Raw genomic sequence first — 57,044 nt, 5'->3', positions numbered from 1 at the left:
TCCAACTCATAGTCCCCGCGATCGGCCCGATCCAGACAGCCGAGCAGGTGCATGAACGTCGACTTGCCCGACCCGCTGGGGCCCATGATGCCGACGAATTGACCGTGCTGGATCTCCAGGCTGACGCCGCGAACGGCCGGGACGTCGATCTCGCCGATGTGGTAGGTCTTGTGAATGTCTCGAACGCGGATGAGCGGCCGACCATTGCGGTCGTGGGAATGAGCGGGATGGGAAGCATCGGCGTTCATGGGCGCCCTAACCGCGCGGCGGGCGCATGGACTGCATGGGGTTGGCCCGCGCGGAGTCCCTCCCCTGCCAGGCACGCTCGGTGATGACGGCGCTGCCCTCCTGAAGACCGCCGGCCACGAGTTCCGTATAGGCGCCGTCGGACAGGCCGATCTGCACCTGCATCGACTTGGGCTTCTTCTTTTCAACGACATAAACAGTGGGCACTCGCGCGCCGCCGCGGTTGCCTCGCGAAGCCGTGGCGGAATCCGGTGGATTGGGATTGAAGCGGAGGGCGGCGTTGGGGATGCGCACGACGTTGGCGACCTTGGCCACTTCGAAAGTGACGTTTGCGGTCATTCCCGGCCGCAGGGCGTAATCCGGATTGTGGACTTCGATGAGCGTTACATAGGTCACCACGCCGTCGAGGATCGTTGCGTTGTAACGGATCTGCGAAATCTTCCCGGTGAACGTGCGGTTCGGGTAAGCATCCACCCGAAAGGTCGCCGGGCGGCCCTCGGCGATCAGACCAATGTCGGATTCGGCGACATTGGCGTTCACCTGCATCCGCGTGAGATCGTTGGCAATAAGGAAAAGTTCCGGCGCCTGGAGCGAGGCCGCGACGGTCTGCCCGACGTCGATGTTTCGCGAGATGACGACGCCGTCGATGGGGGAGCGAATGATGGTCCGATCGAGATCGACCTGGGCTGAATTTCTGCTCGCTTCGGCGGCCTCGACGCCGGCCTGCGCGGCGTGCCAGGCGGCCAGCGCGGCATCCTCGGCGGCCTGGGCGATCAGGAACTCATTCTCGCTGGCGTTGCTCTTGTCCATCAGCTCCTGGATGCGCTTTCGCTCGCGCTGAGCGTCCTTATGACGGACACGGGCCTCTTCCTCGCGGGCCTTGGCAGTGAGGACTTCCGCCTTGGCCTGGTTGAATGCGGTCTTGAAGCGGTCGGGGTCCAACTCGGCAAGGACAAACCCCGCCGGGACCTTGGCATTGAAGTCCGCGTACCATTTCAGGATATTTCCGCTGACCTGCGAACCGACGATGACCTTGGTGACCGGCTCGATGGTACCGGTCGCGGAGACGGTCTGAGTAATGTCACCGCGGTCCAGTTTTTTGAGGACAAAGGTGTCGGAAGGGGACTCTGCGACGTACTTGTTATAGCCGATCCAGCCGCCCGCCCCAAGGGCCGTAACTGTAAGGATAATGCCGAGACTCTTCATGGCTACTGTGCGGTCCCATTCCCCGGAACCGGCCGACGACCATCGACGACCGCTCCCCGCCATCCCAAGCGCCACATTATAGTGCTTTGTTGGGGACCGCCAAAGGCGGAGGAATTTCGCGGACTCGGTTGTCGTGGGGAAGGGGCGGCGGTAAGCTGGCGGGCGATCCCATGAGAATTTTGCTCGATGACAAGGGGATCCGGCAGACCCTCGAGCGCCTGGCGCGCGAGATCGCCGGTTCTATTCCGCCGGACTGCGCCGTGGGGCTGATCGGGATTCGGCGGCGCGGGGACGAGTTGGCGCGGCGGATTCTGCCGATTCTGGCGACGGAGGGCGTTCGCGATGTCGCTTATGGTTGCCTGGACATCACGCTGTATCGCGACGATCTGGCGGAGATCGGCCCGGCGGCTGTCGTGCGGACGACGGAGATCGAGTTTGATGTGGGCGGACGATACATCGTCCTCGTGGACGACGTGCTTTACACGGGCCGGTCGGTTCGGGCGGCGCTGGCGGCCATCAACGATCTGGGACGGCCGAAGGCGATACGCCTGGCCATCCTGGTCGATCGCGGGGGACGAGAGCTGCCCATCCAGCCGGACTTTGTGGGAGTGAAAACGAAGTCCGAGACGGAGCATGTGACGGTGCGGCTGATCGGAAGCGACGGCGTGGATCGCGTGGAGGCGTCGGAATGAGCGGCACGGTCAATCCCGCGGAGCAGGTTCGCCGGACCGTATCGGAGGCGGGTGCGGCGTCGCGCGAGGCGGTGGCGTGGCCGCATCGCAATTTGTTGGGGCTGGAGGACCTGAACGCCGAGGAGATCCGCACGATTCTGGAGACCGCCGATGCGTTTGAGGATGTGTCGACCCGGAGCGTGAAAAAGGTGCCGGCGCTGCGGGGGCGGGTGGTCGTCAATCTCTTCTTCGAGGATTCGACGCGAACGCGAACGAGCTTCACGCTGGCGGCGCAGCGGCTCTCCGCCGACGTGATCGATTTTACGTCCAAAGACAGCTCGGTCAGCAAGGGAGAGACGCTCCGCGATACGGTACGGAATATCGAGGCGATGGGCGTCGATCTGATCGTCTGCCGCCATCCCGCGGCGGGCGCGCCGCATCTCGTCGCGAAAAACGTGAAGTGCAGCGTCATTAACGCGGGCGACGGGCGGCATGAACACCCGACGCAGGGACTGTTGGATATTTACACGATCCGGCAGGCCAAGGGACGGGTCGACGGGCTCAAGATAGCGATCGTCGGCGACGTCGCGAACTCCCGGGTGGCACGGTCGAATCTCTATGGTCTGCTCAAACTTGGGGCGCAGGTGACCCTGGTCGGCCCGACGACGCTGGTGCCGCGCACATTCACGCAATTGGGGGCGAGGATCTGCCACGATTTCGACAGCCTGATCGGCGAATTCGATGTGATCAACATGCTGCGGATTCAGAGCGAACGGATCGCGTCCAATGTGTTTCCCAGCTTGCAGGAATATTCGCGGTTGTTTGGGCTGACGACGGAACGAATGAAGCGGGCCAAGCCGGATGTCCTGGTGATGCACCCGGGGCCGATCAACCGCGGGATCGAGATGTCCGCCGACGTGGCAGACGGCCAGCAGAGCGCGGTGCTGCGCCAAGTCACCAACGGATTGGCGGTGCGCATGGCGGTGATGTTTTTGTGCAAGCAGGCGTCCGAGCACCCGTAACAATCCTGTCATTCTCCCATCCCTTTTTTCAATACTGGCAACGCCAAAAGTGCGGTTTTTGTCTTTCGGACCTGTTATGCCTTTTTGAAGGGCGCGTCAGTCCGCGCGGTCATAATTCAATTGAACAGACTTCACAGGTTTTTTTTCGAGGACGGCGCATGGACGAGCAAATCAACCAATATCAAGGCTGGGCCGGTATCCGTAGCTGGAGCCGACCGTCGGGCCTGCGCGGCGGCGATTTCATCCTTCGCCACGAAACGGCGCAGTCGTTGACCGTCATGCTCGGCGACGCCTGCGGCCATGGAGACGCCGCCGCCCACGTCACAGCCTTTCTTGAGCCCATCCTCAAACGAGAGATGGCTGGCAGCGTAGACGAGACCGTGCTGCGGCGATGGAACAGAATGGTCTATCGCCGCTTCAGCGTCGACAATTTTTTCGTGTGCGTCACGATGATGCACCTGGATTTCGGGACTCAATTGCTGACAATGATCAACGCCGGCAATCCGGACGTTTTGGTCCGACGGGCGGCGAGTGGCGTCGAACACTATCGCGCCACCGGCATGCCGCTGGGCGTGCTCGACGACATGGAATGGCGGCCGCCCAAGGCCCAGTGCACGAGATTAGGCGCTCACGATTACGCCGTGGGATTCACGGACGGCCTGTTGGATTGTGTCGGAAGGGATGGAGATCGATTTGGGCTGCGGCGTGTATGTACCGCGCTGCATCAGAGGCCGGGGGGCGTCTTGCGGGCCATGCGTCGCAGCCTTCGCGTATTTGAGTCGCCGACGGCGGAGCAGGATGACTTGTCGATGTTGATCTTGTGCGGCGGCGGTCGGGCGGCGGCGTGAACGGGGGCCAGAAGCCCTCGTTTCTCGGGCGGGTGTGGAAATTCTTTCCTTCGTTGAATTCTATCGATAGCCTACGTAAAATGGCGGAGTCATGACGCTCAAGATTGACCTGCCGCCTGAACTCGATCGATTTGTAGCGCAGCGCGTCGCCAGCGGCGATTACGAAACGCCGTCCGAGGTGCTCCTTGCCGGTCTTCGGCTGCTCGAGGAACAGAAGGCGGAAGAAAAGTTGGGGAAAGACGAAGTGCGACAAAAGATACAGGATGGAATTGATCAGGCGCGGCGGGGCGAACTGGTGGATGGCGAAGAAGTGATGAGAAGGTTGAAAGGTCACACCTAAGCAAGTAGATTCGTCGGCCTATGCGGGGTTTTGCCCTCACACCTCTCGCCGAATCCGATCTAACCGAAATCCGCGATTATTTGAAAAAACAGAGCGAGGAGGCTCCGAGGAGGGTCTTGGATGCCTTGCACGAAGCGATGATGCGCCTGGCCGAAATGCCCGACCTTGGCCACCTGCGCGATGATTTAACGGATGAGCCATTTCGCTTCTGGTCCGTGTTCTCTTTCCTGATAATCTATCGCCCCGAGACCGACCCTTTGCAAATCGTCCGCGTTCTGCATGGAGCGCGTGACCTAAAGTCGCTCCTTGGTGCAAAGACATGAACACGGAACTGCGAATTGCCGGCGGCCGCGTCATCGATCCATCACAAGGGATGGATCAAATCGCTGACGTCGAAATCGCCTACGGCAAGATCGCCGCCATCGTCCCGTCTAATTCGAGTGCACCTTCGCCCCTCAAGCCTCAAGCCTCTAGCCTCAAGCCTCAAATCATCGACGCCACTGGCAAGATCGTCTGCCCCGGCCTTATCGACATGCACGTGCACCTGCGCGAGCCCGGCAATGAGGATGAAGAGACGATCGCGACGGGCAGCGCGGCGGCGGTCGCGGGGGGGTTCACGTCCGTCGCCTGCATGCCCAACACGGAGCCGGCGCTGGATACCGAGGCGATGATCGAGTTCGTGTACCGCCAGGCGGCGCGGGCCGCGCGATGTAATGTCTACCCCATCGGAGCGATTACGAAAGCACGTGCGGGCAAGGAACTCGCCGAGATGGGCCAGATGGTCCGCGCAGGGGCCGTCGCGTTCAGCGATGACGGATGCGGCGTCGCCGATGCGGCGGTCATGTTCCGGGCGCTGCAATACGCGGCGATGTTCAACAAGCCCGTTATCCAACATTGCGAAGACGCCAGCCTGGCCGCGGGCGGCTGCATGAACGCGGGGCTGACGGCCACGCGCCTGGGGTTGCCGGGCAGCCCGGCGATCGCCGAAGAGGCCATGATTCAGCGCGATCTGCTGCTCGCCCGGGAAACAGGGGCGCGGTATCACGTCGCGCACATTTCCACGATGGGCAGCGTGGAGCGCGTTCGGCAGGCCAGGCGCGAAGACGTCGCGGTCACGACGGAAGTGTGCCCGCATCACCTGCTGCTGACGGAAGAGAACGTCCTGGGATACGACACGAATTACAAGATGAATCCTCCGCTGCGCGGGCGGCGCGATATCGAGGCCTGTATCGCGGGCGTCGTCGATGGGACGATCGATTGCCTCGTGACAGACCACGCGCCGCATGCACGAGAAGAGAAGGAGCTGGATTTTCAGAACGCCCCCTCCGGGATTGTCGGGCTGGAAGTCGCCCTGGGCCTGTTCATTAAGGCGTTGGTAATCCCCGGTCACCTGGATTGGCCGGAGTTGATTCGGCGAATGAGTACAAACCCCGCTCGACTACTGGGAATCCCCAAGGGCACGCTGGCAGTTGGGGCCGATGCGGACGTCACGATCATCGACCCGAACCTCAATTGGATCGTCGAAACGGCGAAATTCCGTTCCAACAGCCGTAACTGTCCCTACGACGGACTTCAACTGAAGGGCCGAGCCACCCATACCATCGTTGCCGGAATTCCACAGCATGGGGTGGAGACCTCCGCAACCGTGCCTGTTCCGTGAGTCGTGTGCGACGTTACACATTCGCACCCGGTGTCACGAATTCTTAACAAATTCTGTGACAGATCGGGTAAAGCGTCTCCGAACACAGGGTGTAGTTACGCCCCCTCAAGGGAGGGGCCTTGAAGCCCTCCGCCGGCCCGAAATAGCCGGTTAGGACTAATCCGTACCAGGAATTATTATTGACCCTTTTTGGGGGTATGTTACAATATCGCTTGGCTGAAGAGTCGTTCACGACTTTTTCAAGGCGCGGTCAAGTCGGCGGAAGGACCGATCGAGTCGCAAATCAAATTGGCGATGCGATCGGTGAATCGGGAGTGTGGGAAGGGAAGCCTCACAGGTGCTGGTGAAGACCGGCCTCTCATGCGGCTGGTGACCGGGCCTGTCTGAAAGGTGTCGTGCAACGCGGGGCCTTGGCCCTGTGTTCGTCGCTTTGATGTAACGAAGCGGCGACGTGATGTCGGCCCTGAGCATGGAGACCCACCAATGCCCGCCCATCCGCCAACTCCCATCCCCGTCGGATCCCCTCATCTTTCCGTCCCGCCGTTGTTCGATCGCTGGGGGATTACGTCGCGTTCCACCGCGCGGCTCGATAACCGCGATTACGACCGGAGGGAGGCCCGCTGCGATGTGTGGCTGATCGATCTGTCCGCGCAATCGATCTTGCGCTGCAGGACGAACAACATCTCCGATGCCGGCCTGCACGCGATCGCCCCGGTCGGTTTCGGCCTGGCGGTCGGCCAGCGCTACGAGGTGCGCCTCGCCCCGCCCAATACCACGCCGCGACCGCTCTCCGAGCAGTGGGCCAAGTCGCTCGGCTATGCGACGGTCGTGCGCACGGAGATCCATGTGGCCGACGATAACTCGGATCACGTGGGCTTCGCGGTGCGGTTCGATGTTCCGCAGCTCCTGCCGATTCACTAGGCGTCAGGCATCGTTGCCCAGACTCACTTCTACTTGTAAATGAGCGGGTAGTTTCCCGGATTGGATAGACTTTCCAGTTCGAGATCCACGTCGAGCTGCGGCCAGCGCAGATAGGATTTCCGCACCAACCTCACATTCTGAATTTCCTTGACACGAGCATCCCGAAACCAGGGGAATTGATCGTAATCAAGAAAGTACTCTCGTCCCATTACAAAGAGCCAAATACCCCAGCGCGTGATATTCTCCACGCTTACGCTAGGGGACTTGGAAGTGCGTTTTCCATTTCTCAAGGAGGGCATTTTTGTTCAACTCAACAATCCGCTGAATCTTTCTCAATTCCACCGGTTTCATCTTCTTGTTCAAGGCAAGGGAGACGGCTGGTTCCAACCAAAACTTGGCCTCTCCTGATCCCGACTCCACATGAACGTGCGGGCGTCGCTCCTCGCGAGAGAAGAAATAGAAGCGATACGGTCCATCGCGGAGTACCGTTGGGCTCATGCTCTCCTTGAGTCTAGTCGATTCGCCCGCCCTAAATCAAAGATTTCCCACTCATTTCAATGGGTTGTTCGATCGCCCCCATCGTTATCAGCGTCGGGGCAATATCCGCCAGGCGGCCGCCTTCGCGGAGCTTGCGGCCTGTGAGGCTGTTGTCCACGACGATCAGGTCCACGTCGTACGTCGTGTGGGCTGTGTGCGGGCCGCCGGTCGCGGGGTCGATCATCTGCTCGCAGTTGCCGTGGTCGGCGGTCACGATGGCCGCGCCGCCCTTGGCGAGGACCGCATCGACCACGCGGCCGACGCATTCGTCGACGACCTCCACCGCCTTGATCGCCGCCTGCAGGTTGCCCGTATGACCGACCATGTCGCCGTTGGCGTAATTCAAAATGTACAAGTCATGCTGGTCCGCCGCGATTCGGCGGAGCATCTCCTCGGTCACACCGTACGCGGACATCTCCGGCTTCTGATCGTAGGTGGTGACGTCGCGCGGGCTGGGGACGATCTGGCGATCCTCGCCCGGAAACGGCTCGTCGCGGTAATCGTTGAAAAAGAAGGTGACGTGCGGGTACTTTTCCGTCTCCGCGCAGCGAAATTGGCGTAGTCCCAGCTCGGCGGCGTATGCCCCGAGGATATTCTTCATCTTCTCCGGCCGGTCGAACGCCAGCTTCACCGGCAGGCCCGTCTCGTATTCGCACATCGTGCAATAGTAGAGATTTTCGATCTTCGGCCCGCGATCGAAGCCGTGTAAGTATGGATTGAGCGCCGGTGGACCTTTGAATTCAGTTGAATGGGCGGAAGCATCGCTCGCGTTTTTGAGAGCAAATGGAAACTCGTCGTATACAAAAGCCTTCGTCAGTTCGCGGGGCCGATCACCTCGAAAATTGAAGAAGATTACCGCATCTCCCGACTTGATTCGGCTTCTCGAGAACTCTTCACCCGGTCCGGTGGTAATCGATGGCGTAATGAACTCATCACCCTGCATGGAATCGGAGCTTGGCTTTTCGTAGTAGCTGGCGATGGCGCAGTCGGCGTTGTTAAACGTCGGGTACTCGCAACAGGTCGATCGACCTTGAACCAGCATGTCGTAGGCACTCTGCACACGGTCCCACCGATTATCGCGGTCCATTGCATAAAAGCGCCCGACCACGCTGGCAACCGGGTTGATGCCAAAACGCTTGCACTGCTCTTCAATCTGTTCGAGGTAATCAACCCCCTTGTTCGGCGGCGTATCGCGGCCGTCGGTGATGGCGTGAATCCAGACACGGTCGCCCTCGAAGCGCAGCTTCACACTCAATTCCATCAATGCGTACAAGTGATCGAGAGAGCTATGCACCCGTCCGTCGCTGCACAGGCCGATGAGATGGACACATCCCCCCGTCGAACGGGCATGGGCAAACGCGCCCCGGAGGGCGGGGATATCGAAGAATGTCTTATCGCGGATCGACCGCGTGATCCGCATCTGTTCCTGGTCGACGACTCGACCGGCCCCGATGTTCTGGTGGCCGACTTCGCTGTTGCCCATGACGCCGTCGGGCAGACCGACATCCTCTCCGCTGGTGTGGATTTGCACCCAGGGATATGTCGCGCAGAGCCGGTCATTGACCGGCGTTCGGGCGAGGTGCACGGCGTTGGCGTGGTTCCATTCGGGGTAGGGATTGTGCCCCCATCCGTCGCGGACGATGAGCAGAAGCGGGCGCTTGGCGAGTTGCGGCAAGGGGCGATGTCCTTTCAAGCGAGATTCTAGCCGGACCGCGATCGAGATGGAACTCGCGTCGGGAATTGACGTTATAGACCGCAGCGCGCACCAAAGACAGACAACCGCCGGAGTGATATGCTCTGGGGAGCTGGAGAGCGGAGCCCTGTGTCGGATATCTCACCTGACGGAAATTTTTTACAGCGTCTTAAGACGCTTCTGATCGGCGGGGCGCGGAGCCCCCAGGACCGCGAGGTCTTTCACAAGCTCACGCTGGCGGCTTTCTTCGCGTGGGTCGGGCTCGGCTCCGACGGCATGTCGTCGTCTTGCTACGGCCCGGAAGAAGCGTTCCTCGCCCTCGGCGAACACAAGTTCCTGGCTATTTTCGTCGCCCTGGCATCGGCCATCACGATCTTCGTCATCAGTGCCAGCTACTCGCAGATCATCGAACTCTTCCCGTCCGGCGGCGGCGGATATGTCGTGGCCAGCAAGCTCGTCTCGCCGACCGTGGGCATGGTGGCGGGCTGCGCGCTGCTCATCGATTACGTCCTGACCATCTCGATCTCCATCGCCGCCGGGTCCGACGCACTTTTTTCGTTCCTGCCCATGGAGTGGAGCGGCTACAAGCTCGGGTTCATCGTCGCCAGCCTGGTGGCCATGATTCTCCTGAATCTCCGCGGCGTGAAGGAGTCCGTCGCTCCGCTCGTCCCCATCTTCCTCGCCTTCCTGCTCACCCACGCCATCGCGATCCTCTATGGGATCTTGACCCACTTGCTGGATTTTCCGGTGTTGGCCAACAAGACCGTCAAGGACCTGAGCAGTACCCACGCGGAACTGGGTCTTTGGGGAATGCTGGTATTGATGTTGCGCGCCTACAGCATGGGCGCCGGCACGTTCACCGGCATTGAGGCGGTGAGCAACGGACTCACGATTCTGCGCGAGCCGCGCGTCCAAACAGCCAAGAAGACCATGCGGTACATGGCGATCTCCTTGGCCCTGACGGCGACCGGGCTCATGCTCGGATATCTCCTGTATGAGCTGGAGTCGGAGCCGGGAAAAACGCTCAACGCCGTACTGATGGAGAAGATCACCAGGACGTGGAACCCGAGCGTGGCGTGGGTTTTCGTCTTTGTGACGCTTCTCTCCGAGGCGACGCTCCTGGTCATTGCCGCCCAGACCGGCTTTCTGGACGGTCCGCGGGTCCTGGCCAACATGGCCGTCGATCGCTGGTTTCCCACGAAGTTCGCGACGCTCAGCGACCGCCTGGTCACTCAGAACGGCATCATGCTCATGGGCGGGGCGGCTCTGGTGACCATCTGGTTCTCCGGTGGCTCGGTCCGACTGCTGGTGGTGCTTTATAGCATCAATGTGTTCATCACGTTCGTCCTGTCGCAGCTCGGTATGGTTCGGCACTGGCTACAGGTACGCAAAACGGAGCCCAACTGGATTCCCAAGCTGTTAATCAACGGCAGTTCGTTCCTCCTGACCGCGCTCATCCTCGTCGCCGTCGTGGTGCTCAAGTTTCATGAAGGCGGCTGGGTGACCATCCTAATCACGGCGACGCTGATCGTCGTCGCCCTGCTGATCCACCGCCACTACCGGCAGACCCTGCGGCTGCTGGGCCGCCTGGACGACCTGATGGCAACGGCCGTGGCCAAGGCCGACGAGGCCCCCGTCTCGATTCCCCCGTTTAATCCGGACGGTAAGACGGCGGTGATCCTGGTGAACGGGTTCAACGGTCTGGGACTCCACACGCTGCTCAACGTCGTCCGGCTGTTTGGGAAGCACTTCCAGAACTTCGTGTTCGTTCAGGTTGGCGTGGTGGACGCCGGCAATTTCAAGGGCGCCGCGGAGATCGAACACCTTCAGCGCAAACTCGAGTCGGATCTCGAACGCTATGTGCGCTTCGTCGGCAAGCAGGGATATTTTGGCAAGGGCATCTGCTCGATCGGCACGGAGGTGATTGACGAAATCAGCGCCCTGGCCCCGAAGATCGTCGCGGAATTTCCCGGAGCGGTCTTCTTCGCCGGGCAACTCGTCTTCGCCCGCGAGTCGTTCGTCACCCGCTGGCTGCACAACTACGTCGTCTTCGCGATTCAACGGCAGCTCTACCCGCAGGGGATTCCGTTCGTGATTTTGCCGATTCGCGTGTAGTAGTCCGTCGGTCACGGATTCCAGGGCACATCGGCGACGCCCACGAAGTGGTTCGCCATCCGCGCCCAGGCGAAAAAGAGGTCGCTGAGGCGGTTGAGGTAAATGATGATTTCCGGGTTGATGGGGGTTTGACCGGCGAGCGTGACAACGCGGCGCTCCGCGCGGCGGCTGACGGTGCGGCAGAGGTGCAGGTGGGCGGCGAGGGGCGAGCCACCGGGCAGGACGAAGGTCTTCAGGGGCGAGGCGGCGGCCGCGGCTTCGTCGATCCATTGCTCCAATCGATGCGATTGCTCCGGTGCGACGTGCGGGATCTTTTTCGCCTGCGCGGCGGCGGCCGGCGTGGCCAGCTCGGCGCCCAGGGTGAACAGCTCGGCCTGAACCTGCGTCAGGCGCATGTGCAAGTCGTCGAATTTTTCGCGCTCGGCCGCCTGACCGATGGCGCAGATTGTCAGGCCGATCCAGGCGTTGAGTTCGTCGATGGTGCCGTAGGCCTCGACGCGAAGATCATCCTTGCGGACGCGCGAACCGTCGAAAAGCCCTGTCCCGCCGTCATCGCCGGTCTTAGTGTAGAGTTTCACGGAAAGGCCACCTTGAAGTCCGCCCGGCCGAACGTTCCGATCATGGTCAATCATGGCACAAGAAAAAGGGCCGCGCGTCAATCTGACGGCGGCCCTTTTCGGGTCAGTTTAGGAAAAGCAAGCCGGGGCACAGGCCTCCGGTGCTTATTCTTCGTCGCCTTCCGGCTCGGCGGCGGGCTTTTCTTCGCCGCCCTCTTCCTCGCCGGCCGCGGCGTCATCGCCCTCTTCATCGAAGTCCTCGTCCTTCGCCGAGGCTGAGTATTTCTCCATCGCCTCCTTGGCGGCCACGACCAGCTTCATCGGCACGACGAAATCGAAGCGGGTGACGCTCTTGTCCTGTACGGAGGTGGCCATCGCGACGGGGGCGTTGAGGGTCGGGGCATCGATGGGAAACTCCTCCTCCTCGCCGACCAGCTTCGCGCCGGCCTTAAACGTCTGGAGGATGCTATCGACGGCGATAAAGCACTCGCCGCTTCGCGGTGATGGGAGCTGGCCGGACAGATCGACGATGCCCTTGTCGCCCGCGAGAGAATCGCCCTCGGACTTCACGGCACCGCAGACCGTCCCGTAGCGTTTCTCGCCGCCGCCATAGACGATCGCGATGTGCTTGTCGTCGACTGCCCCGAAGCGCACGACGCACTCCTTCCCAATGATTTTCTGGGCCTTGTCCACGTCGTCCTTGCTGGCCTCGCCGCGCTCGGCCAGTTCGGCGACATTGATGGTGATCGTGTCGACCTTCTTGCCGTCGATCGTTTCGCCGTCGGCCGCGTGGACGATGCTCTTCTTCAGGGCGACGAAGTCCTCATCCTCCGAGGCCTTCCAGACTTTCGTGTACAACCCGCGAACGCCCTCGACAAAGGCCTTCGAGTCCCCGACTTCCGCGACGATTGCGGCGCCGAAGAGGCCGTCCGAGCCCTCAGGCAGGGCGGAGATACTGAGGGCGTATTGGCGAATGGACTTCTGGAGTTCGATCAGGTCCTTTTCAATGCTCTCGATCGCGGCCACATCGATGCCGGGGGGGCTCATCATCTTGATCGCGTTCGAGATGCCTTTGGGATCGGAGAATTTGTCCTTGTGTTCGCTCTGGGTCGCCAGACCCCCAAAGGAAAAGAGGAACTTCTCTTTGGGTAACATCGCCAACAGCGCGTCCGTCGTGTTTTTCTCGTCGGCCGCCAGTTTCTGCAGGTCGCTGTCCTTCACCGGGCAGACCAGCATTCTGAGGGAAAAGCCTTTGGGGTCGACGCCGATGGAGATATCAAACGCGGCGATCTCGCTGAAGAGTTTGACGAGCTGCTTGACCGTCTTCCCCTCGGGATCCTGTGCGGCCATCATCATCTGGGCCATGGGCATGAACATGTCCTTGTAGGCGTTCACGACCAATTGCACGGAGATGCTGAGATAGATGTCGCTGTCGTCGATGACCGCGGCGCGGGCCTTGGCAAAGTCGTCGCCGAGGGTCTTCTTGGTCTTGGCCAGGTGCGTGACGCTGTCCTTGCCGGGGCCGAGGATGACGATCTTGTTGCGCACGGCGGCGTAAGCGGGTTCGCCCTTGACGGTGCACTTGGAGACTCCGTCCAATGCTTCTTCCGCTTTCAGCTTTTCGAGTAGGGCCTTGGGCTCGCGCGCCGGCACCAGAAGCACCGCGGCATTCTGAGGACTGGAGGGTTCGCCGCCGAATTTCTGGGCGTCCAGCATGACCGCGCAGATCGGGCTGGAGGTATCGACCGCATCGCCCAGCTCAAACATCGCCAGGGCCATCGGCGAAACCTTGTCAGGAATCATAGGAAGCGTCAGTGCTTCCTTGAGCAGCTTGGCCTTCGCATCGACCGTGTCGAGCGAGCGGGCCATGGCGAAGCCCCAGGCGTCCTGCGGGATGATCTCGAGAATGTCCTTCGGCCCCCCGGCGCGGGCGGATGCCAGGGGCGCCGCGGCGACGGTCATGGCCGCAAGCAGGCTGTACACAGCGAATTTCCGGAAAAACATAGGTCGGCTCCTTATTGGCTCAAAAACGGTGTTCAATGAAAAACACGATAACGGCTGGAGACGGGAGATCATCCATTAACGGACGATTTTGGTCAAGTCGCCACGGACGACTAGGGATCAGTATGGATGATGGTCTTTTCTTTGATCTTGGTCCCCGACATCTTGGTCAATGCCTGGGGCATTTCCCGGGCCAGCTTGAAGGTCTTGACGGCGTCCTGTGCGTCCATGGCCAGTTGACCGCAGATTGAGGATGGCCGGACGATGGCGGCCCAGCCGATCAAGCCCTGCGAAGGAGCGATGGATGCAGCGGCCGGAGTCGGCGTCTCGCCACTCTTCGCTTCGCAATGCTCTGATGCCAGATAGGGCACGGCAGCCAGTGTATTTTCGAGATCAAAGACGATAGCGAGATGCGGTTTGGCTGGAAGTCGGCTGAGGATGCGCTGGACTGCGGGATCCTTGTCCACTCGATCTTCGGCCAGGTTCTTGACGCGATCGATGACGTTGGTCGGCGGTTCGGCGAAGGTGTAGAGGACTCGATGGGGACCGGCCGCGGCCTGCTGATAGCGCACCTTCGGGCCGTACACCTTGCACAATTCCACCCTTATTTCCCTGGGGGTCTGCCCGGGCTCGAAGTTGAGTTCCATGAGGTCAACGCCGCGATCGTGTCGCGGCTTGAACTTTCCGGAGCAATGAGCGCCGGGCAGGATTGCGGACATCGCCTCGTTGGAATTCTCGTGCAGGAAGCAAAGCTGCTTCAGCGCCGAGGCGGAGTCCTCCACGGCGTATCCACCCATCAGCTCCAACGGCAGCGGGCGGCCCGGCTGTGCGGCGACCATGAAGGCGGAGCCGCGGACCTGGCCATAGCACTCGTCCATCTGCGTGATCAGCCGCCGGCGCGTCTCTGCCGGAATTTTTTTGGCGACGGATTCCATTTCCAGAATGCGCTTGCTCAGCGATGCCGTCAGACACCGGCCCTTGGCACTGCGCCAGTTGGAGGCGGCGAACATCAGGAACGGACGATTGGGAATCATGGCCAAAACGTCGTCCTCGCCGCGCTGCACCTGGGAAAGGTACTGCGCGACCGAGCGGCCGGGCGCGAATTGATGATGATGGTCGAGGCGAATCGTCTCGCGATCAAAGGAAAACGAGAAGCTCGCGGATTCCATCTGATCGATGAACGATCGGGCGCCGCCGGCCAGCCACTCTACCACGGCGGCCGCGTCCTGGCCGTCCTGCGTCTGGGCCGCGACGCTGAGCTTCATCAACCCCAGACCGAGCACCACGAACGGAGTGAGCTTGTCCCGCCAGCGATTCAGGTCCACGCGAACGAAGGCGTCGCTTCGCGCCAGCATGGCCTTCTCGTCGTCGGTCAGGACGCTGAGAATGGATTTTTCCTGCGGGCCCTGCGGGATCATACGGACGCATTTGAGCGATCGGCCCACGAAGGCCGTGCCGCCGCGGAGGGCCATGAACGTTTCACCCTCCGGCCCTTCGCATTTGCGAACGCGCTTGGAGCCGGGCCGGACGGGTTCGAGAAGCGTCGAGCCCTTGGCGGGTCGAAACGCGACGATCATCGACTCACGGCTGAACTCCGGTCGCGCGAAGACCACGACGACCGGCGCCGACGTATCCCATTGGCCGCAGGGCAGATTCAGCCCCAGGCCGACTTCAGGGACATCGAGACCGGCATGGTCCGGGTTGATCTGCTTGAGGAAGGGATTGATCTTGCGGGCGGCCGCATCGAGGTCGCGGAAGACGATCACGCCGGCGACATCGGCCGGGACGTAGAGCAGGGGATCAGCCGCCCGGAGATTGCCGCCGAGGCCGGCGCCGGCGAGTGCGGCAAGCGTTCGTAGGGCGGGAGAGAAGTTCCATCTTTTGCGCCGAGAGCAGTTCGTCATCGTATCGTGCGCCATCCCATTGCGAGGCCAAGTTTTCGGTCGAGTCAGGGCCGAAATTGGCCGTGAATCTAGGGGCCCGGGGGCCGATAGGCAACGGCCATGCCGATGCGAGGGGAGCAGCCCACGGTAGGAAAACGAGGGGACGGGGGAATCCTCACGGCCTTGCAAAGGGGACGACTCCCGATAACCCGTAGTTTAGGACAGGTTCCAGGGGTCTTTTTGGAGGATGGCCATCAGGGCCTTGAGGTCGGCCTGTACCTCGGAACGCGCCTTGTTTCGATCGGAGATGCGGCCCTTTAGTCGGGCGGCTACCCGCTGGGTCGGAGGGGGGACTTTGGAGGCCTTCATTAGCTCATAGATAACCTTCTCAATCTGGTCCGCGGCGGCCGCCAGGGCTGGATAGGCCTCTTCGCCGGTATCGGGGTCAAAAAACCGATCGACGATCGTTTGCAGGAATCCGGCCATGTTGCGCATGAGCAGGGCCTTTTGGTCGACTCCCGCGCCGCCGTAGCAGTCGGTTGCGGCGGCCCAGCCCAGAACATCGCGTCTTTCGTCGCGGCTCCCGCCGGCCAGTTGCTGAAGCCGGCTGGCAAAAATCGTATTCAGCGCGGCCGCCGCGGCGTCGGCGTATTTGAACTTGGGAACCGCGGCGGGGAAGTTCACGGCTTGATAGATGACGCGGAGGACGTGTTCGTTTCGCTCGGCGGCGCCGGCCCGCCCCAACGCTGCGAGGACATCCTCGCACGCCGACTGACGATCGGCGAGTTTTTTATGAAGCGATTGAATGCCGCGCGCGGCGATGAGGCGGATGGCGGCGTTCGACGACTCGAGCGCGGCCGCGTAGGCGGGCGCGGTATTGGCATTGTCCAGGGCGGAGAGGATGTGCAATGCGTCCTGGGCCAGGTCGAACAACGGATTGGTGACGACCGGCCGAAGTTCGTCGGCGCAGATCTCGGCATACGCATCGAGCCCCGCCTTCGAAGCACCCTTGGCCTGTGCGGGTCGGATAAGGCGATCGCGGGCTTCGACGCGGCGCGACTCGTTGGCCCCGGCCTCCGCGAACCGCTTGATGCGCTGCGAAAGTTCCGCCTCCATCGTCGCCCGTTGACGGCCGGAAATCGTCCCGCTCTTCAAGATGGGCTCGAGCACGTCCTGTGCGAACACCGGCGCGCCGGCCAGGACCGGAGCGAGCGCAAAGAACCAAGGGAGCGATCGTCGGCGACTCATCGCGGCAATGACCTGTGGCCCCCACTCGTAAACGCTTTGGCTCGACATCCTCAGGCGAGCGTGGCGGGCTCAACCGGCGCCCAGACCGGCCATGGATCGGCAAGGCGCCGACCCCTTACCCGCCACTCAACCGTATCCGCAGGCAGCCAAGAGTGTCAAGAGGCGATGGAGTGAAAAACGTTGATTTATCGAGTGTTGCGCGCCCCCCGGCGGGCTGCGCGGCTTGAGACGGCGAGGGGGTCCAGATATTATCACCCTATCGGTCGCCATCCTCCGCGGCCGGTCCAGTCGGGAATCGTAATGAAGCCCCACAGCATTCCAGCGCCTGCCGTCCGCCGGCTGAGTCTTTATCTTCGCGAACTCGACAAGCTGAAGAACGCCGGACACGAGCGCGTCTCGTCCAAACAACTCGGCGAGGCGCTGCGTTTCACCGCGACCCAGATCCGCAAGGATCTCGCGTACTTCGGCCAGTTCGGACGGCCGGGCATCGGCTATGACGTGGGGGAGCTGGGCGACTCCATTCGGAAGATTCTCGGGACCGATCGTTTGTGGAACGTACTCCTGGTCGGGGCGGGCAATCTCGGCATGGCCCTGTCGGCGTACCGGGGTTTCTCCAAAAAAGGCTTCAAACTGGTGGCGGTGTTTGATTCGGATGTGGGAAAGGTGGGCCGCCCCGTACCGTCGATGCCGGAGTTGGTCGTGCAATCGGTCGACGACATCGCGGCTGCGGTTCGTGAGAAGGAAATTCGCCTGGCCATCGTGGCCGTCCCCGCGGAATCGGCGCAAAGGGTCGCGGACATCCTGGTGGCGGCGGGAATCCGCGGGTTGCTCAATTTCGCGCCGGTCAGTCTGGATATCGATGCGAATGTGGCCGTGTGCGCCGTGGACCTGGCGGTGCAGCTCGAACAACTCTCGTTTCTCGTTGGCGCGGGCGGGGAATAGCTGGCAAGCGGCGTCGGCGCTGGTCTGCGCGGTCGGTGGGGACTGTAACGAATATGACGGCGGGTTATGGGGTCGCCCCACCGTCGCCATCGTCGGTCGTCCATGTACTTGGCGGAGATTTCGCGTCAAGGCCTTGATTGTTCGGATCGTTTTCCGCTACTATGGGTCTGAGTAGTAAGGAGGAGCGGGCCATTGGGGGGTTCGCCCAGTCTCTTTTAGGGAAGTTGCTCCCGCACGGTTGCTTCGCATACGCCTTCGTGATGAAGGGAGAGTGTGCTTGAGGCGACAAAGGGAAAGGATTGTGAAAATGGGTCCAGTCAAACGCGGGCTCTTGTGCATGCTGGGTCTGGCAACGGCCGTCGTTGCCGCGCCCGCTCAGGCCACTGTGATTCACACGTGGTCGGGGTTGTCGTCCGCGGGTGTGCCGGTTGCCTTTGAGTCCCATCTGACCATCAGCGGCAACACCCTGACCATCAACCTGATCAACGATTCGCCGGTCCACAGCCAGAACCCGAACGATTTACTTTCCAGTTATTACTTTGACGTCGTTTGCAACAACGTGCGCCCCGCGTTGACCTATGTCAGCGCCACCGGGGATGTCTGGTTGACCGACCAGGATGCTCCGGATTCGCTGGTAACGGCGAATGCCAACCTCAAGGCCGTTGTCGCCGGGGATGACACCTGGCAATTCCGGAACATGAATGCGGCATTGTCACCTTTCCTTGGGTTCGGCGTGGGGACCGTCGGCAACAACGGCCTGACGCCCAACAACTTCATGGGCAATATTGTGGATGGTCTGGACTACTCCCTCTACAAAGCGGACGCTTCCACCGCCAATCTTGACAATGATCTCCTTGTGTTGGAAGCGGCGACGTTTGTCTTCAGTGGCGTCTCCGGCTGTGTCGAAACGGATATTATCTCGCCCTCCGCCTTTGGTCTGGGCACCGCCCCCGATAGCCTTCAATACTCCCCGGAACCGGCCACGCTCGCCCTGCTCGCCTTCGGCGGACTGGCCCTGGTGCGGCGGCGACGGTAAGTCCCGCTTTACAAATTGCGTACACAACCGAGCCCCTTGCCTCGCGGTGGGGGGCTTTTTTGTTTGACGCAGTATTAACGAGCTCCCAGCAACCAAAACCGCCATTGCTCCGCCAGAAGCGCTTTGTCGAAGACAAATCCGCAATCGGGGCACGAACCGTGTTTTGGCAAGTCCGTCAGTAGATGGCCGCAGAGGATACATTTTTCGTAATTGAGGCCCTTGAGACTTCGATCAAGGCGGGCGCAGGAGATGAAATAGACGACCATGACGGCGATGATGAGCAACGGACCGAAGCCCATCACAGAACTCTGAAAGGCACGGGGGGTATTGGGTGACGCGACGAGGCCGGCCAGAAATCCAAGCGCCATGATGACCGCCCAGGCGCCGTGTTTCCAAATCTGCCGGGGAACCCCCAGGACGGTCGGGAAAAGATGCCGGGATCGGAAGGACTTGCCCTGAAGATGTTCGGGAGGGGCGATCGATGCAGGGCCCAGCAGAGCGGTCTTCCAAAGTCGCGCCAGTTGCTCTTTATTGTACTCGTAGCCGCATTCCGGGCAGACCGATGCGGTCGGCAGTCCGCGCAGCGAATAACCGCAAACGATGCAGATTTCGTATTTTTCCGCGCTCAGCTGTCGATCCAATCGGCGGGCGGCGCGATAGCGCTCGTAGAGCAGAATTGGTACCGTGAGATTGAGGGTAATAACAAGGGGCCATCGCCAGGGATCGGGCAGGAACAGCGCGAGTAGCCCCACCGACACGAACGCAGGGACAATGACGACATACCGTTTGTGAAAACGGTCCCAGACATGACGGGGGAAGCCGAATACCGTTCGTGAAATTCGCTCGGCCATTATTTTTTCTTACGCGCCCGCAGCTCGAAAGGCTCGCGGCCGAATGATATTGCATAATTCCACCGCCGCTCCAATTGGTCCTTGTCGAAGGCGAGTCCACACTCCGGGCAATGATGTATTCTCGGAAGCCCTTTCAAGGAATAACCTCATACGATGCAGACTTCGTAGTTTGCATCACGCAGTTTCCGGATCAGCCGCCTTCCATTCACCCATCGCAATAAGACGAGGCTGTTGAGAACCAGAGCAGCAATGCCTCCCCACGGCCGGACGGAGGGCAGGTAATACATCAACAGGCACCAAAAAAAGGCAATCACGATAGCGCCAGCGTAGAACCAACGATGGTGCCGTTCCCAGATTTGTCTGGGCATGCCAAAGACCGTTTGTGAGATTCGATCCGACAAGAAGGCCCTCCTTGTCAGAGGATTGTATTTCAAAGCCTGGATTTGTTCACTGTGTCCGGCCGGTAGATCCCATTCGCCCGACGCATGTGGCGCCGCTCGGCGTCGTATCGGCAGCGTCATGAATCGTTCGCCTTTTCAGGCACAGGCCAATGGCGTGTAGGTGTGGAGGTGGAGGGGAGGGGTGGATCGGCGTCAGGCCACTTCGTCCACTTCCGGTGTCGCGGGGGCGAACTTCGCGTCGTATTCCGCCAGGAATTTGTTGTACGCTTTTCCGTTGCCCTTGGCCGGTTCGACGGCGGGAAGCGACTCATGCGACAGTTCGTCGAAATGATTGAGCCGCAGTCGCAGGTCGGCCACGCCCTTGAAGTGGCCACTCTGTAGGAGCCGCACGACGCCTCGCGCTTCCTCTTCGTCTGAATCGGGCGCCGGGGACGGCGGCAATACATCGTCCGTCGTCGTGGGCTCGTCCGTGTCCGTGGCCGGCACGTCGGTCGACACATCGGGATCGACGGGTTCAGCGATGATGTCGCCGACCGTCTCGGGCGTCTCGATTGCCGCGGTCTCATCGGTCGTCGTCTCGTCGGCAAGGAGTTGAAGGAGCGAGTCGGCCAAGATGATCGGCTCGCCCTGCGACGGGGCGGTAAGTCGAGAAAGGCTCGTATTCACAGTAGATGGTTGAAGACGCGACAGAATATCGAAGAGACTCGAGCCGATTTGCATGACCGATCCTCGCCGTTGGAAAACGGAAATCGCCGCCGGGCATTCCTTGCCAGGGATATCGGCCGAATCATGGCATTGATTTTGTTGCTGAGTTTCACGCCGGACGACATCTTTCGGTCCCATAAAGGCTCTGTCGTGCGTGCGGATGTGGATGGCCAAGACGATACTTGTCTCGATCCGGCCGGAGTTCACATACGATGATTTGTCCCTGATACAGGATGGGATGTCCGCCTTATGGGGAGCTACTCCGGCAGGAGTCGCCGCCATCGGGCCGGTGGCGATCGGACCCGCCAGACGCCTCGCGTTCGGTGCGCGTCGGCTCGTTGTCACAGGGCGAACTTCCGCGCGGGCGGCAGGTGGAAATGGGCGCGTACTTTGGAAACTCGCCTTCACGATCCCAGAGGTAATAGACCGGCGGGTCGCCGAGGAGTTGTTGGAAGGCGCGGACGAGTTCGTCGGGTCGGCGGCCCACAGCTCGGAATTTCGAGCCGCCTTGCGTCGTTTCGACATAATCGTGAATCGTCTCCTGCACCAGTCGGCGGACTCGCGGATACCGCGCGATGCGGCTGGCGAAATCCGGGTTGAACGGATCGAGCTTGAGCTGGCGCATCCGTTCAAGCAGGGCCAGGCGACCGCGCGGAACCGGGCAGCGGCCGATCCGCGTCATGCCGGCGCGTTCGAAGACGGGGTTGACGGCCCCCATGACCGCGAGGCATTCGACGAAACGGACGCCGACTTGCGGCAGCGTTCGGCGGACGAACCAGTGGCCCAGTCCGCAGCCGCGGACGTCGGGGTGCATGACGAGGCGGCGGAGGATGCGCAGCTCGCGGTTGAGCCGGCGGATATTGCGGACGAACCGGCCGCCGGTCGCGTGGTTGCGCAGGGCCAGCTCGACGGGGGCGTGGGCGAAGACGACGATGCCGAGCGGCTCGCCGCGCGGGCGCTCGCGGAGCAGGAAGACCTTGTCCACGAAGCCGAGATTGTCGCGCTGACGATAGTGCATGCCCGAGAATAGCTGATACTCGCTGAGACGGCCGGGCTCGATCGTCGCGCGGCGGCGGAGGGAGACGGCTTGGCGGCAGTGTTCCGGACGAAGAACAGCCGAGGGCGGCTGTTCTCCATTCAGCCTGAGGATCTGATTCGGCTGCAGATCGTCGATGAGATCGCCGTGGGAGGACGCGGCGACGAGGATCAGGCGGTGGCGCGTGACAAGCTTGCGGAGGTTGTAGGCGATCGCCCGGGCGGCGCGGCGGTGGAGGGATTCGGCGAATTCGTCGCAGAGGATGATGGCGGGCGCGCGGCCCTCCGGCGAGCTGCCGAGGGTGCGGGCCAGGGCGGCGCGGAACTTCTCGCCGTCGGACAAGTCGGCAAAGCGGCGTACCCACAGTCGCGGCTCGCCCAGACCGCAGGCGGTGAGGATTTCGAGGGCCGTTGAAAGCGGGCGCTGCGGGGCGATGCCATCGACAATCGAGCGATCGGCGGGAAATCGTGCGCCGCCGACATGGACCGCGCCCGGCGACTGTTCAGCGATGGCGGCGAGAAGCGAAGTCTTCCCGCTGCCCGATGGACCGGTCAGGAATGTAATTGTGCCCGGTGCAAGATCGAGCCGCAGACCGTCGGCGATGATGCGCGGCTCGGCGCGATGAGTGATACCGAAGGTGGTGCAGATGTCGCGGACGCGCGGCGTGACGGGGACGTATCCGGGCTCACGAATGACGCGGAGCATAATCGAGCGACCGATGGCGGTGGACATGAAAGGGCCCTCCTTAACACCAAACTTTTACCTAACAAACATAGCACGAGGCGGTGGATAAATCAATATTATTCAATATTTCAATTGGTTATCGGAACTGGCTCGGCCTAAAACTCTCTGCTGACGAGAGATACGGCGATGCCCTGGATGGAAAACTCGTGTGAATTGTCAATAATCATGGGCGGGACGTTGGGGTTGTCGCCGCGGAGGATGATCAGCCGCTTGTCGCCGGTGCCCTCGACGCTGACGCGCTTAAGGGTCGGGCGACCGTCCACGAGGCAGGCACAGATCTTGCCTTGCACGAACTCGGGCTCCACGCCGGGGCGGTAGTCGACGAGGATGATGTCGCCGCGCTTGAGGGTCGGCTCCATCGAATCGAACTCGCAGCGGAGGCAGTAGCGATCGGAGTGCCACAGGTGGCGCAGCACCGGAAACATCTCGAGTTGTTCCTGCGAGCCGGAGGGCGGGCCGTTGGGGATGCTGCCGAACAGCGGTAATTCGCGGGTATCCAGGCGCTGCGGCGCGTCGTGACCCTCGCCTTCGCCGAGCAGGACGGCCTCGGGGACGCCGAGCGCGACGGCGATGGCGCGGAGCATGGTGGGCCGCGGGCGGTGATCGCCTTTTTCAATCGACGAAAGGTAACCCTGGTTGACGTTGGCCCGCGCGGCGAGTTCGGTCTGCGTCATGCCCTGCCGGCGGCGAATCTCGCGAAGGCGCAGACCGAGCGGGTCCGGTCGCGTCGATGTTCGCGGGGAGGTACGCTTGTTCGCCATGGCGCTATGATAACTATTGGGAGGCTATTGGCTACCAATAATACGCCGGCCTCGCGGTCGGGATGACGGACCCTGCAATGGGCGCGGGCCCCGAAGCGTACTACATTGATAACAGTACTTGGGAGCATTTCAGTGTCGACCCGCCGGCAACTCTTCACCGCTTTAGTGATCGGCAGTTTTTGCGCGTTGTCCAACGGTCAGGAGCTTCCGCCGCCCAGCCCGCCCGCTTCACCGCCGCCACCGGAGGCGATCGAGCGATTGATCCGTGATTTGAGCAGCCCGCGCTGGTCGGTTCGAGAGGCGGCGTGCAACGCGCTGATGGACGCGGGCACGTCGGCTTATCGCGGCCTGCGGTCGGAGTTCCGCGAGACGAAGAGCTACGAGGTTCGCAAGCGGATCCGGCAGGTCGCACGGGAGATCTACCTGGCCGAGCACCTGGGCCCGCCGAGGGCGTTTCTGGGAATTTCGCACGGCGGCGTGAATACGCCGGATTCCGGAGACCTGCGCGTACCGCCGTGGGCGTCCGGGCTGCTTCTTCGGGACGTGTTTCATGGCACCGGCGCGGATCGAGCGGGCCTGCTGCGCGGCGATTTGATCATGGCGCTGAACGGCCGAACCGGCACGAAGGACTATCCGGCGATCGAGTTTACGCAGTGGATCGCTTCGCAGCGGCCCGGGACGGTGTGCGTGTTGAACGTGATTCGCGGCGGGCAGGGGGTGCGACTGGATTCGTCGGTCATCGCGGGATTTACGCCCGCCGCCTTTCCCAAGGCGCGTGTGCGCGTAGTTCGCCACGACGATGATCCGCGCGTTCCGTACGAAGCCGCGGGGCTGCTGGTGGAGGATGACACGACGCTAGACTGGAAGCTCAAGAAGGAAGATCAGCCGCACATTGCCAAGGGGGACTTGATCCTCGCGCTCAATGACAAACCTCTTCCATTGGAAGCAACGATTGAGCATTTCGGAAAGTGGTGCCGGGGCAAGCTGCCGGAAGCGGCGCCGGATCCGGCCGCCGATCCGCGGACGAACGCCGCGCCGCCCAAGCCGGGGATGCACTTGTTGCGCGGTGGGAAGGGGTTTGACATGGATGTCACCCTCGGTCGCCGTCCCCCCCATTTGGACCAGTCGATCCGACTGCCGCGCGGGGCCGAACCGTCGGAGCGGGAACAGGCGCTGGCCTCCTTCGCCGCATGGTGGCAGGAGACGTTTGATCCGCAGGGATTGCTTGCTGACACGGCCGAGGAGGACCCGCGCTGGGACCTGGAGCCGCGCTGGGGCGGCCGGTAACACGATTGCAATTCCCGCCGCCCAAACGACATCACGGGGCGAGAGCCGTTCCTAGTGTTGATAATGGCCGCTCATCGGGTCGGCGCGGTTATTTCCCATAACTTCACGTCCGTTTTGGGAAGACCCCGCGCGGTCCCTTACCGATATGGATTACCGGTAAGTCCCCCCCGCATCGCCGTGCGGAAGGTCCGACGATGCGCAGCATTCAAAATTGTTTCTCGTGCGATTTGCCTCCAGCGGCGCCATTTCTTATGTTCAAGATGGCCGTCGCCGATGGTCCCAACGACGATCAGGCGAAGGCTCCCGCGATGTCCGTGACGGACGATCGGCGGGGACAGACCGGTGGGCTGATGGCCGTCCGGCCTGGTTGGTTGTGGGGGGTGGCGACGGGTGCGATGCATGAAGCGCCGTCGCCGCACATCACGCGCTTGGGCGCCTGTGGAGCGCCGCGACAAGCGAATCCTTCGCAATGGAATACATCGGGTCTCGATCGGTTCGGTGCGGGGTACCGCGCCGGGAAGTCCGCATCGAGATTCGAGCAGGAGTCGCGACAGAACGGACGCTGTCGGAGGTGGATCCCTCCGTGTTGGAGGGATACGAAGCAGGGGCGCGAACGCCGGCAGGATGTCGACGCTCGGCCCTCAAACCCCGGGGACATGCGTCCGTTCCCTGCAAGGAGAGGAGAAGTCATGAAGGCTTTGATTAACCGAGTGAAGTCGTTTATTCGAGAAGAGGAAGGCGCGACGGCGACCGAGTATGCCGTCATGCTCGCCCTGATCATCGTGATCTCCCTGGGCGCGATTAGCGCGCTGGGCACGAAGGTCTCCTCGACGTTTGTGGACATTGAGACCGCCATGCCGTAATCGCGGCGGGCAGCGCGGCGGGGGCTCGCTCCCGTCGCCGGCAAGTGTGATTGCACGCGACGACGGGCGGAGGACTCGTCCTCCGCCCGTCGGCGTGCTGTCTTGTGAAAGTCGGGCGGCGCAGGCAAGGCGGATTGGTCATCATGAATACGTTATTCCAATATGTTCGATCGTTCTGGGCGGAGGAAGGCGGCGCCACGGCGGTCGAATACGCCGTCATGCTCGCCCTGATCATCATTGTGTGCATGAGCGCGATTGCCGCGCTGGGCACGAAAGTGTCGTCGACGTATGTCGACGTGGAGACTTCGCTGCCGTAGCGCGCGGGCGGTCCGCGGCGCGACGGATGGGCGAGATTCGAGGCCGGTTTGTTTTGAGGTTGAGTACGTTGATGTGGCAAGCGGGATATCCCGAGGTGATGGCGGCGGTGCTCGTTCCGGCGACGGTGTATGCCGGATGGAACGACTACCGCTTTCATCGCGTGCCGAATTGGCTGAGCGTGCTGGTGGCTGGCGCCGGACTGGGCGTGCAGGCGACCTGGAACGGCCGATCGGGGGCGATCGAGGGCCTGGAAGGCATGCTGGTGGGCTTCGGCGTGCTCATCGGGCTGTGGCTCATCCGCGGGATGGGCGCCGGCGATGTGAAGCTGATGGCGGCGTTGGGCGCGTGGCTGGGGCCGCAATTAACGCTGGCGGCGATTGTCGTCGGCGGGCTTCTGGGCGGTGTGTTGGCGTTAGCGCTGGTGGCGCGACAACGGGCATGGAACCAGATGTCGGCCAATGTCGGCGTATTGATGCTGAAAATGAGGACTTGGAAGACCGCGCTCGGCGAGTTCGGCTCGGCGCAAAGCCTGGGCCGATCAACGGGAATGATTCCCTACGCGATCCCCCTGTGCCTGGGGACGTGGTTCGTCGCGGCGAATCGGTACTTCGGATGGTGGGAAATATTATGAAGCAAAAAAACATTTGTCTTTTGGGTCGGCGGGGCGCCGCGGTGGTGGAGACTGCCGTGATTGCGCCGTTAATGCTTTTGTCGATGTTCGGCATGATGGAAGTCGGGTACGCCTTCATGGTGAAGCAATCGGTCACGCTGGCATCGCGCGAAGGGGCCCGGGCCGGGGCATTGCCGGGCGCGACGCTGACGGACGTGACGAACGCCGTGGACACGGCGATGGAAGCCGCGAATCTCGGCGGCTATACGATGACGAGCAATATCAGCACGCTCGGTCCGACGGACCTGGAGATCTGGGTGCAGGTCGCCATTCCGCTGAATCGGGTGAGCTTCACCGGAAACATGCTGGGCGGCGGCACATTTCAGATTGTCGGTCGGACGACGATGCGCCGCGAAGGTTTGGACTACACCGTGGAAGACGATTCGCCGTAGAAAGTATGAACCCGCGCCGGCGCGGCCGGCGGGGATCGTAGAGATGCTATGAAAGCGAAAACCATCGTACCGTTGGTCCTCGGGCTGGGCGTCGGCTTCTTTGCCGTCAAGATGGGCATTGATCTGGTGAAGAAGGCCCAGGGCGCGCAGGGCTCCGAGCGCGTCGTCTTCGTGAGCGCGAAGACGATAGAGGTGGCGACGAAGATCACCGATTCGATGTTGACCACCACCAAGGTGCCGGAGACGCTGATTCCGCCCAACGCCTTCACTGAAGAGAAGGCGCTCGTGGGGCGCGTCAGCGGCATGACGATCGCGCCGGGAGTCCCGATCACCGCTTCCATGTTGGCGCCGCCGGGGGCCGAACCCGGCCTGGCGGCCATCATTCCGAAAGGGCATCGCGCCGTGGCGGTCAGCGTCAACGAGGAATCCGCCGTGGGCGGGTTCATTCTTCCCGGCGCGCATGTGGACGTCTCGACCGTCGATGAGAAAACCCGCACGAGTAAGTTGATCCTGACGGACGTGGAAGTCGGCGCGGTGGGACAATCGCTCAGCGAAGTGGGCTCCGACGGCAAAACGACTCGGATCACCAAGTCCGTTACGCTTTTCCTCGAACCGCATGAAGTCCAGACGCTCCATGCCCACAGTGGGAAGGGGCGCATTCGATTGGCGATGCGGGGCGCGTCGGGCGACACGGAGTCAAGCTGGTCGAAGATCTTGGCGAATGCGATGGCGTCGGCGCCGCGGGCCGCGCCGGCCCCGAAGGCCAGGCCGAAATTGCGTTTGGCGCCGCCCCGCGTGGTCGAAGTCGTCCGCGGTTCGGAGACCCAGACGCTCGTGTTCGACCCGTCGGGCCGACTGCAAAACCCGGCGGTGGAGGCCGCCCGCCGGGCCGCCGCCAATTATCCGTCGAATCCAACGTCCACGAACAATCCCGCAACGATGCCGCCGGAGGCTATTGAATGAACCAGACCAAGGATGGTTTTGTCGCTCCTCGCACCCGCGGCCCAGGACGGGCGGACGGGATGCGGTCTTTTTCTGAATTCGCGGGGATGTTCGCATTCCTGATCCTCGTCCACGGACTCGCGCCGGCGCCGCGGGCCTGCGGCGGCGAGGGGATCGCGGCCGGGCCGGCGGATTGCTTCCCGCGCGCGATTGCCAATCGAACGACGCGCCTCACCGAGTTCGATGACTCCTTTGATATCGAACTGGTTGTGCCGCCCAGCGCCGAGCCGCTGGGCGACGCGTTGTGCATGGGTGACGAGCTGGAGCCCGTTGCGCCGGAAGACCTGCGGCTGTCACCACAGGACGACGCCAACGTCATGGCGGAGGTACTCGAGCACGTTGAGTCGCTCCTGGCCCATGCGGGGTTCAGCAGTCCCGACGACGGCAGGAGCCGTATGAACGGGCTCGAGCCGGAGCTGAACAGCCAACCCGTCGAGGAACAGGTCAACAAAAAGCGGGCGGAGAGCGACGACGAAAACGATGCGAATGATGAGGACGACGAAGATGAAGCATCCGCCGATCAGGACTCGCTGCCGGTAAAGATGGCTCCCGCTCGGGCCAATCCGCCTCCGGCCGTGACTCGCCAGTCGCCCGCGCCGACCATTACGGGCAATGTCATCGCCGGCGTCAGTATCCTCAGCGATAACGCCGAACGCATTATCGTCGGCAAGAACAGTTCCGCGGCCATCGATCTCACGATGGACTGCGATCGGGCGGAGATCGCCGATCCAGCCGTCGCGGATATCGCGGTGGTGTCGCCCCGGCGCGTCGTCGTCTCGGGCAAGTCGTTCGGCATGACCCAGATGGTCCTGCGGGTCGATTCGCAGCAAAAAGTCTTCAATGTGTTGGTCGAACAGGACCTGAGCATGTTGACCAACGCGATCCGTTCGGTTTCGCCGACGGCCAACGTGTACCCGCGAAGCGTCAACGGCACCATCCTGCTTCTGGGAACGGTGCCGGATGCGCAGACCGGCGAGCGGATCGCCGAAATGGCGTCGCTGTTCCAGGGCGGGCCGGTTCGTAATCAGCTGTCGGTCGCGGGGGTGCAGCAAACGCTCCTTCGCGTCGTCGTCGCGGAAGTGAACAAGGAAGCCGTCCGGCAGCTCGGTTTCAATTGGGCCATCGGCGGCGCGGACTGGACGAGGGATTTCTTCTTCGCCAACAACGTCGGAAATCTCAATCCGACGGTCATCGGCAGCAACGGGCTGGTGGACATCGCCGCGAACCCGACGCCGCAGATGACGTATTCAATTGCGCCTTCCGCCAACGGTCCGGCCACGAACCTGACGTTTGGATTCCCGCGTGCGGAATTCCAGGTGTTCATGCAGGCGTTGCGGCAGAACTCTCTGGCGCGGGTGCTGGCGGAGCCCAACCTGGTCGCCATCAGCGGCCAGACGGCCACGTTCCTGGCGGGGGGAGAGGTTCCCGTCCCCGTCACCCAGGGCGGCGCGACGGCCGGCTCGATCACGATCGAGTACAAGGAATTTGGCATCCGCCTGGCGTTTACGCCGACGGTGATGGCTGGACAGATCGTTCGGCTGCACGTCATGAGCGAAGTCAGCGACGCCATTCCGGGCGACACTTTTGCGGGCGGGTTGCCGGTATTCAGTTTCGTGACGCGGCGCGTGGAATCGACGGTGGAGTGCGGCAACGGCCAGACGTTCGCGATGGCCGGATTGCTCAACGAGACGATCCAGGCGGTGGCGCGGAAGCTGCCGGGCCTGGGCGACTTGCCCGTGCTGGGCGCGCTGTTCAGTTCCGTGGAGTACCAGAAGAACAACACAGAGCTGGTGGTCCTGGTGACGCCGCAACTGGTCGAGCCGCTTGATCCCCAGCAGATTCCGCCGCCGCCGGGTTCCTTGATGACGGAACCCAACGACTTCGAGTTTTTCGGGTTGAGTCAATTGGAAGGGACGCCGCACGAGGCGCCCACTTTCGATCGCGTACCGCGCGAAATTGCGCCGGTGAATTCACCGCCCGTCGGTTCGAACGGATGGGTGACGACGCAGGTGGCGCTCCGCGGGCCGTGGGGCCTGGCGGACTCGGACGAGAACTAACCCCGGAACGCCGGGAACGCATACCTACCCGCCGGCCGCCTGATGAGGCTGCGGGGCTCACACACACAACGATTTTGGTTTCCTGCTAGGAGAATGGCCGCGCATTGTGCGCGTCCGCTCGAAGTTCCGCCGTGGCGGACAGGACTGGAGGGTGAAACATGTTGACTCGCCGTACGACAAAACGTCCCTATGGTCGCAAGGCCGCCGTAATGCTTCAGGCGGTCCTCTTCGGGAGCACTGTCGGCGTCGGGGTCGCGGCACTGGCCGTCGACACCGGCCTGATGTACGCCTCGAAGGCGGAGTTGCAAAATGCCGCGGACTCGGCCGCGCTGGCCGCCGTGTCGCGGCTGGTCGCCGAGACCAACGCCATGACTCTGGCCGCGGCGGAGGCGGCCACCTTTACGCAGCTTCATCGAGTCGCCGGCGACTATGCCGACGTGATCGAGGCCGACATCGTGCCCGGACACGCGGTCCTGGTGACCGGCGATCGATTCGAATTTCAAGCCAACCAGACGCCGTACGACGCGATTCGCGTTACGCTGCGGCGCGACCAGACAGCCGCCGACGGCCCGGTTTCGCTGCTCTTCGGCAAGGCCCTCGGGGTGAACAGTGCACAGATCCGTGCGACCGCGACGGCCATGCTGAGTCCGCGCGACATCGCCGTGTCCATCGACCTTTCCCGGTCAATGAATGACGATACGGAATTGCGTCACTATACGAACTACACGTCGGAGAACGACAATACGACGCGGCCCGGCGTGAAGATCAACCTGGAGGACACGTGGCTGGCGTTTCCCTGCGAGAAGGGTAACAACGGCGTGGGCAACGGCATTGACCCCCAACCGCCGGGCAATCCTCAGAACTACAACGACCAGCCTGGAACGGGACCCGGCCAGCCCAATAGCCAGGGCGGCAATCCCAGTCCGGGGGCCGATCCGCAAGGGGGCGCCAACGGCTGCACGGGGCCGCGCTGGGGCTGGATGACCGGCTTTGGCAATGAGATCGTTCTCGGTTCCTACACGCCGGTGGGCGATCCGGGCCTTTACTACATCCCGCGGTACGCCACGTGTACGGATCCCGACGTTATCAACAACATCACGGAGAACCTATACAACGCGGAGGAGCGGGCGGCGCTGCTGTCCGGCGCCAACGACGCCACCGACACCTACTATTTCAATCGTGTCAAGGTCTTGTTGGGCCTGGCGGGTTGGAGGAGTAAGAAACCCGACGGAAAATATAACGGAGGACCGGGGAATCACGACGACATCGTGAACACCAATGAGCTTCATCAACAAGCCTCCTGGCCGTTCGGCGGCGGGTCGTGGAGCGATTGGGTGAGTTACAACGCGTCCAACGCGACGATGATGTACGCCACGGATTCCAATTTCCGCTATCGCTACGGCATTAAGACGGTGATGAACTACCTGTTGGAACGGCAGGCCGCCAACCTGTTGTGTCCGGAGCTGGCCGATGCGCCGGAGATGCCGCTGCATTCGGTGAAGAACGCCGTACAAACCATGGTCGACAAGCTGGTCGAATTGGACACGCAGGACCAGCTTTCGCTGGAAGTATTTGCCACGACGGGCCGGCATGAAGTGGACCTGGTAGGGCCCTCCGATTCGCTCTCGGCGCTGGATGCATTCCAGGCTGTCGCGGATACGCTGCGGGACCGGCAGGCCGGCCACTACGACAGCACGACCTGCATCGGCTGCGGCGTCGACGAGGCCCTGGCAGAGTTGACGAGTTCGCGCGCGCGAACCATGTCCGCCAAGGTGATCATTCTGCTCACCGACGGCAAGCCGAACGTCTCGCCGGACGGCGGCGACGCGGAGCAGTATTGCCTCGATGTCGCCACCGAAGCGGCCGAGATGGGCGCGACGCTTTACACGATCGGTGTGGGCGCCGACGTCAAGACTGAGCTGCTGGAGCAGATGGCGGAGATCGGCCACGGCGAATATTTCTTCGCCGACAGCACTCCAGACGAAGTGACGGGTCAGCCGAAATATGTGGAGCAGTTGACCACGATTTTCAACAACCTCGGCACGAAACGACCGCCGCGGTTGATCCAGTAACCCCGCTTCCGGGGCCTTGGCACGCACGCTCGCTCTTTCTTCGCCCGACTGGGCAGGGAGGAGCGAGCGTCGTTTTTTTCGGCCCGTCGCGACGAGTTTATTTGCGGACGGTCCGCGACGACGGGGTCCTTCGTACCAAAAGTCGACCTTCGGCATGGCCGATAAGGAGTTGACGAAGCGCGGTCTTCCCCTGGAGTGGGATCAGTGGCCGGGAAAGACAGGCCAATGACGCAAGACCGTTGACGAAACCACGGTCCTTCGGTCTCCGGGCCGCCGGCCGCTGAGCGCACCATGCAGACGATACGTGTCATCCTATTCACGTCGAACGAGACCGCCCGGCCGGAGATGCGGCGGATGCTCACGTCGCTGCCGCAGGTGCGGATCGTGGCCGAGCTGGACGAGCCGAGCCTGTTTTCCCAGGCGGTCACGCAAATCCCCGCCGACCTGCTCATCGCCGATCTGGACCCCAGCGCGGCGGTTGTCCTGGAATGCCTGCGGCAACTCAAGGAGTCCGCGCCGGACCTGCCGGTCTTCGCGCTCAGCAGTGTGACCGATGGAAACGTCGTGCTGACGGCGATGCGGGCCGGCATCAAGGAGTACTTGCTCAAGCCGCTGGCCATCGAGGAGCTGGAACAGGCGATCGGCCGTACGGTCGGCGCGGCGGGGCGGACCAAACAGCCGGGCAAGCTGATTTCCATTATGGGCAGCGCCGGGGGCGTCGGGTGCACGACGATCGCGGTGAACCTGGCGGTCGAGCTTGCGGACATCGTCGGCGAGTCGCAGAAAGTGGCGCTGGTGGACCTGGACTTCCGGTTCGGGCACGTGGCGACGCTGCTGGACGTGCACGGCCCGCACACGGTCGCGGACTTGTGCAGCACTCCGGAGCAATTGGACCCGGACATGGTGTTGAAGGCGCTGGTGCGGCACGATTCGGGGCTGTACGTTCTGCGCCGGCCGCACACCTTCGCGCAGGCGGAGATGATCACGGCGGCGCACTGCGCCAACGTGCTTTCGGTGTTGCAGGAGATTTGCGCATACGTGATCGTGGATGGCCCGACGCGGCACGATCCCGGCGGGCGGAGCGTGCTCGACGCCGCGGACTTCAGCTTTCTCGTGTTGCAGCTTCTGGTGACCAGCGTCCGCAACACGGACCGCATGGTGCAGGAATTGTCGGCCCAGGGGTTCAATCCCAAGCGGATCGCCTTCCTGTGCAATCGGCAGGGGCGGGAGTCGGCGCACCTGGAGGTGGAGCAGGTCGAGACGATCCTCAATCGCAAACTGTTCATGTCGATCGCGGATGACTGGAAGGCGGTCAGTTCGAGCGTGAACATCGGCAATCCGCTAAAGAAGGAGTTCGAGCGGTCGCGGGTTCGGCAGGACATCCGCAACCTGGCGATGAAGATTCACTGCCCGCAACTGGCGGTGACGGAGACGGCGCAGCGCGGGGGGCTCTTGGGCAAGTTCTTGCGAATGAGCCACTGGCACGGGGGCACATCGGAAACGGCCCCGGATGCGGCTGTGCCGTCGGTTCCTTCGAAATCGGACGGCATGTCGTTGCCGGGGACGCCGTGGTCGTAGGGCGAGTTCGTTTCCAGTACAAGCAGCACAATCAGATTTGGGCTTTGACGTCGAGTTGATGGGCCTTGCGGCCGCCGCGCGAGGTGCGCGCTTCGCCGGGTTCCCCTGACAGGAGCGTTTTGGCCAGTTCCACCGCGCGGGCGACGAGGTCGGCGGCGCCGTCGCGCAGTTCCTTGCTGTCCATGACGTAGCGTACGTTGCGCTCCATGTCCTCGGCGGACCAGCCGCGCGAATGCGCGATGTATGGGAACGGCGGCATGTGGCAGCCCAGTTCGGCGAAGAAGCCGAGCATCTGACCGGCCACGGCCTGGATGTTGTCCTGACCACCGGTGATGATGAAGGCGGCGACCTTGCGGTGGAGCAGGACCTTGTTGGCGATGGTGATCTGGTTCTGGATGCAGTTCATTCGCTCGACCATTTTGTAATAGAGACTGCCGGCGGAGCCCCAGCGGATGGGCGTCGAGACGATGAAGACGTCGGCCCAGTGGACGAGGGCTTCGTACACCTGATCGAGTTGGTCATTGGGGTCCATCTGCGTGATGCTGCACGGCCAGGTGCAGGCGTGCGAACTTTTCGAGTAATAGCCCTCGCAGTGACGGAACTTCAGATCATTCAGACGGATCAGCCGCGTTTCCACGCCGAGGTTGTTCCTGGCGTGCTCGAGGGCGCAATCTAAAAGGGCGTCGGAGGTGGAATAGCGCGGATTGGCGGCATCCATGGCGGTCGTGGAGATGCCGACGAGACGGATGGGGCCGTCGTCCCGCTTAACCGATCGGGCCAATGGGTGCGCAGGGTGCGGCGCGCGGGTGCGCTTGCTGGCGGGCTCGGTGTTGACCCAGAGATGACCGTTCTCGATCTTCGTGTCGTGTCGCGGGACGGCGTCCGCTTCATAGCCGGGCTCGCCGAGGCCGGTTTGGCAATGGAATTTCCAGTTGTGCCAGGGGCAGACGATGTAATCGCCGTCCAGCCGCCCTTCGCCGAGCGGACCGCCGACGTGGTTGCAGACGCCGGAGACGGCGCTGAATTGACCGTTGATAAAGGAGACGGCCAACTTGAGCTTGCCAACGGTAATCTGTTGCAGCGGTTTGGTCTTCAGCGGCTCGACAGGACCGAGATCCGCCCAGTTTTCAGCGGCCATGAGAGGGGCTCCTGCGAATCAGCCCTTGTTGTAATAGAACCGCTCGTGCACGACGCGATCATTTTTCCAGCGGCGGACGGCGACCTGGGCCATTTTCGCCCGCTGGCCATTGCGAAAGGTCACGTCGAGGAGCCATTCCGAGAAGGCGACGTCGCCGTTGACCGCGCTGTTGACCACCTTGATGCCGTGGACCTGGGCGACGGAATCGACGAAGGCCTGCTCGCGGGCGCGGTTGGCGAGCTTGCCGGTACAGGGCTGCTCGTTGTTTTCCTGCATGACGACGTCGTCGGCGTAGTATTTTTCGAAGGCGGCCATGATCTCGCCTTTCTGGATCGTGGTGTTTAGTTCTGATTCAAGACTGGCAGTGTTCTGGCTCATCGTGCCACCTCCATTCCTGACGGATTGTAACGATCGGCGGGCGGGTACCCCAGAGGGGGGTAAGGGGGGCGAAACTAAGCGGAACTAAGCGGAAAACGGGTCCACAGATGACGCCGATGGGCGCAGATATTTTTTGAAGCGCAATTGGCCGCAAAGGAGCGCAAACGTGAGGCAGCGTTTTTTTGTTTGGTGGTACGAGACGGAACAAGACGGAACGGCCGGCGGGGGGCGCGGCGGGAAAAAAAACAAGTGGTTGAATCAGCCCGATAAACTTGACTTTCCCAGGATTTCGACGCATGGGCGGAGAATCTCCGATCTTGCGAGCCGAGGGCTAAAGCCGTTCGCCCTTAGGCGTAGGCCGTAAGCTAGAGAAAGGGGGCGGTCCGTCCGCCTTATTTTTCCTCTGAACCGTACTCGTGCTCAGCGCTCCCTGTAAAAAAGGCCTGAGGCCTGAGGCTTGAGGCCTGAGGGGACGGGCGGGAACCTGAGCAGGGGAACAGGCGGGCAGGGGGAAAGGGGCTTGAGTCGAGGGAAACGTACAATCGGTAGCTGTTAGAGGGTCTCCAGGGCGTATTTGTGTCGTTTGACGGAACCATCTAGTGTTATCAGGCGGAATGAAAGGCATCACTAAGCTGCCGCTCTCTCGCCTCACGACGCCTCATGGGGAGGCCAAGCGCGTCGGCGATGTCGGCGTCGATGAAATTCGTGATCTGCTTCGCGCGGGTCCGGTGAGGTTCGTCATGGCGGACGTGGGCGCACCCCTGCGCTGGGTGCCCGAGGCCGACTGTTTCGTCGAGTGGAAGAGGGAAATTCAGCCGCACCTTGCGGAGCCGGACCAGAAGGTGTACTTGGGTCAATCCCAGGGTGGGTATGCGTACTTTGCTTCGCAGTGGGATGACGGGTCGAGGCCGGTCATTCTGCTGTCGAAAGCGCACTAGCGGCTACGCATCGTGGGGCACCTTGACATGGTAAGTCGTGACGGAGATCGAGAGGTTTTGAAAGCACTGGCTGCGCACGGTTCGGACCTGAGCAAGCCGGCGCACACCATTCACTACCTGTACTTCAGGTCGCTGGATGCCGCAAAGTCGGCGGCGAGGGAATTGGAAGCCGGAGGCTACCGGAACGTTCGGGTGGATCGCGCTCCGCGGCTATCGCTTTGGGAGCGCCTTTTCGGCCCGCGAGAGTACACGAGCATCGCGGAAACGCACGCCGTGCCATCGGAAGAAGGCGTGTTCGCCACGTCGGATTGGATGAGCGCGCTGGCTGACAAGTTCGGCGGCTATTACGACGGTTGGGAGGCAAGCATCGAAGAGTAGTTGCTCCGCGTTCGCGCTGCCATATTCCCGCAGTGAAGTACACCGGCCCGGCCAAGCCGTCCTTGTTAGAATGCAACCGTGCCCGGCCGCAAGGCGGCCAAGGAATGTCTGTCCGTATTGCCGTTGGAGGAAAGCTGTACGTGCCGAAGCGTATTTTCGATCATGCGCACGCCTCCGTTCGATTCTACGGTTCGGCTCTAGATCCGCTAACCGTCAAGTTGGCGCTGCGCTTGCCTGCAGATCGGACACATCGAGACGGCGAACCGCGGCTGGGCCGAACCCGCAAGGGCAAGGTTATGGAATATTCGCCCTATCGCGGCGGGATGTGGGCCATGACTTCCGAGCGTTGGGTGAAGTCGCCTCGGCTATCTGTTCATCTTGAGTGGCTACTTTCCCAACTGGAGCCGAAGGCGAAAGCCATTGCCGCACTCCGCCGTGAGGGCGTCAACATCGATTTTTTCTGTTTTTCCTCCGGTTCGACGCCACACCCGCCGTCGTTGCCACGCACTATTCGGCAGCGCGCGACGGCGCTTGGAATCAGAATCGATATCGATCACTATGTCGCATCGACGACGGAGAGATTATGAATCGAATTCCTGGGCGCCAAGGACGGGGTTATTGCTTGGGCGAAGCGGATTCGATGGCGCGCATTTGCGCGATCAGGTCTTCGGCGGTAAATCCCTGAAAGTGGGCATCCCGCCAGGCCTGATAGTCTCTGGGCGTTTGACGGAGCCAGCTCAGGAACCGCATTGTCTGGCCAGGGCCGAGGTTTTCGGTCAATAGCTCCAGTGCCCTGTCGCGAAGCTCCTCGTCAGTAAGTTGTCTAACCATGGCCGACCTCTTGCCAATATTCTATGTCCGCGGGCTCTAGATTTATTGAAACCCACGATGGTGATGCCATCAAGAAGCAAGCTGAGTCGTCGCGCGGCGACGGTATGACGTCAGCGGTCGAAGCGGGGGGCGACTTTGATGGGGCGGGCGGTACGCTTAGTGACTATGAATCGCGAACAACCTGCCACAGTCGCCGACGTTGAGGGGCCGTGGGTCGACCCAGGCTTCGAGTCCGGCTTGATCGAGCGGTGCAAACGCGGCTGGAATACGCCCGTGGCCGAGCTGCCGAATTATTTGTTGGCGACCTATCTCCGCCAAAAGATTGCGCTCTCGCTCGTTGTGCCCGAAGCGCAAAAGCGAGTTGCCGCGAAGTTCGTTGACGGCACAGAAATTGATGATGAGGAACTGGAAAACGCTTTGAAGTACCCCACGAGAGACGCATAGGCCATGACCATCCGGCGGGCGAAACTGACAGACGGCGAGAGTCTTCTCGACATCTGGCTGCGGTCCGTTCGGGCGACCCACACATTCGTACCGGAGCAGGAAATCCAGTCCATGATCCCGCAGGTGCGGGATTACCTGGCGTCCGACGAGACGGAGTTCTGGGTCATCCGCGACGATGCGGACGCGATCATGGGATTCATGGGGATGTCCGGCGGTACTATGCAGTCGCTTTTCCTTGCGCCGGAGTATCATCGCCGCGGGGCCGGTCGTCGCCTGGTCCAGCATGCCCAGGCACGGCACGCGGTGCTGACGGTGGATGTCAACGAGCAGAACTCCTCCGCCCGCGCGTTCTATGAGGCGTGCGGCTTCGTCGTGGAACGGCGATCGGAATTGGATGATCAGGGGCGGCCATATCCGCTGTTGCATATGCGGTGGATCGCGCCGGATTAAAGGCGGAAATTCCAGACTGCGACTTGATCTCGGTTCGTCCGTGAGGGATGGGGCGCTGCGTGCCGGTGCACTCCGGGTCTCGGCAGTTATTTCGCAGTCGGAGGCTCAGGAATCCTGGGCGTAGTAGCGCCAGGCAACGCTACTGTGCCTCCAAGGACAATAAGAACTGCTCCAATTCCCCAAGTTGCTTCTGCTCCTGGTCGCGGAGCTTGACCAGGTCCCCGCGGAGCTTTTCGATATCGGTTTCCTGCTCGTCGAATTTCTTCTCATAACGGCGATAGACGTCGCTGGTTTGCGAGAGCACCTTCATGTTCTCGCGGATTCGGGACTGTTCAGTGGAGATGGTATTGAAATCGTTGGTCAGCGACTCCATTTGGCGGCGAGTCTGATCCAGCGCAGATCTCAAGTGAACGATCCTGGTTAAGGCCTGCTTCATCGCCTCGCTGATCACTTTCATTCGCAGGTAAATCTCAATCTGCTCGCCCCCGAGGTTCGATAGGACAAGCTGCTCCTCGCGGGCGTTTACGAGCCGAACTTTCAGCGTTTGAGACTTGCCCGGTGGTACGTCGAGTTTGAAGCGCAACAGGGTGCCCGCTTTTTCGTAAGGCTCCTTCGGTTCGACGAGTGTCCAGTCATTCCCGGCGTCTTGTTCGAGGATCACGGTCTTGGCCGTGTCGCCCTTGTTTCGCACGGTATAGGTACGCTCGTCCAGGTACTTGCGCTGAATAATCATTGTGCCCTTGAGAATACGAATCTGCGTAATCTCTTCCGGAATTGAGGCGCGATCCATGTCCACGACCGTAGTCAGGTCCAAGGCGTAACCCACCAACCGCTCCTCGTCGGCCCGAAGGTCAGGCAACTTGGCGTCGCCGGCATAAACGCCGCCGTCAAAGACCGTGACCGGTCCTTGCATGAGGAAGAGCTTGCTGGTGTTTTTTAGCTTGACAGCGTTGAGCGGATGCTTGGGGTGGGATGCGGGATTGAAGACGGAGAGTTTGTTGCCGTCGATTTCCTCGGTGACGATGGGAAGCATGGCGGATTGCTGACGCTTTAGCGAGACCGGCGATTTGATGGCGTATTCGAATAACTCGCCGGCGGATTGGGCCGAGGCGACGGATAAAACTCCGGTTTGACCGGGGCGAAGCATGTTCGCGAGGAACTCTTCAGCGCCGACTTCCCCTGGAGCATCTTCCTTACTCATCAGTTCAGTCCCACGCACGAATCGCCCACCTGCTAATCCGCCCTGTTGATTCTGCCGCTCACCAGAACGGAACAAGCCTCCACCCCCACCTCCTCCGCCACCACCTTGTCTACCAGCATGGGCGTCGGCGTACACTTCATCTTTTTCCGACTCTTCGTACTCCGGCGGTCGGATTGAGCCGTAGAGTGCCAGTTGTTCCTCGGGTCGCTCGATGTACAGCGGTTCGTAGAGGTCCATTGAGAAGCTGATCGGACGACCGGAAATGAGGCTCAGTTTTACGTTTTCCCAATCTTGTTCTGTCGCGTTGTCGACCATGGCCCAACCTTGTAGAAAGGGCTTCTTGTCCTTGGTCAGTCCGAGCCGGTAGCTCGTCTTCCAGACTGGAGTCTCCAGGATATAACTGACCAGTACTCGCCGTTTGCCTTTGCCGGCAAAGTTCAAAGTAACGGCCTTCTTGTCGGCGTCGTGAGCCAGGGCCAGGGTGTTCAGCGCTTTATTCAGTTCGCCTTCTACTTTGGGGTCCAGGATCTTCACGCCCGCGACATCGACTAGTTCGAAGCTGCGCAAGCCGGTATCCGTCATGATGGTGAGAACGTCGCGCTCGATGACCGTTTGCTGAGCGGTAATGGTCTTGCGCTTCTCCACTCCGAAGATTTGGCCGATGACCGGCGTCGCGGCCAGGACTTCGACTTTAACGCCGCGGAGCTGGTCGAGGAGGTTCGCTAACGTGGGCTTGCCGGAGATATCCACGCCGAAGGACTTCAATGATTTCTCGATGGGATCGCGTGACGGATATTGCACCGCAGCGATCGTGCCGCCATCCAGGTCGCGGAGGATGAGGCTCTTGAGAATGTCGTTGATCTGATCGACGCGGAAGGTGAGTTCAGCCGTGTCGTCGCCGTCGACGGTACAGGCTGCCTCAAAGAAACCGACGCCGGAATTGAAGAGCGCGATCCGGGTAGATTTGAGTTCTTCCGAATGAACCGGCGCGGCAAAGACACACACGCAAGTGATGAAGAAAAACCAACGAGTCATGGCAACCTCCAAAAACGGTCAAGGGATGATCGGGGGCCAATCTCACCTGCCGGCGTTGAGCCTCCGGCTCGGACCCAAGCCCCGCGTAGAGTTTACACCCTCATAGCTCTGTAGACGCAGCTAGGGGGTATTTATTAAGGACGGTGAATCTGTAGGCCCAGCTTGGGGTGGGGCCCAAATGGTATTGATGATGGACATTACGCGCTGATGTGCACGGCGTTGCCGCGGTTGATGGAGGGGGCCAACAGCGAGGCGAATTCGCCGGCGCTGGGGGCGTCTTTGACGGCGCGGGCGGGGACGCCGACGACCGTGGTCATGGGGTCAACATCGGCGATGACGACCGCGCCGGCGCCGACGACGGACTCGAAGCCGATGCGGACGTTCTGTACGACGGTCGCGCCGATTCCGACGAAGGCGCCGGATTCGATGACGACGTGACCGGCGAGGCGGACGCCGGGGCAGATGTGGACGGCGGTTCCGATCATGGATTCGTGGTCGACGATGCATCCGGTGTTGAGGATGGCGTAGTCGCCGATCTGGCAGTGCGCGCAGACGAGTGCGCCGGCCGCGATGACGACGCCCTTGCCGAACGTGGCATTCGTCGCGAGCTGCGCGGAGGGGTGGACGGCGCTGCAGAGTTCCAGGCCGCACTGTTCGATTTGCTCCCCCATGGCGCGGCGGATGCCGTTGTCGCCGATGGCGACGATGGCGCCGTGGATGCCGCGCTCGCGGAGTCCGGCGAGGCAGGAGATGTCGCCGAGGACGGGCAGACCGTCGATGCGGCGGCCGTGCAGGGCGGTGTTGTTGTCGAGGAAGCCGACGGGTTTGTGGCGCGCGGCCTGGAGGAGGATATCGAGGACGACGCGGCCGTGGCCGCCGGCTCCGAGGATGACGATTTCAGAGGTCATGGGCACCGTATGTTCAACGGACGGCAGGGGCGCCGGCCGCTACATTCGGAACGCTACAGACGAGGCCGCCCTAGAGGCTATCGGTCTATGGGCGGGGGGCCATGAAACGAGGCTGCGGATTGCGAGGCGGCAGGGGCAGGAGTTGCCGAGGGGAGGGGATCCGGGGGCGAAACGTGTGGCGGAGTGCAAGACATGCGCGGGAGGGTGGCCCGCAGTGAGTTGCATATCAGGATTGAGGCGATCCGGGTCGCCGCGTTCTCGGACCGAAGCAGGCGCGTTATCGGGCAAAGGGGCGTGAAGTGCGTGGATATAGGCGGTTCCTGCGGTAAAAAATTCGCATCCGGAATTGGGCGCGAGAGAGGCGGATAGATTTTTATTGGCCCCGCAAGGTGTCGATAACAGGACGCGTGGCGAAAATACAGGTTGGGCCTTACCCGCCGCGGCGGGCGCCACAGCCAAGGAGAGTTGATGTGACTGCGACGGTGCGGATCAAAGTGCTCGGGGTGAGCGCGGCGTTTTGCGCGGCCTGTGTGGCGGCGTCGGGCGGGTGCAAAAAGGGCGAGAGCGCGCAGTGGCTGCTCAACGGTCTCATCGATCCCACGCAGACGGGTCAGTTTCTCGAACCCAAGCGTAATGAGATTCGAGGGTCGTTGAGTATTCTCGAAGAGCCGGTCGGGATTCAAGAGGCTGAAGAGCCGCAGCCGGAGGACCTGGCGGCGGAATATACGGAGCATCGGTTTGTCCCGGGGGATACGATCGCGATTTCGGTGTTCGAGCTGCTGATTCCCGGACAGGCGACGGTGCAGCAGTTTACGTTGAGCAACTCGGGTTACGAATCGTTGCCGGTGCTGGGCCGGGTGAAGGTGGCGGGATTCACGCCGGTGGAACTGGAGTTGGAATTGAAGGAGCAGATCCGGGCGGCGGGGATTCTTCCTGACCCGGAGGTCCAGATTACATTGCTCGAAACGCGCTCCCAGCGGTTTTCGATCATCGGCAGTGTGGCGCGGGCGGGGACGTACGAAATCCCGCACCCGGACTATCGACTGCTCAGCGCGATCGCGGACGCGGGGGGGATTCCGCCGCAGATTCGAACGATCTACGTGTTCCGACGGGGCGCGGTCCCCGGCGCCTCGGGTGTTCCGACGACTGTGCCCACAGAGGACAGTGTCGTTCGGCGTTTCGGCGGGAGGCGGTCCGGGACTCTGACGATGTCGGAGACGTCCAGTGGACCGGCCTCAACCAGCCGCGCCGCGCCGCCGCCGGAGACGATGCCCGCGGTGACGGAGCCGGCATTGCAGATTCTGCCGTCGACACCCTCGACGGCGGCGACGCGCGACACGGAGAGTGTTGTCGATGAGTTGCGGATTCTCGAAGGAGCCCCCGAGCCGACGCGGCAGATTCCGGTGTGGGATGCGGAGACCGGTTCGTGGGTGATTCGGAATGTGGAGTCTGCGCCGAGCCCGGCGACCAAGGACGGGGCAGTGAGTCCCACGCGGCCGGCGGGGCAGGAGACGGCGGACGGCGAGGGAATGGCGGGGGAGGAACTGGCCACGGCGATTCGGATCATCGAGATTCCGACCAAGGAGTTGCTGGCGGGCGATCCGCGGTACAATGTGGTGATTCGGCCGTTCGATCTGATCAATGTTCCGCCCGGCCCGGTGGGCGAGTTCTATGTGATGGGGAACATTTCCCGACCCGGGGCGTACGATCTGACGGGCCGGCGGTTGACGGTGAAGGAAGCGATTGCGTCGTCGGGCGGGTTCGGGCCGCTGGCCTGGCCTTCGCGGGCGGACCTGGTCCGGCGGGTCAGCCAGGATGAGGAACAGATCATTCAGTTGGACCTGGACGCGATCTTCGCGGGAACGGCGCCGGACTTCTATTTGAAGCCGAACGATATCGTGAATGTGGGAACGACGCCGGCGGCGGTCTTTTTGGCGGTATTGCGGAACGCCTTTCGGTTTAGCTACGGGTTCGGTTTCGTGTATGATCGTAATTTCGCGGACGGCGATTCGTTCCAGGCCAAGGAACAGCTTAAGCAACGTCGGTTCCAGGAAGCCCAGGCCAAGGGCCTTCCGGGCTAGCTCGCCCGGGCCGAGTCGAGCCGTGGGACGCCTGAGCCGCCGCAGGATTAGCCCCCTACGATTGGCAGTGGAGCTTATTGCGGGGCGGATGCCGCCCTAGTGACCGGGCGGGCACGTAGCGAGACTCAATTGGACGCAGTGAAAGAGATCGATCCCGGCGAGGAGACTGCGCGGCGGGTGCGGGGCAGCCCCCGACGTCGGACGGTCGATGATTCCCCGTCGTGGGGCATGGCGTTAGGGGTGTCGGGAGTCTTGAAGATCCTGGTGCTGGCGGCGCTGTTCAGCTGGATCTACCACGAACATTACTTTCGGCTCTACGTGATGTGGAAGAACCCGGACTGGTCGCACGGGTTCGTGATTCCGCTGTTCGTGCTTTACCTGGTGAACTTGCGTCGGCGGGAATTGGTTACGGGGGACCATCCGGGGTCGGTTTGGGGCCTGGTACTGGTATTGTTTTCGCTGGCCGTTTTTGTCCTTGGCATTCGCTTTCGAATCGGCTATCCGCAGTCGCTGTCCATGGTGGCGGTGATCGCCGGTGTCGTTCTGGCCCTGCGAGGCTGGCGAACGCTCAAATTGACGCTGTTTCCCATCGGATTCCTCCTTTTGGCTATCCCGCCGCCTGACCGGCTGTATCGATCCATCACCCAGCCCCTCCAGCAGGGGGCCGCCACGATAGCATCCCTCATCCTGGAGATGTTTCCGGGGGCCGAGATCGAACAAAAGGGTATCAACATAGCGTACTTTATGAGGAGCGGCGAGGAAGGGAGCTTTACGGTGGCAGGGGCGTGCAGTGGGATGCGATCCTTGATGGCGTTTGTCGCATTGGGGCTGGCCACGGCCTATTTCACGCCGCGACCGACCTGGCACCGCGTGGCGATGGCGGTTCTGGTCGTACCGGTGGCGTTGTTTTGCAACGTGTTACGGGTGATCATTACCGGGGGGTTTCAGATGTATAAGTACGGTGATCTGGCGTCGGGTACGCCGCACACCGTGCTGGGGCTGTTGATGTTCGCCATGGGGTTCGGGATTTATCTCGGAATCCTGTGGATTCTCGATCACCTGTACGTGGAGGATCGGGGAAACCGCGCCGCGGGGTCGACTTGAGATGATGCGTCGGAGCAATTTCCATTTCGTGACTTGTGTCGTGCTGCTGGGCGGCTGCGCGGCGTTCATGCAGGTGGCCCAGAGCCGGGGATCGCTCAAGATCATCAAAGGGGCGCTGCCAATCCGAAAACCGCTCAAGGACTTTGACCGGACCAAGCTGGCCCCGTTGGAACTGGTCAACGTCATCAAGCTTCCGCAGGAGACGGTGGAGGAATTGGGAACGAAGGAGTACTTGAACTGGGCGCTGGGATCGCAGAAGGGCAATCCGCGCGCCTGCTCGCTGTCGGTGACGTATTACACAGGCGTGGTGGACCAAGTGCCGCACGTGCCGGAGGAGTGTTTTTTCCAGGGGGCGTTCACGCAGGCGGGGGACGAGATCATGAACATGACGCTGCCGACCGTTGGCGAGACGATCCAGGTTCGGCGGCTGTCGTTTTATCCCCCGCGCGATCTTTCCAGCCGGACGTTTGTCTATTACACCATTTGTGTGAACGGGGGGTTTTACGGCCAGCGCGATCGAGTACGGATCGAAATGTCGAATCCCTTTGACACGCATCTTTACTATTCCAAGGTGGAGGTCGCGATCAAGGAACCGGTAGACAGCCGACTCGAGGATTTAGATGAGGCGGCGCGCAGCGTCCTGGATCGTGCGATCGCAGAGTTGAAGCTGTCCCATTGGCCGGCCCGGGGCTGGGAGCGGGGCGGTCCCCCTGCTGCTTCGCCGGCGAAGGCCGCGGGGTAGGGGGCAGACAAGCCCAAAAGGGTTATAATTTGTCCTTCGCGACGCCCGGCCGCTTCCGGCCGTTCGAGGGCGGCGCCGTAGGATCATTGTTCAAACGACAAGGCGGACAAGCATGGCGAAGAAACTGAATCGAAACCTGGTGGGTCTGTTGACCTTGGCGGGGATGTTGCTCCTGGCGGTGACGGGCTTTGCCCTGCTAGCGAATCTGCCCGGGCAGGACCCGAAGGCGTACGAGATCGACGCCAAGAAGCTGGAAGACGAGAAGCAGTACGACCGGGCGATGCTTACGTATTTTCGCGCGTTTCAGCGGGACCCGACGAAGAATCCGGACTATCTGGTGAAGGCGGCGAAGTGCGCGATCGAGGACGGGAAGATCGCCCCGGCGCGGGAGTATCTTCGATTGGCGCTGCAGCGGAATCCGCAGTTGATGGCGGCGCTGGAATTGACGACGGACGTTGAGTTCGAGGTGGCGCGGCTGTTCCCGTCGTCTCCCCAGTGGAATAGGGTCCTCAACGAAGCTCGGAAGCTCGTGAAACTGGACGCGCAATCGGCGCTGGCGCACCACGCCATGGGGGTCGCGTTGTTGTCTTTGCGGAGCGAGGACGATCGGTTTGAAAAAGAAGGCGAGGCGTCGCTGAAGAAGGCGTTGGAACTGGACCCGACGAACACCAAAGTCGTGGACGTTTTGGCCAAGCAGATGTGGGGTTCGGCGCGGGAACTCGAATCGGAAGGGCGGATTGAAGAAGCCAAGTCCCTCGACAAGGCGCGCGACGCCGTCGTGGATTCGGCCATCGCCAAATGCTCCGGCGCGTCGCCACAGAGCCTCTCGGAACTGAAGCAGTTACAGGTTCTGTTCACGATCATCGGGGAGAAGGTGGACGAAGGGATGGCGATGCTGGAATCGCTGGCCCAGGCGGAGACGGAGCAGGTGGACGCGCATCTGCTTCTGGGTTCGCTGTACAACGGCCTGTTTGAGAAGGTCAAGGCGGACCCGGCCAAGGCCAAGGCGGTGTTGACCAAGGCGCTGGAGATCAATCCCAAGGACGGCCGCATTTATCAGGAACTGTCTCGCACCTACAAGTTTCAGCGGCAGGCGGAAAAGGACGCCGCCAAGCGGGCGGCGATCGAGGCGGAGGAGATCGAGCTGTACAAGCGGGGGCTCAAGGAGATCCCCAACAGCACGAATTTCCGCGAACTGAAGAACAAGCTGTCCCGGATTTTCTTTTACAAGGAGCTGGTGCTGCACCACGTCGATGAGGCGCGCAACGCAACGGGCGAGGCGGGCAAGCCAAAGCGCGAAGCGGCGCTGAAATCGGCGGACGAATGGCTGGCCACGTTAGAGAAGGAGCTGGATCCGGATTCGGTGGAAGCGCGTTATTTGACGGCCCAGATTCACAATGCACGAGGCGAGTACGTCGAAGCGATCAAGGCGGCGGAGGCGGCGGAGCGGATCGCGGGGGTGCGCGGACACTTCGACCTGGAGGTGCTGCTCGGCGAGTTGTATGCGCGGCAGCAACAATGGGGCGCGGCCCGCTCGGCCCTGGAGAAGGCGATCAAGATGAACCCGAACGCCTTTCCCCTGCAGGTCCGGCTCGCGCAGATCTTCCTCCAGCAGAATCTCGCGACGCAGGCGCTGGCTTACTTGAAGCCGGACGAGCCCGGCCCGCGGGGTGATTTTCTGCGCCAGGATCCGACCGCCCGGAAACTGCGCATGGAGGCCTTTCGGCAGCTCGGTCAAATCGACCGGGCCATCCAGGAAGGCGAACAACTCACCGGCGACGACGTGAACAACGAAGTGGTCCAGGCGCAGCTTCTGGTGCTCAACCGCAAGTACGACGAGGCGGAGACCAAACTGAAGGCGATCCTGGCGAAGGACCCGACCCAAATCAACGCGAATCGCGTCCTGCTGGGCCTCTATCGTTCGGCGGACCGCCTGGACGACGCCCGGGCCTACGTGAAGACGCTCTTAGCCCGCGACCCGGACAACCGGGTGTTCCGGCGGATGGAGCTGGAGCTGATCGACGAAAAGGACCCGGCGAAGGTGGATGCCCAGCGACTGGCGTTCGCCCAAAGCGAGAAGGACCCGTTCCTGCGGGCCCTGGCCATGTTCGACTATTACGCGAACAAGGACCAGTTCGACGAGGCCGCCAAGCACCTCAACGAGGCGGAGCAGATCCGGCCGGAGGCCCCGGTGATCATCGATCGGCAGTTCCGCCTGGCCCTGCGCGACGAGGACTGGGCCCGGGCGGAGACCTACGCCAAGAAGAACGCCCAGCTCAACCTGGATGGCGCCGAGGGCAAGATCGCCGAGGGTCGTCTGGCGATGGCCCGGAAAGAATACGATCGGGCGATCGACCTGATGCGGGCCGGCCTGCAGAAGTTCCCGACGAACTCGCTCGGCTGGACCTATCTGGCCGAGGCGTACAACGCGGCCGGCCGTCCCTCCGACGCCAAAAGCGTCCTGCAGGAAGCCCTGAAGATGGACCCGACCAACGGCTTCGCCAACCGGGCCATGGCCGACATGCTCCTCAAGGAGGGCGACGACCGCGAGGCCGAGAAGTACCTGCAGCAGGCCGCCAAGGACATCCCCGACGACGACTGGGTCCGCCGGCAGTTGCAGATCGTCAAGGAAAAGGAGAATCCCCGGGACGGCATCGCCTCCCGCGAAAAGCTCCGCCAGGAAAACCCCAAGGACACGCAGAACCTGATCCTCCTGGCCCGGCTCTACGCCCTGCCCGACGTCGCGCAATTCGACAAGGCCGCCGAGGTCTACCGCGAGGCCTACGCCCTCGCCCCGGAGATGGGCCTGGCCCGCGAGATGGCCGGTTTCTACGGCCGCGAAGACGTCAACCGCCCATCGGACGGCGAGTCCCTCCTCTCGGCCCTGATGGAAAAGCAGGACGGCAAGGCCCAAAAGGCCGAGGTCGCGACCTATCTCGGCCAGTTCTACGAACTGCAAAAATCCCTGGCCACCGCCGACCGCCACTTCCGCCTGGCCGTCAGCCTTGACCCCTCCAGCGCGACCCTCGTCGCGGCCGGCGAATACTACGCCCGCACCAACCGCTACCGCGACTCGCTGGAATACTACCAGCGGGCCCTCAAGACCCAGGACGACGGCTCGGCCGACGCCCAGAAGACGCGCTCCAGGATCATCGCCCTGAACCTGGCGATCGGCGACCTCGAGGCCAGCCGCCGGGGCATCGACGAGTTCCTGCAAAAATACCCGGAGGATCCCCAGGGCATGGTCTACGAAGGCGCGTATCACCGCGTAGCCGGCGACGTGGCCCAGGCCCGCAAGGCCTTCGACGCCCACCTGGAAAAGAGCCCGGACAACGCCGTGGCCCTCTGGCAGCGCGGCCAGCTGTTCATGCTCATGGGCAAATGGCGCCAAGCCATCGACGACCTCGCCAAGGCCAAGACGTTCAGCCCCAACGGTTTCGGGTATCAACATCGGACGGCGCTGGCCGAGGCACTGCTCGAGTCGGGCCAGGGCGATCTGGCGATTTCCGAACTTCGGTCGCTTCTGGAGGAGTCGCCGGATCAGCAGGCGGTCGCCGAGGCGCTGGTGGATATCTACAGCCGGATCAAGCCGCCGCGGTACAGCGACGCAGAGAATTTGATCTACACCTATATGAGAAAGTTCCCGCGCGATTACAAATGGCCGATGCTACTGGGCCGTCTCGGGGAGCGCTCGCTCGACCTGGAAAAAGCGGTGCAGGCGTACCAAAAAGCGGCGGAATTGAGCCGGTACAAGGCCGACGCCGTCGTGGCGCTGCTTCGGGCGTGCAAGGCAGCCAATCGACCGCAAGTGATCGTCGATTATGCGGCGGAAAAACTATCGACGCGGATGTTAGATACCATGCCATTGGCGTTGTCCACCATTGCGTGGGCGTATAGCAAGACGAATCAGTCCGACAAGGCGATGGAGACCTACGACAAGGCCCTGGTCAGTTCGGGATCGGATGTGGCCGTGTATACGCGCGTGGTCAGGGAGATGGTGGAGACCTTCGGGGGCGACGCGGCCCTGGAGCGCGAGAAAAAGCGGGCCGAGGGACAACCCGACAACATCGAGCGGCAAAAAGTGCTGATCAACCTGCTGCAGCTCGGCAATAACGACAAGGAGGCGCTCGTGGTGGCGCAGCGCATAGAGACGCTGGCCGCAAAGGACACGGATATTACGTTTTCGATGCTGGCGCAGGGACTTCTCCTGCAGCGACTGGGCCAATACGAAGAGGCCAGGGGCAAGTATGAGTCCGTGATCAAGCGGGAGCCCGACAACGTCGTGGCCCTGAACAACATTGCGTACCTGCTGACGGATGAACTGGGCAAGCCGGCCGAGGCGGTGCCTTATGCCGAGCGGGCCAACCGACTTGAACCGGGAAATCCGGAGATTCTGGATACGCTCGGTTGGGCCCTGGCCAAGACCAATCGTCCGGGCGAAGCGGCGGGGATGCTGTTGCGGGCGATTCAGGTTGACGCCAATAACGTGGCGGCGCTATACCACTTAGGGGTCGTCCATCTCAACAAGGGGGAGCTGGAAGACGCACGCAATCGGTTGGAGACCGCCAAGGCGATCGCTCAGCGGGCGCTGGGTATGGTCAAGAGTTCCGCCGAAAAGGCCAACATCAGTACTTTCCTGGCGGATATTGACGCGTCGCTGAAAAAGGTCAACGAGGCGCAAGAATAGCCGGTGGTTCCGACGCGGCCGTCCGGGCCGGTCGAGTCCGAGCGGAGCCTGAGGGTCCGAAACGTCGAAATGTACATTGGCGGGTCCTTGCTGAGGGTCCGCCCTGTGCCGGGGAGGTTGTTTTTATGCGCCCGGACGGACGGAAAGACCAAGAATGACCACGCTGACCGCTGCCACTTCGCAGCATCCGATGGGCCTGCCGACGGGAACGATGAGTCGGCCGGTCCCCGCGCCGGCGTCCGCTCCTGGGGGCGTCGGTATGACCGGGGCCGAGGTCCTTCGCATCGTCCGTCAGCGGCTGGTCATGATCATTTTCTTGACGTTGTTCTTCGCAGGTCTGACGGTCGGAGTGACCTATCTGATGATTCGGTATTACCCCCAGTACAAGGGGACGGCGCTGGTATTGGTTCAGTCGATCAGCCCGCGCGACGTGATGGAGCCGATCAAGCCGCAGGAGGTGCGGGAGGAAGAAGTGGCGCGCCTGCTTCAGGACCAGGCGCTTTTCGTCAAGAGCCCTGAAGTACTGGGAGCGGCGCTGCAGGATCCTGAAGTTCGCGACACGGTTTGGTATCGCGAGGCGGAGCAGGAACAGGCCAAGAAGGGTGAAGACCCGGTGGATCTTCTGGGCGATATCCTGACGGCGGAACCTGTTCGCGATTCCAACTATGTGGGCGTCTCCGTGACATGGAAAGTGGCGGAGGAGGTGCCGAAGCTGGTCAACTCGATTGTCGCGAAGTACGTGGAGATCGTGGACCGGCAGCAGAAGCAATCGATTCGCGAGGCGGAAGAACAGATCGGCGCGGAAGTCGGGCGCGCCAAAGGGTTCCTCGATCAAAAGACCGCGGATATCGAGAAGTTCCGCGCGGAGTTCAACGTGTTGGGAGTTGCCCAGCGTGAGACGGAGGAGCGGATCCTGACGTTGACAGCGCTGGTGACGGAATTGCAGGTGGACATGTTCGGCAAGAAGGCGATCTATGACGCGCTGGCCAACGCGACGCCGGATTCCCTGCCCATTACGGCCGAACTGCAGAACCTGATCAATTCGGACCCGTTCATTTATCAGCTCGAACAACGGCTTCAGACGGCGGAAGAGGAACTGAATGCGGCCAAATCGCGGTTTGGGGAAAACCATCGCGTGGTGAAAGGAGCGCAAGTCGCCCGGGACGTCTCGGCGGACCGCGTCCAGGAGGAGCGCGCCCGCAAGATCGTCGAATATCAGCGCAATCAGATCGATCAGGCCAAACAGAGTTTTCTGGAGGCCCAGGAGCAGCTGGTCACGTTGAAAGACAGCCTGATCGAAGCGCGAGCCGAGCAGCAGGACAAGGACGCCAAGCAAGCGAAGTATCTGCGGCTGGAAGACGAGCTCGAGCAATACAAGACGCAGTACGAACAGCTTCAGGAGAAGAAACATCTGCTAGAGGTGACACTGCGGCAGAAGAAATCGGTGCAGATCGAGGCCCGGTCCTGGGCGAAGGAGCCGAAGCGGCGCTCCAGTCCGAAGTGGGAGATTTGGGTGCCAATTGGGAGTTTCCTGGGGCTGGCAGTGAGCATTGGTTTTGCCCTGCTTCTGGAGATGGCCGACAAGAGCGTGCGGACGCCGCGCGACGTCCTGCGGCATTCGATCCCCGTGCTCGGCACCATCCCGTCGACGGAAGACGACGAAATCGAAATCCCGCGGGTGGAGACGGCGAGCCTGGATGCCCCGCACTCGGTCGTCGCGGAGTCGTTCCGCAACCTGCGGGCGAACCTGTTCTTCAGCGCGCCCGCCGAGCAGCAGGGCGTGATCCTGGTGACGAGTCCGAGCGGCGGAAACGGCAAGACGACGGTGGCGACGAACCTGGCGATCTCGATTGCCCTGTCCGGGCGGCGCGTGCTCCTGATCGACGCGAACTTCCGGCGGGCCTGCCTGCCGCGGATCTTCGCGGGGATGCGCGACGAGGGGCTGTCCAATGTGCTGATCGGCCAGGCGCACCTGGACGACGTGGTGACGACGACGAGCGTGCCGGGCCTGGACGTGCTGAGCGCGGGCCCGGTGCCGCCCAACCCGGCGGAATTGCTGGGCAGCACGCTGCTGCGGGATTTGATCGTGGAGGCGCGGGCGCGGTACGACCAGGTGATTTTCGACGGCCCGCCGGTGCTGCTGGTGAGCGACGCGATGGTGCTGGCCGGCTCGGTGGACGGGGTGCTGTTGGTGTGCCAGTACCGGGAGACGTCGCGGGGCGCGCTGCAGCGGACGCAATCGCAGCTGGAGGCGATGAACTCGAGGATATTCGGCGCGGTCCTGAACAAGGTGGAGTCCCGCGCCGGCGGCTACTTCCGCAAGGCCTACCGCGAGTTTTACGCGTACAGCGAGCCGAGCGAGGAATCACGCGGCGAGACGCCGCAGCTCAAGTCCGACGTTGAGGGGGGGCAGCTTCGGGCCGATGACGCGGGTGCGGCGCCTGCCGCGGGGTCGACGGAGGCCGGCGACATCGACTCGACCGCGAGGGCGGAATTGGGCGCCGATCTGCTGCCGTCGGTCGACGATATTTCCCCCGCGATGGACGAGCCGCTTCCGACGGTGGAGACGATTTCCCCGGGGACCGGTTCGGACTGGGGCACGATTGATCTGGATCAGGAGATCGACGCGATCAGCGGCGAGAAGCTGCTGACCGAGGATGATCTCAAGCTGGATGACAGCACCCCGCCGGAGGAACCGGGACTCGCCGACGAATCCGGCGACGCCGAACGGCCTCGCTAAGACGCAATTCCCGCGATACAATCCGCTTTTCCATAGTCCGGACGGAGACGCCCATTGCGTGATCCGATTCAATTGGCGCGGGGGATGCTGAAGGAGCAGGCGGAGGCGCTGGGCGCCCTGGCCGATCTGGTGGGCGAGCCTCTTCAGAAGGCCGTCGCGCTGGTTCTCGCCGCGCGCGGGCAAGTCGTCGTCTCGGGTCTGGGCAAGAGCGGGCTGATCGCGCGGAAGATCGCGGCGACGCTGGCCAGTACGGGCACGCCGGCGATCTTCATGCACCCGGTTGAAGGCGTTCACGGGGATTTGGGGGCTGTCGGGCAGGACGCCGCACTCCTCGCGCTTTCAAAGAGCGGTCACACCGAAGAACTGGTCAGTTTCGTCGGGCATTTTCGCCGGGTGGGGGGGAAAGTCATCGCGATCTGCGAGGCGGGGCAGTCGCCACTGGCCGAACTCGCGGACGTGGTCCTGCCCATCCCCCAGCGACCGGAGGCCGGGCCGTTGGCTCTTGCCCCAACGACCAGCACGTTGATGACGCTGGCGCTGGGCGATGCGCTGGCGATGGCACTCTTGGATTCGCGGGGATTCAGTGAAGAGGAATTCGCGAGGTTTCACCCGGACGGGAGCCTGGGCCGGCGCTTGCTTATGCGAGCCTCCGACTTGATGCACGGCGGGGAGCAACTCGCCTGCGTAAAGGAAAGGGCGACGTTTAATGAGCTGCTCGTGGAGATGACGAGCAAGCGACTGGGCATGTCCTGTGTGGTGGCTGAAAAGGGCGAGTTGCTGGGTGTCTTTACGGATGGCGACCTGCGGCGGCTGCTGACGCGCTGCGAAACGCCGGGGAAGCTGTCGGCGGGGCAGGCGTGGCGGCAGAGTCGCCGCGACCCAGCGGATACGCCGGTTCGCTCGTCGACGGTCCCGCCGGTGACGCTGGCGGTGGACTGCCTGCGGATTATGAGGGAGAGCGAAATCACCGTTCTTGTGGTGTCCGAGGATGGGCACCGACCGGTGGGGATTGTGCGGTTGCAGGATTTGGTGCGGGCGGGGCTGGGTTAAGGGAGGGCGAGGCTCCCGCCGAGCCTTCCCAGGCGGGATGTCGGGGTAGGCGGAGATGGAACTCCATAACAGCACGCATTTGGACAGTGCGACCTTGGAGAGGCTCTTTCAAGAAGCGGTGGCGGACTGGCCGCATGACGGGATGCGCGTGTTCGTTCGATACAGCCGGGGGTCGGATTTCTCGGGGAGCTGCTACTACCGGCCGCCGCGGATTCATATCAACCTGGGGCGGCGGAATCGCTACCCCTATGCGATTCGCACGCAGATCGCCCGGGCCCGGTCGGATCGGCGATCATGGTGGCGGGAGCTCTATGAGGTAGAGGCAGCGGACGCCGTTCAACTGGCGTTTTTCCTGTTCATGCACGAATTTTACCATTGGCTGGTGCGGAAGGCCCGGCGGAACAGCCGGCAAAAGGAGGGCCGGTGCGACCGGTTCGCGGTGCGGGGGATGGTGGAGCGATGGGGGGTGATTGTTCGCGATACCAATGGGCGGGCGGTGCCGCGGGGAGAGTGGGACTTTCAGGACCTTGATGGGTTCGTGGCGGCCGCGCGTCGGACGGGGGTGCGGAATCGGATCGTGCGGACGATCCGACCGGCGGTCGTGGCTTCGGCCGCGGGGTTGGCAGCGGCCCGAATCGCGAACCCGGCAAATCGCGGCGGCCAGTTGCTGCTGTTTCCGGTCGAGTAATCCGATCTAACGATGACGGTTGGCACGTCCGGTCGAAGTTGCAGGTCCGAAACCGGAATCCGGCTTGACTTATAATATTCTGGCTTATATTATGTTACAGTAGGTTGGAGCGGCTGTTCGCGATGGGGAAATAACACTCCGCTTCGGGGGATTCCGATTCGGGCAGATTGCCACGCGTCGAATCGGCGTAGGAATTACGGCGAACAGTTAGCCTAGAATCGATTGAGATTCCATCTCATCGAGTTCGGTTTCCGGACCGATGGGAGTTTTAGAAAAACCCGTCTTCCACTCGCTGCGGCGCCCTTTGACCGCGCCAAAACCAACAGGGCGCCGCACGCCTTTTTTACACTTCTCAGATTGCTTCCGCGGCTGAATGGGTGGGGTCGCAATCGCTTACGCGTCAGATGTTCATGAGATGATCGGGATGGCGCCTGGCGAAAGCCTCGACGCCGGCGGCGTACCGTTGCAAGGTATTGGCGATCGCGGCGTCTTCGTCGCCCTGCGCTTGTTCGGGGGTGAGCAGCGGGGGCGTGACGATGAGCTGGTAGTAGAAGTTGCGCCGGGAGACGACGAACCCCTGAATGGTAGGTGCGCCGTTGCGGAGGGCGATCTGCACCGGGCCGGCCAGGATATTGCGCGTTTCGCCGAAGAGCGTGACGGGAACGGTCTTGGTGTTATCCCCGCGCTGGCGCTCGACGTCGAGGAGGCTGGCGACGACGCCGTTTTTCTTCAGGTGGCGGTAGAGCATGCGCGGGAAGGACGAGGCGAGGACGATGTTCATCTTCGCCACTTCGGGGAAGGTGTCGCGGTACTTTTTCTGGATGTACCGGCGGACGTGGCTTTCCCGGCCGTCGCGGACGCCGGCAATGTCATAGCCCAAGAGTGCGCCCATCAGGCCGGCAACATGGGCGGCTCCAAAGTGGCAGAGGGCGATGTAGACACCCTTGCCATCGGAGAGGGCGGCGTCGACGTATTCCTGCCCCTTGGGCTTGATGCGGTTCATCAGTTTGGCGCGGGGGATGCGGTCCATGATGGTGTAGAACATTTTGTCGCAGCGGACGCGCATGAAATAGCGCCAGGTGATGCGGCGGCGCTGGGCGGGCGTGAAATCGTCGTGGAAATATTGGACCAGTTTGCGATCGACGCGGCGGCGGCGCTTGTAGTCCGACAGGTATTCCAGCGTGGCGAAGGCCTGGCCGAGCTTGTAGAGGCCGGAGAGACCGAAGCAGCGGGCGTAGGTCATGAGGAAGCCGCGAACGAAGGCGATGCGGGCGCGGATAAACCAGGGGATGGGACGGTCGGGCAGAAGTGATGGCGATGCGGACGCATCGGCGGAAGGCTCGGCGTCGAGGCGATTCGAAGTAGGCGGATCGATCTGCATGACAGGGCCGTTTGCCGACATGGTTGTGACGCTAGTCCAGGACAATTCGTCCTTCTTGAAAGTCGATCTCCAAACGATGTCCACGGAAGAAATCAAGACCTAGCAACCCATCGACCGACGCACTCGGCGGCAACGTGTGCGCGAGTACCGGCAACGATTTCCGATGTTGACCCAGCGCTTCGATCTGAGAGATTGACAGGCGGGGGGCATACTCGATACCGCTCCCCGTCGTTACCCTGACGCGCTCCTCGGCGGCCGCTGGGTCGTATCCCGCATAGACAAGCTTGGCTGTGTTGAACATCGTGCCCGTCGCGCCTGTATCGAGCGCCAGCCGGGCATAACTCATTCCGGCAGGCCCCCAGAATCGCACGTTAACGATGATTAAGCCCTCGGTGGGATCGAACGAAAAACTCATAGCGCGATCGCCGTGTCCTTGGGCATGCGGCCGGTAAAGAGGGTAGCAGATTGTTTGGGGCGAAGCTCAAGCATTTTTTGATAGACTTCATCCCTGTCTTTGCTGTGCCATACTACCTTGCCCCGAACGACTTCCAAGTTTTCGTCTACCTCTGGATCCTCAACGAGAATCCATTCGGAGTCGTATCGATTGCAAATTTCCGCAATGGACAGGATATCGGCCACGATTACTCGCTCCTCGCCAATAGTATAAGTGCCTCCCCCTGCTTATTCACTCTTCCTCTTCCTTATGCGGCTTGTACTGGGCGATGATCGCCTGCGCCTCGTTCGAGGGGACGGGTTCGTAGTGTGAGAGTTCCATGGCGAAGCTGCCCTTGCCGCCGGTGATGGAGCTGAGGCGCGAGTGGTAGTCGGCGACTCTGGCGAGCGGGACCTGCGCCTTAATGACGGCCAGGTTGCCGGGGAGCATGTCCTGTCCGCTGGGGCGGCCGCGGCGCTGGGCGAGGTCGCCGGTGATGTCGCCGACGTTGTCCTGAGGGACGGTGACTTCGATGTTGACGATCGGTTCGAGCAGGACGGGCTTGGCCTTGAGGATGGCGTCCTTGAAGGCGTACTTGCCCGCCGTCTTGAAGGCGACTTCCTTGGAATCGACGGGATGGTCTTTACCATCCGTGATCATCACCTTGATGTCCTGAAGCGGGAAACCGGCGAGGGCCCCCTGGCCCATCAATTCCATGACGCCTTTGCGAATCGCCGGCTCGAAGCTGCTGGGGATTGATCCGCCGAAGATATC

53 protein-coding genes (2 of these 53 cut by a window edge) are annotated in these 57,044 nt (G+C 62.1%); 31 read left to right on the top strand and 22 right to left on the bottom strand.

Annotation, left to right across the window (positions count from 1 at the left end):
• Window positions 1-248, bottom strand: partial view of an ABC transporter ATP-binding protein gene (locus VJZ71_16020; GenBank protein ID HKQ49580.1) — the 5' end (the start) only. 547 nt of this gene lie to the left of the window's left edge; the window shows 248 of its 795 coding nt (coding positions 1-248); its start codon is at window positions 246-248; its stop codon lies beyond the left edge, outside the window.
• 7 nt (window positions 249-255) lie between these two features.
• A complete protein-coding gene (locus tag VJZ71_16015; protein ID HKQ49579.1) occupies window positions 256-1,452 on the bottom strand; it encodes an efflux RND transporter periplasmic adaptor subunit in 1,197 nt (398 codons plus the stop codon).
• A 170-nt stretch (window positions 1,453-1,622) separates the two neighbouring features.
• Between VJZ71_16015 and pyrR the strand changes: the two genes are divergently transcribed.
• The 7 genes from pyrR (at window position 1,623) to VJZ71_15980 (ending at window position 6,914) form a co-directional block, all read left to right on the top strand.
• The gene (gene pyrR, locus VJZ71_16010; GenBank protein HKQ49578.1) at window positions 1,623-2,144 is read left to right on the top strand and encodes a bifunctional pyr operon transcriptional regulator/uracil phosphoribosyltransferase PyrR; all 522 of its coding nucleotides are present in this window, start codon (window positions 1,623-1,625) and stop codon (window positions 2,142-2,144) included.
• Window positions 2,141-3,145 (top strand): aspartate carbamoyltransferase catalytic subunit, encoded by a 1,005-nt coding sequence (locus VJZ71_16005; protein ID HKQ49577.1) that lies wholly within the window; start codon window positions 2,141-2,143, stop codon window positions 3,143-3,145. The genes pyrR and VJZ71_16005 overlap by 4 nt, the downstream gene beginning before the upstream one ends.
• 158 nt (window positions 3,146-3,303) lie before the next feature.
• Window positions 3,304-3,993: a PP2C family protein-serine/threonine phosphatase gene (locus VJZ71_16000; protein HKQ49576.1), complete on the top strand. Its 690-nt coding sequence runs from the start codon at window positions 3,304-3,306 to the stop codon at window positions 3,991-3,993.
• 91 nt (window positions 3,994-4,084) lie between these two features.
• On the top strand, window positions 4,085-4,333 hold the full coding sequence (locus VJZ71_15995; GenBank protein ID HKQ49575.1) for a type II toxin-antitoxin system ParD family antitoxin: 249 nt from the start codon (window positions 4,085-4,087) through the stop codon (window positions 4,331-4,333).
• 20 nt (window positions 4,334-4,353) lie between these two features.
• On the top strand, window positions 4,354-4,656 hold the full coding sequence (locus tag VJZ71_15990; GenBank protein ID HKQ49574.1) for a type II toxin-antitoxin system RelE/ParE family toxin: 303 nt from the start codon (window positions 4,354-4,356) through the stop codon (window positions 4,654-4,656).
• A complete protein-coding gene (locus VJZ71_15985; protein ID HKQ49573.1) occupies window positions 4,653-5,993 on the top strand; it encodes a dihydroorotase in 1,341 nt (446 codons plus the stop codon). The genes VJZ71_15990 and VJZ71_15985 overlap by 4 nt, the downstream gene beginning before the upstream one ends.
• A gap of 483 nt (window positions 5,994-6,476) precedes the next feature.
• Window positions 6,477-6,914 carry a hypothetical protein gene (locus tag VJZ71_15980; protein ID HKQ49572.1) on the top strand — a complete coding sequence of 146 codons (438 nt, stop codon included), beginning with the start codon at window positions 6,477-6,479 and terminating at the stop codon, window positions 6,912-6,914.
• A 29-nt stretch (window positions 6,915-6,943) separates the two neighbouring features.
• Here the strand turns inward: VJZ71_15980 and VJZ71_15975 are convergent, their stop codons facing one another.
• From VJZ71_15975 to VJZ71_15965, 3 genes are read right to left on the bottom strand one after another with little or no spacing between them, the layout of a single operon-like run.
• Window positions 6,944-7,213 (bottom strand): DUF2442 domain-containing protein, encoded by a 270-nt coding sequence (locus VJZ71_15975; protein HKQ49571.1) that lies wholly within the window; start codon window positions 7,211-7,213, stop codon window positions 6,944-6,946.
• Window positions 7,170-7,412: a DUF4160 domain-containing protein gene (locus VJZ71_15970; protein ID HKQ49570.1), complete on the bottom strand. Its 243-nt coding sequence runs from the start codon at window positions 7,410-7,412 to the stop codon at window positions 7,170-7,172. Before VJZ71_15970 ends, VJZ71_15975 begins: the two co-directional genes overlap by 44 nt.
• 31 nt (window positions 7,413-7,443) lie before the next feature.
• A complete protein-coding gene (locus tag VJZ71_15965) occupies window positions 7,444-9,144 on the bottom strand; it encodes a 2,3-bisphosphoglycerate-independent phosphoglycerate mutase (protein HKQ49569.1) in 1,701 nt (566 codons plus the stop codon).
• 129 nt (window positions 9,145-9,273) lie between these two features.
• Here VJZ71_15965 and VJZ71_15960 point away from each other — a divergent pair, with 129 nt between their 5' ends.
• A complete protein-coding gene (locus VJZ71_15960; GenBank protein HKQ49568.1) occupies window positions 9,274-11,259 on the top strand; it encodes an APC family permease in 1,986 nt (661 codons plus the stop codon).
• An 11-nt stretch (window positions 11,260-11,270) separates the two neighbouring features.
• On the opposite strand, the gene VJZ71_15955 is transcribed toward VJZ71_15960, so the two are convergent.
• The 4 genes from VJZ71_15955 to VJZ71_15940 all read right to left on the bottom strand — a co-directional run bounded on the left by VJZ71_15955 (window position 11,271) and on the right by VJZ71_15940 (window position 16,996).
• Window positions 11,271-11,837 (bottom strand): cob(I)yrinic acid a,c-diamide adenosyltransferase, encoded by a 567-nt coding sequence (locus VJZ71_15955; protein ID HKQ49567.1) that lies wholly within the window; start codon window positions 11,835-11,837, stop codon window positions 11,271-11,273.
• 144 nt (window positions 11,838-11,981) lie between these two features.
• Entirely contained in the window at window positions 11,982-13,820 is a 1,839-nt protein-coding gene (locus VJZ71_15950) for a hypothetical protein (GenBank protein HKQ49566.1), read from the bottom strand.
• A gap of 110 nt (window positions 13,821-13,930) precedes the next feature.
• The gene (locus VJZ71_15945; protein HKQ49565.1) at window positions 13,931-15,721 is read right to left on the bottom strand and encodes a hypothetical protein; all 1,791 of its coding nucleotides are present in this window, start codon (window positions 15,719-15,721) and stop codon (window positions 13,931-13,933) included.
• 195 nt (window positions 15,722-15,916) lie between these two features.
• On the bottom strand, window positions 15,917-16,996 hold the full coding sequence (locus VJZ71_15940; GenBank protein HKQ49564.1) for a hypothetical protein: 1,080 nt from the start codon (window positions 16,994-16,996) through the stop codon (window positions 15,917-15,919).
• Between the two features lie 252 nt (window positions 16,997-17,248).
• Between VJZ71_15940 and VJZ71_15935 the strand changes: the two genes are divergently transcribed.
• On the top strand, window positions 17,249-17,890 hold the full coding sequence (locus VJZ71_15935; protein HKQ49563.1) for a redox-sensing transcriptional repressor Rex: 642 nt from the start codon (window positions 17,249-17,251) through the stop codon (window positions 17,888-17,890).
• Between the two features lie 307 nt (window positions 17,891-18,197).
• Window positions 18,198-18,926, top strand: a complete 729-nt coding sequence (locus VJZ71_15930; protein ID HKQ49562.1) for a PEP-CTERM sorting domain-containing protein — start codon at window positions 18,198-18,200, stop codon at window positions 18,924-18,926.
• Window positions 18,927-19,000: 74 nt separating this feature from the next.
• On the opposite strand, the gene VJZ71_15925 is transcribed toward VJZ71_15930, so the two are convergent.
• From VJZ71_15925 to VJZ71_15910, 4 genes are all read right to left on the bottom strand, one after another.
• On the bottom strand, window positions 19,001-19,777 hold the full coding sequence (locus VJZ71_15925) for a hypothetical protein (protein ID HKQ49561.1): 777 nt from the start codon (window positions 19,775-19,777) through the stop codon (window positions 19,001-19,003).
• Window positions 19,778-20,370: 593 nt separating this feature from the next.
• Window positions 20,371-20,898, bottom strand: coding sequence for a hypothetical protein (locus VJZ71_15920; GenBank protein ID HKQ49560.1), 528 nt, complete (start codon window positions 20,896-20,898; stop codon window positions 20,371-20,373).
• A 232-nt stretch (window positions 20,899-21,130) separates the two neighbouring features.
• Window positions 21,131-22,651 carry an ATP-binding cassette domain-containing protein gene (locus VJZ71_15915; GenBank protein ID HKQ49559.1) on the bottom strand — a complete coding sequence of 507 codons (1,521 nt, stop codon included), beginning with the start codon at window positions 22,649-22,651 and terminating at the stop codon, window positions 21,131-21,133.
• A 107-nt stretch (window positions 22,652-22,758) separates the two neighbouring features.
• Window positions 22,759-23,424 (bottom strand): XRE family transcriptional regulator, encoded by a 666-nt coding sequence (locus tag VJZ71_15910; protein ID HKQ49558.1) that lies wholly within the window; start codon window positions 23,422-23,424, stop codon window positions 22,759-22,761.
• A gap of 132 nt (window positions 23,425-23,556) precedes the next feature.
• On the opposite strand from VJZ71_15910, the gene VJZ71_15905 reads away from it, so the two are divergent.
• From VJZ71_15905 to VJZ71_15865, 9 genes are all read left to right on the top strand, one after another.
• Window positions 23,557-24,711, top strand: a complete 1,155-nt coding sequence (locus tag VJZ71_15905) for a hypothetical protein (protein ID HKQ49557.1) — start codon at window positions 23,557-23,559, stop codon at window positions 24,709-24,711.
• Between the two features lie 689 nt (window positions 24,712-25,400).
• Window positions 25,401-25,574 (top strand): Flp family type IVb pilin, encoded by a 174-nt coding sequence (locus tag VJZ71_15900; protein ID HKQ49556.1) that lies wholly within the window; start codon window positions 25,401-25,403, stop codon window positions 25,572-25,574.
• Window positions 25,575-25,717: 143 nt separating this feature from the next.
• Window positions 25,718-25,891 (top strand): Flp family type IVb pilin, encoded by a 174-nt coding sequence (locus VJZ71_15895; GenBank protein ID HKQ49555.1) that lies wholly within the window; start codon window positions 25,718-25,720, stop codon window positions 25,889-25,891.
• A gap of 71 nt (window positions 25,892-25,962) precedes the next feature.
• A complete protein-coding gene (locus VJZ71_15890; protein ID HKQ49554.1) occupies window positions 25,963-26,523 on the top strand; it encodes an A24 family peptidase in 561 nt (186 codons plus the stop codon).
• Entirely contained in the window at window positions 26,505-26,954 is a 450-nt protein-coding gene (locus tag VJZ71_15885) for a TadE/TadG family type IV pilus assembly protein (protein HKQ49553.1), read from the top strand. Before VJZ71_15890 ends, VJZ71_15885 begins: the two co-directional genes overlap by 19 nt.
• A 48-nt stretch (window positions 26,955-27,002) precedes the next feature.
• Complete coding sequence (cpaB, locus tag VJZ71_15880; protein HKQ49552.1) at window positions 27,003-27,917, top strand: Flp pilus assembly protein CpaB; 915 nt, start codon at window positions 27,003-27,005, stop codon at window positions 27,915-27,917.
• Window positions 27,914-30,013 carry a pilus assembly protein N-terminal domain-containing protein gene (locus tag VJZ71_15875; protein ID HKQ49551.1) on the top strand — a complete coding sequence of 700 codons (2,100 nt, stop codon included), beginning with the start codon at window positions 27,914-27,916 and terminating at the stop codon, window positions 30,011-30,013. Before cpaB ends, VJZ71_15875 begins: the two co-directional genes overlap by 4 nt.
• Before the next feature lie 158 nt (window positions 30,014-30,171).
• Window positions 30,172-32,085, top strand: coding sequence for a VWA domain-containing protein (locus VJZ71_15870; protein ID HKQ49550.1), 1,914 nt, complete (start codon window positions 30,172-30,174; stop codon window positions 32,083-32,085).
• Window positions 32,086-32,376: 291 nt separating this feature from the next.
• Window positions 32,377-33,663 carry a response regulator gene (locus VJZ71_15865; protein ID HKQ49549.1) on the top strand — a complete coding sequence of 429 codons (1,287 nt, stop codon included), beginning with the start codon at window positions 32,377-32,379 and terminating at the stop codon, window positions 33,661-33,663.
• 31 nt (window positions 33,664-33,694) lie between these two features.
• Here VJZ71_15865 and VJZ71_15860 read toward each other — a convergent pair whose 3' ends face one another.
• Both VJZ71_15860 and VJZ71_15855 read right to left on the bottom strand, forming a co-directional pair.
• Entirely contained in the window at window positions 33,695-34,801 is a 1,107-nt protein-coding gene (locus VJZ71_15860) for a Rieske 2Fe-2S domain-containing protein (protein HKQ49548.1), read from the bottom strand.
• 18 nt (window positions 34,802-34,819) lie between these two features.
• Window positions 34,820-35,179: a nuclear transport factor 2 family protein gene (locus tag VJZ71_15855; protein ID HKQ49547.1), complete on the bottom strand. Its 360-nt coding sequence runs from the start codon at window positions 35,177-35,179 to the stop codon at window positions 34,820-34,822.
• 614 nt (window positions 35,180-35,793) lie between these two features.
• Here VJZ71_15855 and VJZ71_15850 point away from each other — a divergent pair.
• The 3 genes from VJZ71_15850 to VJZ71_15840 all read left to right on the top strand — a co-directional run bounded on the left by VJZ71_15850 (window position 35,794) and on the right by VJZ71_15840 (window position 37,082).
• On the top strand, window positions 35,794-36,117 hold the full coding sequence (locus VJZ71_15850) for a hypothetical protein (GenBank protein HKQ49546.1): 324 nt from the start codon (window positions 35,794-35,796) through the stop codon (window positions 36,115-36,117).
• 27 nt (window positions 36,118-36,144) lie between these two features.
• Window positions 36,145-36,495, top strand: coding sequence for a ribonuclease E inhibitor RraB (locus tag VJZ71_15845; protein ID HKQ49545.1), 351 nt, complete (start codon window positions 36,145-36,147; stop codon window positions 36,493-36,495).
• A gap of 104 nt (window positions 36,496-36,599) precedes the next feature.
• Complete coding sequence (locus VJZ71_15840) at window positions 36,600-37,082, top strand: DUF4279 domain-containing protein (GenBank protein ID HKQ49544.1); 483 nt, start codon at window positions 36,600-36,602, stop codon at window positions 37,080-37,082.
• Window positions 37,083-37,110: 28 nt separating this feature from the next.
• On the opposite strand, the gene VJZ71_15835 is transcribed toward VJZ71_15840, so the two are convergent.
• Window positions 37,111-37,326 (bottom strand): hypothetical protein, encoded by a 216-nt coding sequence (locus VJZ71_15835; GenBank protein HKQ49543.1) that lies wholly within the window; start codon window positions 37,324-37,326, stop codon window positions 37,111-37,113.
• Between the two features lie 165 nt (window positions 37,327-37,491).
• Here VJZ71_15835 and VJZ71_15830 point away from each other — a divergent pair, with 165 nt between their 5' ends.
• Both VJZ71_15830 and VJZ71_15825 read left to right on the top strand, forming a co-directional pair.
• Window positions 37,492-37,770, top strand: coding sequence for a hypothetical protein (locus tag VJZ71_15830; GenBank protein ID HKQ49542.1), 279 nt, complete (start codon window positions 37,492-37,494; stop codon window positions 37,768-37,770).
• A gap of 3 nt (window positions 37,771-37,773) precedes the next feature.
• Window positions 37,774-38,220 (top strand): acetyltransferase, encoded by a 447-nt coding sequence (locus VJZ71_15825; GenBank protein HKQ49541.1) that lies wholly within the window; start codon window positions 37,774-37,776, stop codon window positions 38,218-38,220.
• 139 nt (window positions 38,221-38,359) lie between these two features.
• On the opposite strand, the gene VJZ71_15820 is transcribed toward VJZ71_15825, so the two are convergent.
• Both VJZ71_15820 and VJZ71_15815 read right to left on the bottom strand, forming a co-directional pair.
• The gene (locus tag VJZ71_15820) at window positions 38,360-40,456 is read right to left on the bottom strand and encodes a DUF4139 domain-containing protein (GenBank protein ID HKQ49540.1); all 2,097 of its coding nucleotides are present in this window, start codon (window positions 40,454-40,456) and stop codon (window positions 38,360-38,362) included.
• Between the two features lie 197 nt (window positions 40,457-40,653).
• A complete protein-coding gene (locus VJZ71_15815; GenBank protein ID HKQ49539.1) occupies window positions 40,654-41,364 on the bottom strand; it encodes an acetyltransferase in 711 nt (236 codons plus the stop codon).
• A gap of 470 nt (window positions 41,365-41,834) precedes the next feature.
• Here VJZ71_15815 and VJZ71_15810 point away from each other — a divergent pair, with 470 nt between their 5' ends.
• The 7 genes from VJZ71_15810 (at window position 41,835) to VJZ71_15780 (ending at window position 54,456) form a co-directional block, all read left to right on the top strand.
• Window positions 41,835-43,445, top strand: a complete 1,611-nt coding sequence (locus VJZ71_15810) for an SLBB domain-containing protein (GenBank protein ID HKQ49538.1) — start codon at window positions 41,835-41,837, stop codon at window positions 43,443-43,445.
• A gap of 138 nt (window positions 43,446-43,583) precedes the next feature.
• On the top strand, window positions 43,584-44,549 hold the full coding sequence (locus tag VJZ71_15805) for an exosortase/archaeosortase family protein (protein HKQ49537.1): 966 nt from the start codon (window positions 43,584-43,586) through the stop codon (window positions 44,547-44,549).
• Window positions 44,550-44,577: 28 nt separating this feature from the next.
• The gene (locus tag VJZ71_15800) at window positions 44,578-45,291 is read left to right on the top strand and encodes a hypothetical protein (GenBank protein HKQ49536.1); all 714 of its coding nucleotides are present in this window, start codon (window positions 44,578-44,580) and stop codon (window positions 45,289-45,291) included.
• 112 nt (window positions 45,292-45,403) lie between these two features.
• Entirely contained in the window at window positions 45,404-49,978 is a 4,575-nt protein-coding gene (locus VJZ71_15795; GenBank protein ID HKQ49535.1) for a tetratricopeptide repeat protein, read from the top strand.
• 154 nt (window positions 49,979-50,132) lie between these two features.
• On the top strand, window positions 50,133-52,718 hold the full coding sequence (locus VJZ71_15790; GenBank protein ID HKQ49534.1) for a polysaccharide biosynthesis tyrosine autokinase: 2,586 nt from the start codon (window positions 50,133-50,135) through the stop codon (window positions 52,716-52,718).
• 54 nt (window positions 52,719-52,772) lie between these two features.
• Window positions 52,773-53,768: a KpsF/GutQ family sugar-phosphate isomerase gene (locus VJZ71_15785; protein HKQ49533.1), complete on the top strand. Its 996-nt coding sequence runs from the start codon at window positions 52,773-52,775 to the stop codon at window positions 53,766-53,768.
• A 55-nt stretch (window positions 53,769-53,823) separates the two neighbouring features.
• Window positions 53,824-54,456, top strand: a complete 633-nt coding sequence (locus VJZ71_15780; GenBank protein HKQ49532.1) for a hypothetical protein — start codon at window positions 53,824-53,826, stop codon at window positions 54,454-54,456.
• A 400-nt stretch (window positions 54,457-54,856) separates the two neighbouring features.
• Here the strand turns inward: VJZ71_15780 and VJZ71_15775 are convergent, their stop codons facing one another.
• The 4 genes in view from VJZ71_15775 to fusA are tightly spaced (at most 46 nt apart) and all read right to left on the bottom strand, a layout consistent with a single transcriptional unit that may run on beyond the window.
• A complete protein-coding gene (locus VJZ71_15775; protein ID HKQ49531.1) occupies window positions 54,857-55,882 on the bottom strand; it encodes a lysophospholipid acyltransferase family protein in 1,026 nt (341 codons plus the stop codon).
• On the bottom strand, window positions 55,869-56,252 hold the full coding sequence (locus tag VJZ71_15770) for a retropepsin-like aspartic protease (protein HKQ49530.1): 384 nt from the start codon (window positions 56,250-56,252) through the stop codon (window positions 55,869-55,871). The genes VJZ71_15775 and VJZ71_15770 overlap by 14 nt, the downstream gene beginning before the upstream one ends.
• Window positions 56,249-56,476 carry a hypothetical protein gene (locus tag VJZ71_15765; GenBank protein HKQ49529.1) on the bottom strand — a complete coding sequence of 76 codons (228 nt, stop codon included), beginning with the start codon at window positions 56,474-56,476 and terminating at the stop codon, window positions 56,249-56,251. The genes VJZ71_15770 and VJZ71_15765 overlap by 4 nt, the downstream gene beginning before the upstream one ends.
• Window positions 56,477-56,522: 46 nt before the next feature.
• On the bottom strand, window positions 56,523-57,044 hold the end of the coding sequence (fusA, locus tag VJZ71_15760) for an elongation factor G (protein ID HKQ49528.1). Its footprint extends 1,509 nt past the window's final position; the window shows 522 of its 2,031 coding nt (coding positions 1,510-2,031); its start codon lies beyond the right edge, outside the window; the stop codon is at window positions 56,523-56,525.

The sequence above is a fragment of the Phycisphaerae bacterium genome (assembly GCA_035275405.1).
Classification (GTDB): Bacteria; Planctomycetota; Phycisphaerae; order UBA1845; family UTPLA1; genus DATEMU01.
The sequence above is the reverse complement of the archived record's forward strand: the minus strand, read 5'-3'. Positions and strand labels throughout refer to the sequence as shown.

What these genes read in the sequence shown, in the direction of transcription:
- VJZ71_16015 (HKQ49579.1), bottom strand. Translation starts at nt 1,452, where the DNA reads ATGAAGAGTCTCGGCATTATCCTTACAGTTACGGCCCTTGGGGCGGGC.
- pyrR (HKQ49578.1), top strand. Translation starts at nt 1,623, where the DNA reads ATGAGAATTTTGCTCGATGACAAGGGGATCCGGCAGACCCTCGAGCGC.
- VJZ71_16005 (HKQ49577.1), top strand. Translation starts at nt 2,141, where the DNA reads ATGAGCGGCACGGTCAATCCCGCGGAGCAGGTTCGCCGGACCGTATCG.
- VJZ71_16000 (HKQ49576.1), top strand. Translation starts at nt 3,304, where the DNA reads ATGGACGAGCAAATCAACCAATATCAAGGCTGGGCCGGTATCCGTAGC.
- VJZ71_15995 (HKQ49575.1), top strand. Translation starts at nt 4,085, where the DNA reads ATGACGCTCAAGATTGACCTGCCGCCTGAACTCGATCGATTTGTAGCG.
- VJZ71_15990 (HKQ49574.1), top strand. Translation starts at nt 4,354, where the DNA reads ATGCGGGGTTTTGCCCTCACACCTCTCGCCGAATCCGATCTAACCGAA.
- VJZ71_15985 (HKQ49573.1), top strand. Translation starts at nt 4,653, where the DNA reads ATGAACACGGAACTGCGAATTGCCGGCGGCCGCGTCATCGATCCATCA.
- VJZ71_15980 (HKQ49572.1), top strand. Translation starts at nt 6,477, where the DNA reads ATGCCCGCCCATCCGCCAACTCCCATCCCCGTCGGATCCCCTCATCTT.
- VJZ71_15975 (HKQ49571.1), bottom strand. Translation starts at nt 7,213, where the DNA reads ATGCCCTCCTTGAGAAATGGAAAACGCACTTCCAAGTCCCCTAGCGTA.
- VJZ71_15970 (HKQ49570.1), bottom strand. Translation starts at nt 7,412, where the DNA reads ATGAGCCCAACGGTACTCCGCGATGGACCGTATCGCTTCTATTTCTTC.
- VJZ71_15950 (HKQ49566.1), bottom strand. Translation starts at nt 13,820, where the DNA reads ATGTTTTTCCGGAAATTCGCTGTGTACAGCCTGCTTGCGGCCATGACC.
- VJZ71_15945 (HKQ49565.1), bottom strand. Translation starts at nt 15,721, where the DNA reads ATGACGAACTGCTCTCGGCGCAAAAGATGGAACTTCTCTCCCGCCCTA.
- VJZ71_15940 (HKQ49564.1), bottom strand. Translation starts at nt 16,996, where the DNA reads ATGTCGAGCCAAAGCGTTTACGAGTGGGGGCCACAGGTCATTGCCGCG.
- VJZ71_15935 (HKQ49563.1), top strand. Translation starts at nt 17,249, where the DNA reads ATGAAGCCCCACAGCATTCCAGCGCCTGCCGTCCGCCGGCTGAGTCTT.
- VJZ71_15930 (HKQ49562.1), top strand. Translation starts at nt 18,198, where the DNA reads ATGGGTCCAGTCAAACGCGGGCTCTTGTGCATGCTGGGTCTGGCAACG.
- VJZ71_15925 (HKQ49561.1), bottom strand. Translation starts at nt 19,777, where the DNA reads ATGGCCGAGCGAATTTCACGAACGGTATTCGGCTTCCCCCGTCATGTC.
- VJZ71_15920 (HKQ49560.1), bottom strand. Translation starts at nt 20,898, where the DNA reads ATGCAAATCGGCTCGAGTCTCTTCGATATTCTGTCGCGTCTTCAACCA.
- VJZ71_15915 (HKQ49559.1), bottom strand. Translation starts at nt 22,651, where the DNA reads ATGTCCACCGCCATCGGTCGCTCGATTATGCTCCGCGTCATTCGTGAG.
- VJZ71_15910 (HKQ49558.1), bottom strand. Translation starts at nt 23,424, where the DNA reads ATGGCGAACAAGCGTACCTCCCCGCGAACATCGACGCGACCGGACCCG.
- VJZ71_15900 (HKQ49556.1), top strand. Translation starts at nt 25,401, where the DNA reads ATGAAGGCTTTGATTAACCGAGTGAAGTCGTTTATTCGAGAAGAGGAA.
- VJZ71_15895 (HKQ49555.1), top strand. Translation starts at nt 25,718, where the DNA reads ATGAATACGTTATTCCAATATGTTCGATCGTTCTGGGCGGAGGAAGGC.
- VJZ71_15890 (HKQ49554.1), top strand. Translation starts at nt 25,963, where the DNA reads ATGTGGCAAGCGGGATATCCCGAGGTGATGGCGGCGGTGCTCGTTCCG.
- VJZ71_15885 (HKQ49553.1), top strand. Translation starts at nt 26,505, where the DNA reads ATGGTGGGAAATATTATGAAGCAAAAAAACATTTGTCTTTTGGGTCGG.
- cpaB (HKQ49552.1), top strand. Translation starts at nt 27,003, where the DNA reads ATGAAAGCGAAAACCATCGTACCGTTGGTCCTCGGGCTGGGCGTCGGC.
- VJZ71_15875 (HKQ49551.1), top strand. Translation starts at nt 27,914, where the DNA reads ATGAACCAGACCAAGGATGGTTTTGTCGCTCCTCGCACCCGCGGCCCA.
- VJZ71_15870 (HKQ49550.1), top strand. Translation starts at nt 30,172, where the DNA reads ATGTTGACTCGCCGTACGACAAAACGTCCCTATGGTCGCAAGGCCGCC.
- VJZ71_15865 (HKQ49549.1), top strand. Translation starts at nt 32,377, where the DNA reads ATGCAGACGATACGTGTCATCCTATTCACGTCGAACGAGACCGCCCGG.
- VJZ71_15860 (HKQ49548.1), bottom strand. Translation starts at nt 34,801, where the DNA reads ATGGCCGCTGAAAACTGGGCGGATCTCGGTCCTGTCGAGCCGCTGAAG.
- VJZ71_15855 (HKQ49547.1), bottom strand. Translation starts at nt 35,179, where the DNA reads ATGAGCCAGAACACTGCCAGTCTTGAATCAGAACTAAACACCACGATC.
- VJZ71_15850 (HKQ49546.1), top strand. Translation starts at nt 35,794, where the DNA reads ATGAAAGGCATCACTAAGCTGCCGCTCTCTCGCCTCACGACGCCTCAT.
- VJZ71_15845 (HKQ49545.1), top strand. Translation starts at nt 36,145, where the DNA reads ATGGTAAGTCGTGACGGAGATCGAGAGGTTTTGAAAGCACTGGCTGCG.
- VJZ71_15840 (HKQ49544.1), top strand. Translation starts at nt 36,600, where the DNA reads ATGTCTGTCCGTATTGCCGTTGGAGGAAAGCTGTACGTGCCGAAGCGT.
- VJZ71_15835 (HKQ49543.1), bottom strand. Translation starts at nt 37,326, where the DNA reads ATGGTTAGACAACTTACTGACGAGGAGCTTCGCGACAGGGCACTGGAG.
- VJZ71_15830 (HKQ49542.1), top strand. Translation starts at nt 37,492, where the DNA reads ATGAATCGCGAACAACCTGCCACAGTCGCCGACGTTGAGGGGCCGTGG.
- VJZ71_15825 (HKQ49541.1), top strand. Translation starts at nt 37,774, where the DNA reads ATGACCATCCGGCGGGCGAAACTGACAGACGGCGAGAGTCTTCTCGAC.
- VJZ71_15820 (HKQ49540.1), bottom strand. Translation starts at nt 40,456, where the DNA reads ATGACTCGTTGGTTTTTCTTCATCACTTGCGTGTGTGTCTTTGCCGCG.
- VJZ71_15815 (HKQ49539.1), bottom strand. Translation starts at nt 41,364, where the DNA reads ATGACCTCTGAAATCGTCATCCTCGGAGCCGGCGGCCACGGCCGCGTC.
- VJZ71_15795 (HKQ49535.1), top strand. Translation starts at nt 45,404, where the DNA reads ATGGCGAAGAAACTGAATCGAAACCTGGTGGGTCTGTTGACCTTGGCG.
- VJZ71_15790 (HKQ49534.1), top strand. Translation starts at nt 50,133, where the DNA reads ATGACCACGCTGACCGCTGCCACTTCGCAGCATCCGATGGGCCTGCCG.
- VJZ71_15780 (HKQ49532.1), top strand. Translation starts at nt 53,824, where the DNA reads ATGGAACTCCATAACAGCACGCATTTGGACAGTGCGACCTTGGAGAGG.
- VJZ71_15770 (HKQ49530.1), bottom strand. Translation starts at nt 56,252, where the DNA reads ATGAGTTTTTCGTTCGATCCCACCGAGGGCTTAATCATCGTTAACGTG.